Below are 57671 nucleotides of genomic sequence, written 5' to 3'. Positions count from 1 at the left end.
GTTATCCGAAACAATCCACATGTTCAACGTATTGCGTTGGGTTTCGTCTCTGCGGATACGCCCCACAAAAACATCATCCTTGCCATTGGCATAGATGGGCATGGGGTAAGTATTGGTTTCCGGATTGTCTTGCACCGTCACCCCAGATGTTTCACTTAATAGTTTGCGAACTTCAGACAAATCAAAATCCTCATAGAATTCTACGTTCACGGATTCTGAATGACCTCCTGCAGTAGGTATACGAACCGCAGTAGCGGTTACTGAAAAAGTACGGTCATCCAATATTTTTTGGGGCTCTCGCGCCAATTTCATTTCTTCTTTGGTGTATCCGTTTTCCATAAATACATCACAATGTGGCAATGCGTTACGGTTGATAGGATACGGATATGCCATCTCTCCCTGAACACCGGCAGCCTCATTTTCCATTTGCTCAACAGCCTTTACCCCTGTTCCAGAAACAGACTGATAGGTGGATACCACCACTCTCTTCATCTTATATTTCTTGTGCAATGGATCCAAGGCCATAACCATTTGAATGGTAGAGCAATTGGGGTTTGCGATTATTTTATCCTCAGTAGTTAATTCTTGGGCGTTTATCTCTGGCACCACCAACTTCTTTGAAGGGTCCATACGCCATGCAGACGAATTATCAATGACAGTTGTTCCCACTTCGGCAAATTTTGGAGCCCACTCTAAGGAAGTACCTCCTCCTGCGGAAAAGATTGCAATATCTGGTTGTGCAGATACAGCATCTGCAAGTCCAATCACCGTATGCTCCTCACCTTTATAAGATAATTTTTTGCCCACTGATCTTTCCGAAGCGACCAGCAACAATTCAGTAATGGGGAAATTACGCTCCGCCAACACTTTTAACATTACCTCGCCAACCATTCCAGTGGCTCCTACAACTGCTACTTTCATTTTAAACTTATTTATTGGGACAAAGGTAGTACAGCAATTTATTAAAACAAGTATTTCTCTATGCGATAATCAAAAAATAACAAAATGTTATGAATAAAACAACCGTCGATGTGTTAGCGAAACATATCGACGGCTTTTAAGGTTATTTATTGTGGTGTAGCGGTCTTCCTGAAGCTTCAGGAAAACGTTCTTATTTCTTCAATGCATCCCGAATCTCAGCCAATAACTCTTCAGCAGTTGGTCCAGCTGGAGCGGCAGGTTCTTCAGGTTTTTTCATTTTGTTCACTCCTTTAACAATAAGGAACATTACAAAGGCAACAATGATAAAGTCTATCACGTTTGTCAGAAACTGTCCATATAAAATGGCAATTTCCCCAACTTTTTCTCCAGCATCATTCATGGTTCCTTCTTTTACCACATATTTTAAATCATTGAAATCGGCATCGAACAGTAACCCGATCAGTGGAGAAACAATTCCTCCGGTAAATGAGGAAACCACTTTGTTAAAAGCAGCACCCATTACGAAACCTACGGCAATATCCACTAGGTTTCCTTTCATTGCAAAGTCCTTAAACTCTTTTAAAAATCCCATTTTATAGTTTGTAATTGGTTAATACTCTGACAATGTAACCAAAAAACTGTTTTTTTTCCACAAATTAATTGAAAATCAGCCAGAAATGACCTCTCTTTTAACCCGTTGCGATATGGCTGTAAGAATTTCATAAGAAATGGTTTTTCCTCCTGAAGCAAAGGATTCTGCGGAATTATCTTGACCAAAAACCAAGACCTCATCTCCTTCTTTACAATCAATTCCAGTAATATCTACCATGATCATATCCATGCATACATTTCCAATTATCGGGGCTTTTTTGCCATCAATCAAAACAAAAACCTTTCCATTTCCATATTGCCTACCAATCCCATCAGCATGGCCCAATGGCAGTGTGGCGATCTTTTTATGACCTTTGGAAGTATAAGCACGGTTGTAACCAACAGTTTCATTGGGTTCTATTGTATGTATTTGGGAAATAATGGTCTTCAGGGTTGCCACGGGCTTTAATTGAGCATCAAAAGCTTCATCATTCCCATAACCGTAAAGTCCGATACCGCTTCTTACCATTTCAAACTGTGCGTGAGGATAATTCAGAATACCCGAGGTATTAAGTGTATGCCTTAAAGGCATATAGCCCAATTTTTCATGAAGTTGATTACAGATTCTCTCAAAAGTCGCAATCTGTTTTTCAGTAAAACTTTTTTCATTGGCATCTTCTGAGGCGGCCAAATGCGAAAAAACTGAAACTATTTTAAGTGCTTTTCCTTTTTGAAGTGTACTGACTATTAAATCGACATCATTTTCCCAAAACCCCAATCGGTTCAGTCCTGTATTGAATTTGACGTGAACAGGATAATTCTTTTCATTTTTATTTTGGGCAACTTCCAGAAATTGTTTGAAGATGTTGAGTGAATACAAACTTGGTTCCAGACAATGATCAATAAGTTCTTCAAAGTTTATCGGCTGGGGATGCAGCACTAAAATAGGAGTTTTAATTCCAGCGTTACGCAATAAAACTCCCTCTTTTACATAGGCTACCGCAAAATAATCAACTTCTAAGTTTTCAAGTTTTTTGGCTATTGTAACCAAATCACTACCATAAGCAAAAGCCTTTACAACCGCCATTAACTTGGTTCCTGAATCTATTTTGGATTTAAAAAACCTGAAATTATGTTCTAGAGCAGTCAGGTTTATTTGCAGAGTGGTTTCACCAACTTTATTCATTGGCAGCTTTCTTTTTAGCATCAACCTCTTTTACATCTACATCCATTTGGTTGATTTTTTCCTTCAGCATGGCTTTATAGAATGCTGCTCGACTCAAAGGCTCGTATTCTTCTGTTTCACCAAGAAGCACCAATTTATCGTCATTGGATTTTCTAAAGCTATAATTTGCCAAATTTCCGGTCCTTGTACAGACCGCATGTACTTTGGTTACATATTCTGCCGTTGCCATTAATGCCGGCATCGGCCCAAAAGGATTGCCTTTAAAATCCATATCCAAGCCAGCCACTACTACACGAACGCCGCGATTGGCCAAATCATTACAAACCGTAACGATCTCGTCATCAAAAAACTGGGCTTCATCAATACCAACCACATCACAGTCGTCTGCCAACAGGCGAATATTTGCCGCAGCCGGCACCGGGGTAGAGCGAATTTCATTGGCATCATGCGACACGACCATATCCTCATGATATCGAGTGTCCACTATAGGTTTGAAAATCTCTACTTTTTGTTTCGCAAACTGTGCCCGTTTCAACCTTCTTATCAACTCCTCCGTCTTTCCAGAAAACATGGAACCACAGATGACTTCAATCCATCCAAATTGTTCTTTATGGTTTACCGTGTTTTCTAAAAACATATCGTAACTTTAAACTAAACTGAGGGGTTTAGCCGTTTTTATTAAGACAAAGCACAAAGCTACTAAAAAATTATACCCCGGCTTTAGGTCAAAAATTTAACCTTTTGTTCGTAGCTAGATACGTAAAATGATTTTATTTTTATAAGAAAGAAGAAAGCCATGATAAGGAAATTAAGAGAGGATTTGATAAAGCTATCTACAGATATAATTACCTCTAGGGAAGACAAGGAACTTACAGAGCTCTATGACAAGGCGAAGGAAATCTACGAGAAATTGGCCGTGTTAAAGTTCATAGATGAAAAATTGAGTGATGTTGAGGTAGATGTTTCCAAAAATGTAATCGCTTCACGATTTGAGAAAATGGCCAACGCTGTACTGAGCGGAAATATAGCTGTGCCTGAAAGTAATCCACATGAAGAGGATATCATGACCCCAGGCATGGACACCATTAAAGATATGGTTTCGGAAATGCCTTCTGATATGGCTGTGGAGCATGTATTCACAGAATTTGTGGCCAAACCAGATTACATGAAAAATGACAAGGAAAATCTTTCTCCCACAGAAAGAAGCAGTGATACAGGGCAATCAAAGCCCAAATCCCTGAACGATACCTTGATGAGGGATTTTCAAATTGGCCTTAATGACAGACTTGCTTTTGCTAAACATCTCTTTGATGACAATATGGACGATTACAATCGGGTAATTTCTCAATTGAACACCATTGATACTGAAGAGCGTTCCATAGCCTTTATCAATAATATGGTTAAACCAGAATACAACAACTGGGAGGGCAAGGAAACATATGAAGCTCGATTGGTCTCATTGATTGAGCGCAGATTTGCCTAATTCCATACACTAGATAATTTTTTAATTGGAAGGCCGTAACTTAGGCCCATGGGAAAACTATATTTGGTTCCAACCCCTATAGGTAATCTTGAGGACATGACATTCCGGGCCGTTACTGTGCTCAAAGAAGTGGATTTGGTCTTGGCCGAAGATACCCGTACCAGTGGTAAACTTTTGAAACATTTTGACATCCAGACCCCATTGCAAAGCCATCACATGCATAATGAGCACAAGCAATTGGATGGTTTGATTCAAAAATTGAGCTCTGGGTTATCGATTGCCTTAATTTCTGATGCTGGAACCCCTGCCATTTCCGACCCTGGTTTTTTATTGACCAGAGCCTGCGTGGAAAATAACATTGAGGTGGAATGCCTCCCTGGCGCTACCGCTTTTGTTCCTGCATTGGTCAATAGTGGGCTGCCCAATGACCGTTTTGTTTTTGAAGGATTCCTTCCTGTAAAAAAAGGACGTCAAACCCGCTTACAGCAACTTGCTGAAGAAAGTCGAACTTTGATTTTTTACGAATCTCCCCATAAACTCATCAAAACCTTGACCCAGTTTGTGGAGTATTTTGGAGCGGACAGACCGGTTTCCGTCTCTAGAGAACTTACCAAATTATACGAAGAAACCATAAGAGGAACTCTTTCCCAAGTTTTGGAACACTTTACACAAAACGCCCCAAAGGGTGAATTTGTCATTGTAGTTGGAGGGAAGAGATAATGGACCAACTACTTGCTCAAATCAGAAACTGCACAATTTGTTCCCAACACCTGCCTTTAGGACCCAGACCCATTGTTGCAGCGCATAGCGATGCTAAAATTTTAATCATTGGGCACGCTCCGGGCACCAAAGTGCATCAAACAGGGATTCCTTGGGATGACCAAAGCGGCAAACAACTCCGTAAGTGGATGGGAGTAACCGATGACGATTTCTATGATGCCACTAAAATTGCACAAATGCCCATGGGATTCTGCTATCCGGGAAAAGGGAAATCAGGTGATCTTCCACCTAGGCCAGAATGTACCCCACAATGGCATCAATCGCTTCTGGATAAATTACCAAATCTAAAATTGACGCTTTTGATCGGGCAATATTCCCAACGTCATTATTTGGACAATCAAATGGAAAAAAATCTAACTGAAACTGTTCGAAACCATGAAATGTATCTTCCCAAATACTTTGTATTACCACATCCATCTCCCAGAAATCGATTTTGGTTGAGCAAAAATCCTTGGTTTGAGCAAGCTGTGGTACCGATGCTTAAAAAAAGGGTTGCGGAAGCACTAAAAGCCTAATAGGTAACATTTGAGCGCAACCGACTGAAGGTTTCTGGTTTCATATTAAGGTAAGAGGCCAAGTATTTTTGAGGTATGGTCTTGAGTGCTTCTGGACATCTTTGCATAAATGCCACATAACGCTGTTCCGCAGAAAGCGTTAAAATTTCCACTTCCCTACTTAACCTCCCGAACAAAATATTCTGAAAAAACTCATGCCCCCATTTGTAAAACCCTGGGCAGTTTTCAAAAAGTTGTGCATAGTCGCTGTGCGATATTGCCAACATCTTGGAAGGTTTCAAGGCCTCCAAAAAAGTATGCGAAGGTCTTTTTTCAATAAAAGAATCAAAAACCCCGGAAGGACTGCCCTTATAAGAAAAACCCAATACTACTTTTTCGCCTTTTTCATTCAATAAATAAATGGCCTGCACCCCTTCCAGCACAAAGTAAAAATACCGTTCTATGCTTCCGGCTTCGGTTATAAGATCATATTGGTTAAATACTTTGGGATACCACAAAGACCTAAAAAAAGATTCCTCCTCAGAATTCAAACGCACTTGAGGAAAGAACTTCATCAGCTTGCAGTACATATCATCATCCATGTGGGAAGAGTAGTTTTTATCAAAAATAAGATATAAAGCTCCTCAAACCACATAAAAGCGAGTCCTCAAACAAAACACAAAATCATACTACCCAATACCATTGGAACTTGTATTTGTAAGAAATTACCACAATAATTATTGGTCCACTTTCGTTGTAATACGGTATCTGTTAACAAGAACTGCTTCTAAATAACCGTAGCTTTTCAAGCAAAACCAAGTTTTAACACTAACCTATTTTCAGGGCCTGTGGAATCCACCAACCTCATAATCGCAACACTTATTCTTCTGGGAGCCATTATTATGCTTTTAAGCGCATGGTGCACCAAAAAAATATTCAACTTACTTACAGACAAAAAACTAAAGGATAATTGGAAGAAGCTCCGTGTGCTCATGTTCGTGTTCTTGGCGGGTTACTTGGTTGTTGCCGCAGCAGTTATTCTGGGAAAAAGCGAACTGCTTTCCTTTCTTTCTGGAGCTATCTTTTTTATGGGGGCCTTGTTTGTTTTTATTGTGGTCCGTACCGGGTTGGACAGCTTTAAAAAAATGAACGTGCTCAACCAAAATTTAGATGATACAGAATTAAAGAACAAAGAACTTGAGCAATTTGCCCATGTTACTTCCCACGATTTAAAAACACCGCTTCGGGGAATTTCTGGTTTGGCCTCTTTTATAAAAGAAGATCTAGAAGCAGGAAAAAAAGAGGACGTTTTGCGACATCTTGATGATATGCAAGGAAGGGTGGAGCACTTGGACAATCTGATCGGCGGCATTTTAAAATACTCCCGATTGGGAAAACTAACAGTTGGCAAGGTTGACCTTGAAGAAATGATAAATGAAGCCATGAAAACGCACCAGCATTTGGACAACGTACAACTTAACATTAAAGGAAAACTTCCTGTGGTTGATGGAGATAAAGTGCAGCTGTCCCAAGTATTTTCTAACCTGATTGACAATGCCATAGGACATAATGATAAAAGTGTTTGCGAAGTAAACATGTCTTGCGACCAAACACCCAAATTTTATAAAATTATAGTGGAAGATAATGGTCCCGGTATTGACGCCAGATACCACGAAAAGATCTTTGAGGTATTCCAAACCATTAATGGGTCTTACAACAATGAAACCACTGGCATTGGACTGGCCATTGTAAAAAAAGTGATAGAAAAGCACAACGGAACGGTTAAAGTGGTATCTGATGGAAAACTCGGCACAAAGTTCATTATCAACTACCCAAAATCTATAAGCCAGTAGCTTACATTCTCCAGCCCCAGTAAAAGAAGGAACTGCACATAAACCCCTATCATACCGGGAACTATATACTAGTTTAACAGCTTTATTCCAAAATCCCATCAATCCGCACCAAAAAAATTTATATGATTTGCCAACAAACATCTTCCTTTCCCTTTTAGGGAAAGGTGTCCACTTTAGTGGACGGAAAGGGTAAAACATCCCTTCCGCCTTTCAACCAAAGATTGAAATCCACCTTCCCTTACCAAGGGAAGTAGCTTTTACTTGGTTTGTTTTAAGTCCGATTACGCTAAGATTTCCTCAATCTGCACCATATGCCGTTCCAAATGGCAGAGCAAAAACTCAAAACTCTCCGGTAAATAGAACTTCACAATCGGGCCAATGGCAGAGGTAATCTTAATTTCTTTTACATCCTTCCCCCTACTTTGAATTATAGCATCCTTTAAATGTCCATAAAGTGCGTAAAAATTCAAAAAAATGGCATTTACTTGTTCTTCATCCAAGTTTTTGGTATCCAAAAGCGGCTCAAAGCGTTTCATGGTCTTTATTTTCCACTTTCTTTCACCGTTTTTGGGACGTTGCATTTCAATGACCATCCTTTGCCAAGCCCTAACCTTGAACTCAGAAGAGTCAGAATTTGTGGAAGGTAAATGGCCCAACGCATGGTCTATTTTATCTACATATAATTGATAGGCTATGTTCAAATGCTCCAGTACCTCAACTATGCACCAAGATCTTTCATGGGCAGGGATTGTCAGCTGGCTCAGGGGTAGCTGTTGTAGCTTTTCAACCTTCCCTAGTATTCCATTAAGTCGTTGTATTTGATTTTCTGCTGTTACGATTAGTGCCATAACTGTTCGTTTTTTGGTTATGACAAAGTTCTGGCACAGTCTGTTTATAGGTGTTGATGTAAATCAAGAAATAATACCCTCGTAGTCCTAGTTGGTGAAATTTATATCAAAAAAACGTCATTCTAAATTCGTTTAAGAATCTTATCGAGGTCGTGAGAAACTGAAACAAGTTCAGCCTAACGAAAAAGAAAATATTCGTGTGTATTAGTGAAATTCGTGTCGAAAAAGCGTCATTCTAAATTTATCTCAAAAACCCCAATAATCTAATACCTAGACCCATCATGCTTCCCCTTTTCCCATCCAGTTTTGCCCAGATATTGTTCTGCACTTTCCACCGCACCATCCTCAATGGACGTTCCCATGGAGTCGTTCCACCGGTTGAGGTATCCAAACAAAGAAATGACCCCTAGCATTTCAACTATCTCACCTTCGTTCCAATGTTGATAAAGCCGTTCCTTGATATCTGCATTAACCGCATTGGGCACTTGGGAGGCCGCCAAGGAAAAGTCGAGTGCCGCACGTTCGGCTTCAGAAAACGCCGAGTGGGTTCTGTACTCCCAAATATTGTCCAACTGCTCCTGTTCCGCCCCATAGCGTTCCGCCGCTCTAATGGCATGCGCCTGACAATAACGGCATCCGGTAGCATTACTGCTCACCCAGGCAATCATGCGTTTTAAGGCCGATGTGACTCTTCCTTCATTGGTCATGACCGCTTTATTAAGGTTGATAAATGCTTTGGAAATGGCAGGTCTATGCTGCATGGTCAACACCGAATTTGGGCAAAATCCCAAGGTTTCATTAAAAAATTCCGCCAATTTTTGGGTCTCTGGATCATGATTGGGATTAAGAGGATTGACTAATGCCATTTTGGGTCTATTTTGTATTTTTATCCCCTACAATAAACGAAATTTATGGCAAATACAAATCACATCACAACCAAATGGTTAGGCGAAATGGCGTTTGAAAGCAACAACCCCTCCGGACATACTTTAAAGATTGATGCAGGTCCGGAAGATGGTGGAAAAGGAGATGGTTATAGACCAAAAGCTTTGATGCTATCTGGGTTGGCTGGATGTTCTGGGTTGGATGTTGCTTCACTCATAAAAAAAATGAAATTGGATGTAGATGATTTTCATATTGAGACCATCGCCAACTTAACAGATGAACATCCCAAATACTATGATACCGTAACCATAGAATATCATTTTCATGGTGACAACCTTAAAGAAGAAAAATTGCAACGCGCTGTTGATTTATCCGTGGAAAAGTATTGCGGTGTTATGGAGATGTTTCGTAGGTTTGCCCAATTGGACATCAAAATTATGTACCACCACACCTAAGGTGGGCACATGGAAAAACAACCTCGGGTCCTTTTTTGAAACATTGGGTTTCCCAAAAACCCAATGTCAACAAATAAAACAAAAAAACAATATGCAGCACAAGAGAAATTGGGCCTATGGATTGTTGGTTGTGTCCATAGTACTTGCCATTCTTGGCGTAACCACATCCAACTTCATTTTTAAATCGGGCACTGCGGGAATGGGAATCATCATTCTTTCTGCGCTCAATTTTGGATCGAGCAAGCCAATCAAGGATGTTTGGATGATTGTTGGCGCTTTTCTGTTTTCCATCATTGGCGATTGGTTTTTGTCCAACATGAACGGGGACAGTCTCATGTTTGTAAAAGGAATAGCCCTTTTCTTTTTGGCCCACGTAGGCTATTTGCTTTATGCCCTCATGAACGGCAAGATAAAATGGAAGTTCACCCTTGTCCTGCTCGTAGCATACCTCGTATTCTTCTTTGTGGTGCTTTACCCCACTTTTACGGATAGGGTACTTATGATGGCCTCCTTAATCTATCTGCTTATTTCCTGTTTTTCATTGGGGGCTTCATTGGGAATGAAAGGAAATCCAACTGCTAAATGGAGTTATATAGTTGGTATTATACTGATTCTATTTTCGGATACAATCATAGCTTTCAAAGAATTTTTGGACTATCACACCTTTGATTTTCTAATTACCCCCACCTACTACCTCGCCCATATTTTTATCACCTTTTCATTGATCAAAAAGTTTGAAATTACCCCTACAACCAATTAAAACCCGTGAACGTTAGCCTATGCGCTGGACCATAAAACCTAAACCTTCTCAAGAAACTATCAATCAACTTTCCAATGAACTGAAAGTTGATCCATTGGTTGCTCATTTGCTCGTGCAACGTGGCATTACCAATTATGAAGAAGCGAAGCATTTTTTTAGACCACAACTGGACCATCTGCACGACCCCTTTTTAATGAAGGATATGAACAAGGCGGTTGAACGCATTGAACAAGCCATAAGTGCCGGGGAAAATATTTTGGTCTACGGAGATTATGATGTGGACGGAACCACCTCTGTAGCACTAATGTCCTCTTTTTTGCAAGAAACATATCCCAATGTGGCCACCTATATACCTGATAGGTATGCTGAAGGGTACGGTGTTTCCCTAAAGGGAATCGATTATGCTGCCGATAATGATATTTCACTCATCATTGCTTTGGATTGTGGTGTAAAGGCAGTGAAGCAAGTCAACTACGCTAAGGAAAAAGGCATCGATTTTATCATTTGCGACCATCACCGCCCTGGAAACATTTTGCCCAATGCAATTGCTGTTCTAGACCCAAAACAAGAAGATTGTCCCTATCCTTATAAAGAGTTATGCGGTTGCGGTGTTGGGTTTAAGTTGATTCAAGCTTTAGTTTTAAAAAATGGCAGAGCCATAGCAAGTTTAGTTCCCTATTTAGACTTAGTAGCCACCGCAATAGCTGCCGACATTGTTCCCATAACTGGTGAAAACAGAGTATTGACCCATTTTGGCCTCCAGGTCATCAACACAAATCCAAGATTGGGCATCAAGGCAATCACCGCCCAACTCAAAAAAAAGACGCTTACCGTTTCTGATGTGGTCTTTGTTATTGCTCCGCGAATAAATGCAGCAGGAAGAATGAAGCACGGGGAACATGCCGTAAACCTTTTGACCGAAACAGATTGGACCACCGCCCAACAATTTTGTAAGGATATTGAAGCGTATAATACAGAGCGCAAAAGTCTAGATAAAGAAATTACACAAGAAGCTTTGCTTCAAATTGAAACCAATGAAGAACAGGAACGATTCACCTCAGTAGTTTATGATGAAAGCTGGCACAAAGGTGTTATTGGTATCGTGGCATCCCGCCTAACTGAAACCCACTATCGCCCTACGTTGGTATTTACTAAAAGTGGTGATACGTTGGCTGCTTCGGCACGATCTGTAAAAGGTTTTGATATTTATAATGCACTAGGGGAGTGTTCCAGTCATCTACTCCAATTTGGAGGACATAAATACGCTGCCGGACTTACCATGCAGGAAGAGCAATATGAAGCCTTTAAACAGCAATTTGAAGAAGTGGTGGCTAAAACCATTAGCCCAAATTTATTACAACCTGAGATTGAAATTGATTTGAAGGTTAATTTAGAGCAAATCACCCCTAAATTGATGCGAATCCTAAAACAGTTTGAACCTTTTGGACCTGGAAACATGACTCCAATCTTTATGGCCGAGGGCATTCAGGATACCGGATCTGGAAAAACCGTTGGGGAAGATGGAAAACACCTGAAAATTTCTGCCCGCCAAAATGGTGCCGCTCCTATCGGTGCTATTGGCTTTGGTTTGGGCCATAAATTGGAGGCCGTCCAAAACAAAAAACCTTTTGACGCTGTTTTCTCCCTAGATGAAAATGAATGGAACGGCATGGTAAATCTTCAACTTAAACTAAGAGATATTCGTTGAACATATGGATCCATACGCAGCCCTTCGCTTTAAGGAATTCAATATATTTTTGGTTGTTCGTTTTGCCATGGTCTTTGCTTGGTCCATGCAATTTATTGTGATTGAGTGGCAGGTTTACTCTCTTACCAAAGATCCCTTAGCATTAGGCATTATAGGTTTGATGGAAGTAATTCCAGCAGTTGGCATGGCACTTTTTGCGGGTCATGTAGTCGATCAGAAAGAAAAAAGAAACCTTTTGATCAAATGTATTATTGGGTTTTCCATTATTAGTTTAGGACTTTTTCTGATCAGTGACCCAAGTTTAGAAGCCTCTATATCAAAAAGAAAAATACTCTATATAACTTATGCCCTGGTTTTCCTTGGAGGATTGGTGCGAGCTTTTATTGGCCCTACTGTTTTTTCATTGATAGCTTTGATCGTTCCCAAGAAAATCTACCCCAATGCGGCCACTTGGAGCAGTTCCACATGGCAGTTTGCTTCGGTTCTTGGGCCAGCTTTAGCTGGGTTTTCCATTGGATGGATCGGTGTCCACTGGTCTATGTGCGTGATTTTTGCTTTTTCATTGATTGCACTACTTTTCCTATTTAAAATACCTCAAAAACCTATTTTAAATCCGAAAATTGGAGAGCCTGTCTTCCAAAGTTTGAAGGATGGTTTGAACTTTGTGTTCAGTAGTAAGGCCATTTTTGGAGCTTTGACATTGGACATGGTCGCGGTACTTTTTGGAGGTGCTGTGGCACTTTTGCCCGTTTATGCTCAAGATATTCTGCATGTAGGCTCAGAGGGGTTTGGTATCCTTCGTGCTGCACCTGCAGTTGGGGCTTCCATTACCATGTTGGGCTCTACCCGATTTCCCTTGCATAAAAATGCGGGGAAAAAATTGTTGTGGGCCGTGTTCGGGTTTGGGGTCTGTATTTTAGTTTTTGGTGTTTCCAAACTATTCTGGCTCTCTGTAGTTGCTTTATTTTTAAGTGGAGCGGTGGATGGCGTTTCTATGATTATCCGCCAAACGATTCTGCAATTGAAAACTCCAGATAATATGCGCGGTCGAGTAGCTTCAGTAAATTCAATATTTGTAGGGTCATCCAATGAATTGGGTGCTTTTGAAAGTGGATTGGCGGCTAAACTTTTGGGTACAGTGACCGCCGTTGTGTTTGGAGGTTGTATGACCTTGTTGACTGTGGGAACTACCGCAATAGTCTCTCCTACCTTCAGGAGGCTGGACCTTTCAAAAGATGTTGAAGAACAGGAGAAAGATTAATCTTTAGTTACTCTTTTCTTCCAACAGGGAAAGCTCCTTTCCATCAAACACGGCATAGGTAAAATACTTGATCCAATCCCCAAGATTGGTGTACGTTGATTTTTCGTTGAGTTTGATTTCCATTGGAAGGTGACGGTGCCCAAAAATGAAGTGGTCAAAATGTTCGGTTTCCAACTTTCGTTTGGCATAAAGAATGAGCCACTCCTTGTCCTCGCCTAAAAAAGTAGCATCCGCATCACCTGAAATTACTTTATTGTTTACCGATAGATGCTGTGCCAAGCGTACGCCCCAATCGGGATGCAACCATCTAAAAAACCATTTGGCCACCGGGTTGGTAAACACTTTTTTCATGCGTTTAAAGCCTTTATCACCAGGTCCCAGACCATCACCATGACCAATAAAAAAGGAAGTATGGTTGATTTTATATTGTTGAGGTTTATGATATACGGGAATATTGAGTTCCTCTTCAAAATAACCGTTCATCCAAAGATCATGGTTGCCCACAAAATAGGTGATTTGAATGCCCACATCCGAAAGTTCCGCTAATTTACCCAGAGTTCTGGTAAATCCTTTTGGCACAACGGTCTTGTATTCAAACCAAAAATCAAAGAGATCACCCATCAAAAAAATGGCATGGGCATCATGTTTTATGGAATCCAACCAAGCTACAAATCTCTTTTCCCGAGGCATGCTCTCTTTCCGGGTAGGTGCCCCAAGATGGTTATCGCTGGCGAAATAAATCTTTTTGCCTGGTGGAAGGGTAATGGACGTCATCTAGTTGTAAAGATAAGAATTCCCAATTTTGGGAAATGGCAAATTATCAATTGTCCGAGGCGTACCACTCCGCATATGAAGTTTCCGTTTCTTGAAGTTTCAACGAGTGTAACTTAATGTTTTCAGGAAGTCTTGCTTTTATTTTTTCTGAAAAATCAATCACCATGTTCTCGCTACTAGGTTGATAATCCGCTAAGATTACATTATGCCCTTCTTCTGCCAATTGATTGGCAAGAGCTTCATGGGGCGTGTTTTTGTTGAAAACGATGGCGTGGTCAAATATGTCCACAATTTCTTCCTTCACAATCATCTTCAAATCCCCAAAATCGATAACCATACCCAATTTTACATGGTTTACATCTTCAATGGGAGTGCCAATTACCGTTACGGATAGTTTATAGCTGTGTCCGTGTACATTTCGGCATTTGCCATCATAGCCGTACAAAGCATGTGCAGTTTCAAATGTAAATTGCTTGGTAATCCTAATTTTTGCCATGACAATATTCTTGTGGCAAAGATAATCAACTAATGAGGGAATGGCATCACTTTAGCGTGCTTACCTTAATGAATATAACAAATAGGAACCTCCAATAATCAACAACGGGGCAGCTATCATCCATAATATAATACTGAACCTATAAAGTCCCCAAAAACTTATGGTCTTTACATTGTTCGTATCCTTTTTATCATAAATGATTTTTACTTTTTCCCCTACTTGATAGGCCGGAGGACTAGATGCAATCGGGCTTTTGTAGTTTCTTATAGTGTTTGTGCGATCCTTGAACTCAAAAACTGGAATATACGTATCGCCATCCGTGTCTTGATTAACCAGTAGGTCAGTGACCACTGCGGTGGTCTTCACCCCATCTAAAAGCAGGTTTTGGGTTTTATTGTAGTGCTGCAATCCAAAATAGGCCAGTAGAAATCCCAAAGCGAAAAAGAATCCGTATAACAACCACCACATATTGTGTTTTTTAAGCGCCATTTTGGCTATCGTTTGAATTTATTTCTATTGCGAATTCTTGTAATGACGTATACCGCAATAACCAAAACGGCAACAGCCGGAAGCACTACATCGCTATTTAAAAAGGAAAGAATGTCCATAAATTATTTTTTGAATTTTTCAAGTGCTGTTTTAGTATTTGGAGAGAGTGCCAACCTACCAGAGGCCTCTGCCCGGTCCAAGAGCAGTTGTCCCCAATGATCGGTTCCTTCCCAAAGCACTCGTTTCATTTCTGCCAAGGCTTCTGGATTATATTCCGCCAATTTTGAAACGTAAAACTCCAATTCTTTATCCATTTCGTCAATTGAATCAAATACTTTGGCGTACAGTCCTTTTTCTTTGGCCCAATAGGCATTTTTCCATTCGGTGGGATTCAGGGAAAGTTCAGCCAATCCTGATTTTCCAATCTTCCGTTCCACCGCGGGAGCAATCACCAAGGGGGCAATACCAATTGCTATTTCTGAAAGTTTTATAGAGGCAGCTTCGGTGGCATACACATAATCGCAAGCCGCAGCCAAGCCTACTCCACCACCAACGGCTTTGCCCTGAACCCTTCCAATAATGGGTTTGCTACAAACACGCATGGCATTGATCACATGGGCAAAGCCACTGAAAAAGGATTTTCCTTCATTCAAATCCGATATGGCCACCAACTCATCAAAGGAAGCCCCAGCACAAAAAGCTCTATCACCTTCAGATTTTAAAACAATTACAGCAACCTCGTTGTTTTCCGATAGCTTCTGCAACTCATTGGCCAACCGCTCCAATAATTCCGAAACAAAAGAATTGCTTGCTGGATGACCAAACTCAACTGTTGCTACCTTGTGCTCAATTTTGGTATAAAGACTTCCGTTTGTTCTAGCTGTAGGCATGTTTTCTTGTATCAGTTTTAAACTTTTCTGGGCTTACTAAATTAAATGTTTTGGGCCAAGGGCCCGAACTTTCTTCTGAATTTCCAAACCAGGGCCAACCCGCGAATCAACATCCAAACCACAAAGGCGATCCAAATAGCATAGAAACCCCATCCCAAATATTTTCCAATATATAAAGAAGGAATAAACCCTAAAAAAGTAGCGGACAGCAATACATTTCTTAAATATTTCATTTCTCCCAAACCCTTAAAAAGACCATCAAACACAAAGGCCATGGTGTTCATGGGCAAGCCTAGAATCACAATGAAGAAAATACCGTAGAAGGTGTCCAGCACAATTGTTTCGTTGGAGAAAAGACGTCCGATGGGATAATAAAAAACAAATCCTATCAGCATTAAAATCAAACTAACTGCAAATCCGTAGGTGATTATTTTTTTGGCCAAAGTCCAAAGGCCTTTATAATCTTGTTCTCCCAACAATTTTCCTCCCATGCTGTTTCCGGCGGCTCCATATCCATCAATAAAAAAAGCGGCGAACAACCAAAGGTTGATGGCAATGGTGTGCGCTCCAATATATCTGTCTCCCAATGCTGTGGCTTCACGCACGGCAATGATCAAGGCGGCATTCAGGGCCAATGCCCTCACAAAAAGATTGAGGCTCATAAAAACCAATCGCTTTATTTCTTTGTTCAACGGAAAGACCAATTTTAGACTTATTTCCGTTTTTTTAATCAAAAGAATGAAAACCAGGATGGCCATTACGGCTTGGGAAATGAGACTGGCCCAAGCGGCACCTTCCAAATACATGGCGGGAATAAACCCATCAATTCCATAGACCAGGATAAAATCCAAAATAATGTTCAGAACGGCCCCGATCAAAGCAATGACCATGGGATAAAAAGTATTCTGAAGACCTCTAAAAATGCCAAAGACCGCAAAGGTGAACAGCGTTAACGGAAAGCCCCAAACCCGAATGGAGTAATACGAGATACAGTACTTTAAAATTTTGCCCGAAGCTTCGAACAGGCTAAAAATCTCTTCAATAATAAAAACTGTGGAGAGCAGTACAAAGATGCTCAAGAGGATATTGAAGAAAATGGCCTGTGCAGGCAGATTTTTTACTTCTTCAAGTTTTCCAGCGCCCAAGTATTGTGATATGATGGCAGAAATGGAGCTTCTAGTCTGTCCCAGCACCCAAATGAGCATTGATAGAAAAGAACCTACAATTCCGGCTGCCGCCAATGATTCCAGTCCATCCTTTGGGATGTTGCCCACTATGGCCGTGTCCGTAATGGATAGGATGGGCTCTGCAATTCCCGATATGGTTGCGGGAATGGCCAATTGATTGATGGATTTAAAATTGATTTCGGTTCGCAAAACCACGGCAAGTTACAGCACTAATTCGTAACAATGAAAAGGATGCTCACTTTGTTTTGGGAAGTAAATATCCTCAAGCTTTTGGTAGCCTCGCTGTTCATAAAACCTCTGGTTTCTTTTATTCTGGGAAAAAGTATCCAACCGGACTGATATACAATTCCTCTTTTTTGAATAGTCCTCTGCAAAGTCCATCATTTCTTGAGCAAAACCCATCCCCTGATATTTGGGATGAACGCATAATCTATGAATGTAGATACTTTTTCCATTGGGTGTCAACCATTGTATCGGTATGTATTCTTCATCCATTTCTGTAGAAACTGTAATTGAACCAATCACTTGCTCTTGCTGAACTTTCACATACAATTCTTCACGTTCAAGGTCTTTTTTAAACGGAGCAGCTGTAGGGTAATGTTCATTCCATTGATAAATTCCATTTTCTTGCATTTTAAGGGCACAGGCTTTTGTAATATCAAGGATATCTTTTATTTCCGATAACTTTGCAGGACGTATCATGGATTCATTTCAATTAAGTTGTAAATTTAAGCGATAATCATACCCACCAAACAATGAATAATATACTTGTACCTATAGGAACCTCCCCCAATGCAGGTGATACCCTGCAATACGCCATAGATTTTGCGGCAAATTTTGGGGCCAAAGTTTTTGTAATGGATGTTTTTTCGGTTACTTCCACCGCTGGTAGTCTCGCCAATGTGGAGGAAAAAGTGGCCCAAAGCAGCAAAGAGCATTTGTTAGGGGTAATTGACCAAGTTGACACCAAAAACGTTGACATAAAAATAGCCACCTATAATGGTGATCTTATTGATGGACTCAATGAAATCAACAAGGAATTGGGTGTTGACCTCATCATCATGGCTCCACGAAGCAATGATATTAAAGAGGAATTGTATTTGGGAAGCACCTCAGGTAGAATCATTAAAAGAACCAATATTCCTGCCTTGATTATCCCAAAGGGTACTGAATTTAAACCCATTAAAAAGATATTGACCGCCTTTGGTTCTGGTATTTTGAAAAGATCAAGGGTATTGAATCCCTTAGTTGCCATAAAAGATAAATTTAGAGGTAGTATTAGTCTTTTATTGGTCAAAAGACCTGGTTATTCTGAAGAGGATCTACAGGTGAACACGGCCTTGATGGACATCAGTAAGCAATTGACCATTTCTGAAAATGTGACCACCTATCTTGGCGTGTTGGAACATTTTCAGAACCAAAAACCGGACTTGTTGTGCGTATTCCGAAGGAAGCGCGGATTCTTTAAAAAGTTGTGGGAGAAAAATATCATTCCAAAATCTGAATTTTTTGTTCCCATTCCCGTGCTTGTGCTTAGCGTTAAAAAGGACTGAGCAGGGCAGACAAATTTTGAAACCTTACCAAAAAGTATTTCCTTTGCGCTCTCTTGGGGGATTAGCTCAGTTGGCTAGAGCGCTTGCCTGGCAGGCAAGAGGCCACCGGTTCGAATCCGGTATTCTCCACCAGTAAACATCAAGGCTTCAAGGGCTATATGGCTTTTGGAGCTTTTTCATTTGCACGCAATTTGCACGCAAAATGCAGAATAGATTATATTTGATATAAATTGACGTTTTTCAGCTTCATATAAGGAATTCAATTGTTCCATGTCATCAATAACGCTGCTCTTGCAAGGTAATTAACTTCCCTTCAATGTAAGTGACTAGGAGACTTTTGCGGTATTCTCTAATTAAATTACTGGAATAAGAGATATGGTTATAGAGAAACCTAGAAATCTTGCTTATTTGGAAATTAATTTGACTGTATCTGTCATAACCCGAATGTCGCTGGTTCGAGTCCAGTCCCCGCTACTAGCAAATGCATGGGTTTCAAGAGATTGAAGCCCTTTTTTATTGTCCAAAATTGACTTGGGTACAACATAGGTACAACAATGTGCTATTTTCTTTTTCAATCATTTTATTTACACTTATCTGGACTGTTTTGGGATTTAGATATCCTTCTAATGAGAGAATCTGATCAAAAATCAAAATGGCAGGATAGTTAAATCTAGGTAGAAGTGAAAACCGCCAACATTTCAATAACAGATTGTAAGGGAAGCTTGGAAACCATCATAACTATCAATATCGCTGTGTCCTTTAGACAGAGGATTGTTCAAACTTTACAAATTCATCCTCTTACAATTCTTCCAATTTTACCGCAAAGATTCAAATGAAGTTCAAAAAAAGTATCTGCATCGATTTCCATTTTTTCTTGCCAGTTGTTGTAATCCGAATGATTTCCAGTATATCCATTTAGAATTTTATAGACCATAAAATCATGGCATTTGGACTCAATAAGTTTTTGTTTTGATTCCATGAACAGCTTTTTGGCTTCTTCATTCAAGCAGAGTATGTAGTTGGTTTTATTTGTTTCACAGATTAACATGATATAATATTAATATAGATTATACGATATATTTTCCTATACAATACTATTCTTTTTCTTATTTGTATGAATATGATTTATTCTAAACGGCTTTTCTGATGCTTTAAACGGCTAGTCTGTCGCATAAATTTGTTTGTCCGTACAAACAAAGTCTGGATTGCCCCTGGTTCCATGCTTTGTTTGATATGATCAACCGAAATAAAGGATGTATTGATTTTGAAATACTTGCGTCTAATCCCAAAAGGCCAAATCGGCCGTATATTATTAAAATGTTGCTCTTGAAAGGGAGGGTCCAGTTACTGGCATGGAATTATTTTTCAACCGAAACCTTTGAACCACATGACCGATCACTTAAACAACCTCGATATGTCGATAAGATATTTAGCCCTATTGATTTTCTTTCTGACATTTGGTTTTTTACATGCCCAGGAATATCAAATGCGTGATATCCCAATAAACCAAAATGACGAGACCCATAAGATCAGGAACAAAATATATATTGATGACGATGAAGTACTTTGGTATTCCACTTATAACGGTATTGTAAAGGACTTTGAGACCAATTCCATACTTTCCACCTTTTTGGACAAGGATGAGGAAATATTGCCAACGTATTTGGATGTCATATTTATAGACAGCAAACAACGAATATGGATAGTTGCGGGCATTGGTGTTTTTATTTCCGATAGCTTGGATGATAGTTTTGACAAAGTCCGTTTTAGAAAAATCCTGGAAAACGAGAATGTTTCTTTGGGTTCTCTAATCGAAGATTGTGACGGAAACATTTGGGCGGGGACCTATAATGATGTTATTCTGAAGATCGATTCTTCTTTAAAGGTCACGAAGTATGATACCCCAAAAATTAATAGGGAGATAAATACGGATTATTTCCAAAGGAATTTTTCGTTTGTTGAAAGAATAATTGACTGCAACAAAATCCTATATCGATTAGGGCGCAAATTATATCTCCTTGAGGACGGGAAGAGCACGTTGAAAGCAGATCATACACCATCCTTAAATTACACCTCCAGTAACTACCTCTATCCAGAATGGTCTTTTAACGGAGGGGATGGCCTATTGATTACGGAGAATGGCAAACTTTTTCCGCAATCCCAAAATACCACCTATAGCTTTGGGGGAGCCGTTTTTGAGACCCATTTTATAGAAGATCTGGACATTCAGGTGACCAACCTGCCCTTCCGGGAAATGATACCTGTCTACAAAAGCGATACGCCTTACTTAAAAAACCATGCGGACTTGATTGCAATCGATCAATCCGGAAAAAAGCTGCAGTTCTATAAGTTACAGAAAATGAACGGGAAAATCCATATGGTAAAAGCACATGAAATAGCATTTCCATACCAAATAGACGATGTAGTGGTCGACAAATATGATGTAGTTTATGTATGCAACTATGATCGGGTCAGTAAAATAAAGTTCAATAACCATACATTTCACAAAATCCTTAATGACCACACGGAACGGAAGATAAGTGCACGGGGTTTTTTGGAACTGCCCAACAAGGAAATCTTGGCGGCAAGTTATTCTGGAACTTTCAAACTTAGTCCCGCTACCAATGACTTTGGTGAGCAAACCTATTTGACCGAAAAAGTCTTTCCCTCGCTTGATTATCTAAGATCTTTTGTGAAAATCAGTGATTCAACAGCATGGTGCGCAGGAGAGAATAAAAAAATATCCGAGATAAACTTTCTTGATGACAAGATTTTGGGGCAGTACCAATTTGACGATCATTGGAGATTAACGCATTTGCAATACTACGATGTAGTGCGATATTCGGGCTCTTCCTTATTGATAGCAAGCAATTTTGGTCTGCAAGAATTTGACATTGAGCAAAAAGCGTTCAAAGAACTGCCCATATTGCCCGTTGAAAACAATAGTGAAGTGTACGTCCGGGATTTGCTCAAAACACGGGAGCGACTTTATGTAGCTACGGATAGGAATGGACTGTTCATAAAAGATCTGCGTTCGAATTCCTTTAAGGCTTTGAACAAAAATGCGGGAAGTGATTTAAAAATCCCAACTGATAAAGTTTATGTGGTTTTTGAGGATCAGGCTAAAAATCTTTGGATGGGCACGGATGTAGGTGTGATCCATGTGGACAAGGATTTGGAGGAAATCAAGATCATCGATAAGAAAGACGGGCTTTCGGATTCGAATGTTATCGGTATTTTACAAGATGCCGATGGCACCATGTGGTTCAGTACCTATTATGGTCTTTTTAGATATGACCCCAAGTCCGAAAAGATCGCTTCTTTTTTTGTTGAAGATGGCTTGACTTTTAACGATTTCAACCAAAACTCATATTTCAAGACCTCTGAAGATCGCATGTTCTTTGGGGGTATTAACGGAATTGTTGCATTTGACAGTATCAATGTCACACACCAATCCAGGAAAATCAAAATATTCCCTACCCAATTTGAATACTTTGACAGCTCAACGGATAAAGAAATGACGATCAATGCTTTCAATGATGGCGATCTTAGTTTCAATTTGCCGCATTTTAAAAATTCATTTTCCATATCCTATAGTATCAACGATAATTTCAACACGGACAATAACCGGTACTTTTACAAACTGGAAGGCTTTACCGATGATTGGGTGGATATGGGCAACCAAACAACATTGAAGCTGTTGTCCATTCCCCCAGGGGATTATCGGTTAAAGATCAAGGGGTTCAACGCCACGGGAATCGAATCCGCAAATGGGCTGTCATATGACATCCATGTGCCCGAGGTCTTCTATAAAATACTTTGGTTGCAAATACTGGGCGTGTTCTTTATATTAGGACTATTGGTTTTTTGGGGATTGAAAAATGCCGCCAAAACAAGAAAAAGGTATGCGTTGAACCTGACTTTGGTGGAGCTGGAACGGAAAACGCTGATTTCCCAAATGAACCCGCATTTTATATTCAATGCACTGAACGAAATTCGGAATAGGTTAAGAAGCGGAAAAATTAAGGGTTTAGATCATTATGTGACCCTTTTTTCCAAATTGTCCAGGCTTACGTTAGATGTTACCAGAAACGAACGCATCAAACTTTCCAAGGAAATTGATTTTATAAAAAGTTACGTGGACCTTAGTAACATTGATAATAATTCGGACGTTGTGCTGACCGTAGAATATGGGTCGCATATTGATGTGGATAAGATGGTTATCCCACCAATGCTGTTGCAGCCGATAATTGAAAATTCGATAGTACACGGTTTTGACAAGGATCAAGCAAGCAAAGTGATTGTTTTGAACATTGAAAAGTCATCGGTCACTGAACAATTGATCATTACTATTGAAGACAACGGATTGGGTATCGAAGCATCAAAAAATGGAAAAAAGAAAACACAGCATCAATCGTATGCTTCGCAAATCTTAAAAGAACGGTTAAATCTGATGAACCAAATAAACAAAAATGGGAAGTACGAGATCAGTTTTAAAGATTTGGCCGAAGAGCAGGGCAATGGGACACGGGTTACAATAAAGATTCCTTACATCCTCTGATTTAGTTTCTTTTGACCCTTATGGTTATGCCACGATTGGTAATCATCGTTCTTGGGCCAATGGTCAAGGTCGCTCCATTGGAAATGGTACTATTACATATATAGGCGTTATCCGTGACCAAAGCCCTGTACAGATTACCATTTTTATTGATATCGGGGGTTACAATGTTCAAGGTTGTGGTATTGGTGCCGGTATATTCACTACCATCGGAAATGTTGCTGTAGTTATTGCCATCATCTGTGCTCACTTGCCATTGATAGGTGTTTGTGGCACCAATGGCTTGGGTTGACATTGTGGCACTTGCACCTACAATTATTCGGGTATTCGTTGGTTGTGTTGTAATAGCAGGCAATACGCCCAATTCAAAAAAATCAAATATACCATTGCTGTTAACATCGACTGGGGTGGTGTACCCATCTGAGGCGCTATTAACCATGCCATTTGCATCAACTGTAATAGGAGGGCTTCCTAATACGCCATCATTGTCTCCATCGGTAAAACCCGCCTCTACGACATCATTGCAACCATCACCATCCGAATCCAGGTCAAGGTAATTTTCGATTCCATCCCCATCGTAATCCGCACATGGAATGTCTATGTCCAATTGGTAAAATACAGCGAAGAATCTAGGGCTGCAAAACGGACCTACGCTTGCGTTTGCTAAACTGCCGGTTATTTGTATTCCAGGAACTCCTGATCCAATATCTATTACCGTGACCATAGTTGTAATTGGATTGGTTATTGGGCGAAGGTTATTGATGTTACATCCTTGAAACCCTGTTTGTACACCACCCGTGTTAAATTCACCAAAGTTAAAGTCCAATATAAAATGTTCAATGGAACTATTTAAATCTCCAGTGGCGACAATATTGGATATTGTTACTTGTGTACCTATTGAAACTCCTGTACCTGAAAGATCCACTACTAGTGTTGATGTGCCTGTACCTCCAAAGAAAAATGAAGGAATCCATAATACAGGTGTTGTCACATCTACGATAAGCGTATTCCCCGGACACTCCTGTAAATCAGGAATTCCATCGTTGTCGTCATCCAAATCCATAACGTTCGGAATACCATCATTGTCCGAATCTTGAAGGTTAAACGGATAATCTGCCATGGCTATCGCTCCATAGGGTATCCCTGCCTCCAAGACCCAATCCCCATTTTTGCCAGTCAAGTCATCGGAGGCCCCTGTGGAAACCCCTAAAACTGTTTTGAGATATGTCATAGCCTTATGACCTTTCGGACCTTTGGCAAAATTGCAACCATAAATATTGATATGGGAAACCTTTTGCAATAATTTGTTTTTTTGAAGCCATTGAGCTAATTCAACAGCGTTGAGCCATTTTCCATTGATCAATAACTCACCTGGTCTTCCATGGGAAAATAAGTGAAACGTACCATCCTCCTCCTTTGATTTTAAGTTACTAACCAATAAATGTGGCTTTGGAACATCCCTATCGATAAATCCGTTAGGGAACGTAAGGTTGTTTGCCCTGACCTCTTGGTTTGAAAATGGTGGTTCTTGGAATAATTTAAACCCATTCAATATGTGGACTTTGGATTTATTACAATCATTAGGAGTTTCATTTGCGGCCGATGCTTGTCCAATAAAAAGAAAAATAAAACATAAGAGGAGCAAAAAATGGTCTAGCCGAACGGATTTTACATGCCTTGTAAAAAGAATAAAGTGTGATGAGCATAAGCTTGAATCATATTCTTTAAGGTGCACCTCTTTATATCTTGGATGGAATGAAATCAAAGAGCTTAACCTTACACTCATGTATGTAAAAATCAAGCATATAGCTTGTTTGACAAGAATACATTTCCTAAAAGGTTGTTATTGTTTGTTTAACGGTTATGTAGATGTGAATAATGAAGTTAAGGCTATTCAAAAAGCTCCAATAGCTCAGCCCTTCTCCTTCTGGCCACTGGAATTCGATCTCCGGTCCCCATGACCAATGTGCCGTCGGGAAAAAGCTTGTCCACTCGTTTAAGATTGACCAAATGTGATTTATGCACCCTAAAAAACAACGGAGGTCTCAAGGTTTTTTCAAAATGTTTGATGCCATAGGAGCTCAAATGGATGTTGCCATCCGCTAAATGTATTTTGGCATAACTGTCCACACTCTCCAACCGAACAATATCCATGATTTTTGGGAAATAAGTACACCCCATAGTAGGAATCCCCACTTTTTTATTTTCCAATGCTTGGAGCTCAATGGCCAAACTCTCCCGTGTTGTACTTTCCTTTTTTGTATTTCCCAGTCTTTGGAGTGCTTTGGTAACAATACCCACAAATTCAGCTTCGTTAATGGGCTTTAATAAAAAGCCCAAGGCAAAGGTACGGTAGGCGTCAAGGGCAAAATTGGCATGCGAAGTATAGAAGATTACCTCTGTGTTTGGAGATTTGAGTCTTTTTATGAGATTCAGACCATTCAATTTTGGCATTTCAATATCCAATATCAATACATCGGGTCTGTTTTGGTTGACATAATTAAGCCCAGTAACCGGATTTGTAAAGCAATCCAGAACTTCCACATCGCCAAAGTTTTTTGCCAAAAGTTCTTTGCAATATTCAATGTCGGACACTGTATCATCTATAATTGCTATGGTCGTCACTTTAGGTTGCATGAAAATGGTTATGTCGTGATTTTAGTTTTCCACTACGAATATAATCAATCAATTAGGTTGCAATATGTCTAAAAAATCATTGATCTGTTGGATATATTCCTGTTTGTTCCGGGATACGTCCATCACCCAAATATGTTCGATTTCGCAAAGCCTTTCATAACAACGTTTGTTTGTGGGCGCAAAAACAATGGGGACACCAAAGGTTTCCAACTCCAAATAGTCCATAAACTCGAATACTTCATTAAAAACGAACATGATAAAAATAAAATTGGTAGTTGTTCTTTTCTTAAAGGTATTTTTAATTTCCGAAACCTTCTTGAGGCGATGTATACTGATTTCAGTGTTTTTTAAAACATGCTTAATCGCATTGCTCATAGGGCCTTGCTTGTCATATATCATAAAGTCTATCGTTCCTTGCATGGTAATTGGTTTGGGCATGAATGCTCTTTTTACTTCTTGTGGAGCATTGGAAGGCATATTAAAATCCAATCGGTTAAATACCTTTGTATTGTTTAAGGTATTTCTTATGCACGATTTTGGGCTTAAATATATCCCTCCAGTAGATTTTCTTGATTCAGTTTTTGATAAAAGGGCTTTTTGATCCATCTATCGTTTTGTTTTGTCCATTGTATGGAATAATCACTACTCTTTGGCCAGTGCCGTGTTGGGTTGGGCCTCACTGATTTGAATGATCGGAAATTCAGTCCTTCTGTTCAGCTCCAGTTCTTCTGCGGAACAGTTTCCTCTTCCTGTACAATCATTGATGGGTTTACGCTTTCCGTACCCTTTATAGGATAGGATTTGATTCTTAGGAACTCCACTGGCTATCAAATACTCATATGTTGATCTGGCACGGGCTTCGGACAGGTTATCATTGTATGTATGGCTGCCCACTGGATCGGTATGGGATTCCAAACGGATGATCATTTCAGGATAGGTCTCTGTCATCAATTTGACCACTTTGTCCAATTCATGGGCGGCATCAGGCCTTATATCACTTTTGTCAAAATCAAAATAGATTTTGTTCAGGTCGGCCAGAATCTTCAAGTCCAGTACTGGTTCCAACTGAATATCTTTGGAAATCCGCTTTGTAGATCTTGGTGTGGTAAAAGTATTGAAGTACATATGTTTATGCGGATGCGTTTTTCGTACAGCCTCTATCATGTAGGCCCTGTGTCTATCAATAGACATTTCATACCTCCCATTTTCATCCGTTATTACCCTATTGACCAAATTGCCCGTCGTTTGGTCGTACAAGGATATCTGCACGCTGTCCAAGGTTTGAAGGTTTACCGCATCTGTGACCGTTCCCTCCAGATCAAGTGAAGGAGTAAACCTAAATTTGTATATGTCATCGTTTCCTTTCCCTCCTTTTCTATTGGAACTTATATAACCATCTATCCCATTGTCAAGTGCATAATACCCAAAATCATCCTTTTCACTGTTCAAGGGTTTTCCCAAGTTCACCACTTCCTTTATGTTTCCATTTTCATCGGCTACGGTGGCAAAGACATCCAATTGACCATAGCCGACATGTCCATCCGAGGAAAAGAAAAGCTGCCCCTCATTGTTTACATACGGGAACATTTCGTTACCTGGCGTATTTACAATTGGTCCCGCATTTATGGGATGCCCAACGCCTCCCCTTGGATGGATTTTACAGTAATAGATATCTGTTCCCCCATATCCGCCAGGCTTGTTCGAAGCAAAATACAATAGGGTCCTGTCTGAATTTACAGTAGGATGCCCATTGGAATAATGATCGGCATTGGTCTTTAAGCTCCGGGTGACCTTCCACTGGCCATCCACCTTATCCGCCCTAAAGATTTTCAAATTGTTCTGTTTTTCAATATTTCTATCCTCCGTTCTGCGTGTGGAAAAACTTTCTTTGTCGTTGAAATAATTGCTTCTTGTGAAATAAATGATGGTGTCGTTCTTATAATCCGTGGAAAAGACCATGGAACTTTCATGGAGCCTGGAATTGATATCTCCCTCAAATTTACGAGGGACTTCTGAGGTGCTACTCTCAGTAATCTGAAAAATATCCAACCAGGACTCATCGTTCCAGCCATAGGTGTTTTCAGAGGATTTCTCCTTGCGACTGGAACTAAAATAGAGTTGTCCATCATGGACAAAAGCTCCAAACTCGCTATACTCGGTATTGAAATGGACAGGCTCCAAATCGTATTGTTCCTTGCTATTGAAGACTACAGAGGCCAAATTTCCATCTTTGAGGAACTGCTTGACCCTTTTATCTTTTTTATGCAATTTCCCGTAGCGTTTCAACCACATCAATGCGGCTTTTTCTTTTCCGGAACTTTTCAAGGCCATGGCATACTCGAAGTAATAGTGGGTTGGGGTCTCGGGTTCATTGATAAACTGTTCAAAATGGGGCAGGGCCTTTTCAAAGTCCCTTAAGAATAAATGACATTCGGCCAAACGTTGATGGGCATGCAGGGCGTTTTTCCCATTGGTCATTTTTTCGTATTCAGGAATGGCCTTGGCATAAGCGAATTTATAGAACAATTGATCCGCTCTTTTTTGGACAATCGATTGGGCATTCAGGGACAATGCTCCAAACAGAGCAAAGAACAAAAAAATAGAAGTGATGCTATCAGGTTTCATGGGATAAGGGTTTAAAAATATCTGGGAGATCTATACAAACGGGTCTTTTTGGGCAATCTTGGTTCAAAAATGAGAATGGCCTCGTGTGTCCCGCCGGAGTATGGTCTAATGGTTGAAGTGGGCACATCATAGGCATAGCCCAGTCGTATGTTCTTTGAGATTTGAAAGTCGACAAAAGCCCCAAAATTGGATGCATCATTGAACCGGTAAGACGCACCTACCCATAGTTTTTCATTGAATAAGAAACTAGAGGTAATATCGTAGGTGGAAGGTGCTCCATTCGTGAATTTTGTGATAAAAGCGGGACGGAACTTAATGTCCGCGGAAAGATCTAGGACGAGCCCCCCGATTGCATAATAGCTGTTTCGTTCCAAGGCTTGGAATTCCCCCTCGTTCAAATCGGTGTTCAAAATCCTGGGCGTAGAGAAACCAATGTACCACCTATTACTGCTCAAGTAAACCCCGGTGCCAAAATTTGGTTTCCAACTGTTGAAATTGGCATTGAAGAAGGGGTCGGTTATATCTGGGTTTTCCAATTTATAGTTGGTGAACCCCGCTTTTAGCCCAAATGAGAGCTTAACTTCCTCGGTCATGGGAACGGTATACGAGAAATCACCATATACATAGTTGGTGTTCTCAAAGCCCAATTGGTCAGAAATATAAGATAGACCCAGTCCCACACGTTCGTTGTTCATGGGAGTGTGGAACGAAAAGGTGCTAGTGGTCGGATTTCCGTTGAGACCAGCCCATTGGTTGCGGTGCAGAGCCGTTACATTGATTCCTTCCCTGCTTCCTGCATAAGCAGGGTTCACGGAAATGGTGTTGAACATGTACTGTGTGAACTGGGGCAGTTGTTGTCCACTTACAACAAGACCGCACAGGGCTATAATCGAGATTAGACATTTATGTATTGTTTTCATGCTTTCCATGGTTTAGTATTGCTATCAATAAATTGATGGCATATTAATTTGGGGTTCATAGGATTGTTATCTGTTGATGATTATATTAGTCCGCACCTAAATAAATGAATCCATTGATGGGTTCGACCTCATGGTTTTGGACCGTTATGATGTAATAGTATGTGCCGGAAGGTAAAGTACGCGAACTGCCAAAGGCATTGTTCGGGGAAAAACCGCTCCAATCATTTCTGTAATTGTCCGATTCGTATATGATTTGTCCCCATCGGTTAAACATCCGTAATCCGAACACATAGTTGCAGTACTCGCCCCCTTTGATTTCGAAGAAGTCGTTGACGCCATCCGAGTTGGCGGTTACCGTCTTCGAGGCAACAATCTCCGAGGCATTGCAAGGGACGCAATCACTGTTGACACGTATCGTAAAATCCATAAAGTATTTACAGGTCCCCTCGGTAGAGCTATAAGCGATTTGATGCTCCCCGATCCCAAAACTGGAAGGGTCGAAAGTGCTTCCATTCAAAGTTCCGTCCCCAGATACAACCTCAAATGTCCCATTGGTGTCGAAAGAAGATGGCAAATGACCAATGAGGTCAATACTGTCATCCTCGATGCAGATATCAATGGTCACCGACTCCCTTTCGGGTTGTACCACGGTAATGATCTGTTGGAACAGTTCCACGTTCCCACAAGAGTCGGTAACTTCCCAAAGACGTTCAATCATGAAGTCATCGGTATTTCCAGACAATATGGTCTCCTCGGTAAAATTCACCACATAGTCCCCACATCCCCCTGTAAAGAAAAGGTCGGGAACTGGTGGTATTTCCTCTCCACAGATGATGGTGATTTCCTCATCATAATCGGCCATAATAGGTCCAGTAGGCGGAACAGTAATGATTTGGATATGTGTGTTCTGGTTGCCAGCACAGTCCATTGCAGTCCATATCCTTGTAATGGTATAACCGATGGCACAATTAGAATCATTAGTAGTAGTTTCGTCAAAAACCACCTGCACATTGGAGTCGCAATTGTCCATTGCGGTCAACGTGGCAGCAATGGGCACCTCATTACAAGTGGTCGCAGTGTCGAAAGGCAAGCTTTCCACAAATACTGGAGCTTGTGTATCTACAACCATGATGTCTTGTTGGCAGCTCAAGGTATTCAATACGGTATCTTCACCTAAATCCCTGATGCCATTATTGTTGGCATCCTCATATTTGGTAATGGTATAGGTCCTAGCAATGGTTCTTGCAACACAGGTTCCCGTATCTGGACTATTGGAAGCGGTTATCTCAATGATTCCGCAAGGAATGTCCCCAATGGAACCATCGGCATTCCCCAAGGCCTCAAACTCCGCTTCGGTCAGACTTGTGGCTGATGGCAGGTCGTCATAACATTCCACGATCATGGCAGGGAATGTGGGACAAGTGACCTGAAACACACAGCAAATAGGGGCAATATCCGATACGGTCAATACACTACAGGTATTCACATCTTCAAAACTCACATTGTAATCTGTACCTGCCGGAATCGGGTCGGAAGTCCAGATGTTGCCAGTAAACACCCCGGGAGCACCTGTACCCGTAACAGTATAGGGTGGAGTGCCCGTAAGTTCTACTGTTAATGAATAATCGGCCCCTGAAACATTGCAAGTGGTGCTTTCGGAACCTATTTGAGCAAGTTCCGGGAGAAGGTCTATCTGTATCTGTACCGAATTTGAGTTTATCACAGTTGAAGTACAGAATTGGGGATTGAATTCATAGGTGGCTGTAAATATAGTAGTAGCGGTAACCGAAGCAGTGACTTGAGATCCCGTGCCCACGGTATTGCCCTGATTGTCCGTCCAGACAATATCAAATAGGCTTTCAGATAGGTCAATGGATAGGTCAACATCTCCACCGGGGGCACATAAGACACCATTACTATCTGCAGCTATGGATGGCTGTATCGGAGCCAGTATAAGTTCGATATTGGAATCCAAGCCATCACAAGGAGTACTTATACGGACTTGGTAATTGCCTTCAGGTACATTTTGAAAGAGATGATCGGTCACGGATGTGTCGGTCTCTACGTGTGTCTGTAGGGCAATTGACGGATTGGAGACATCAAATAATTCATAGGTCATAGGGTAAACGGGAGTACCTCCTGTGATTTCTGAGAATATAAAACCGGAAGAAGCATTACTGAGGTCACAGAAGGCACCGTTGCTAGTGGCAGTGATGTTTTGGAAAGGAGCTACGGTAACAGATGTTCGATATTCCCTATCATCATTACTTAGTGTGACGGCCGAAAAATTTTCATTCAGATTATTTGACCTAAAATTGATGTTGGTAAACCTTAAAATGTAATCTCCGGATGTAACATTGTTGAAAGTACCAGAAAGTCCATCAGGAGGAATGTCACCCTGTACCAGCATGCCAAGTCCGCCATTTCCATCATTGGTCCATAACTCGACACCTGCACGGTTATTTGTGGTACTTGCCACAAACCTGGGATCCATATCATAAACGATGCTGGAGGAATTTGCACATCCGTTGACTACATCTATCGATGGGTTATACTGGGAGGGGGTCGATACGGTATGTAAAAGCAGTCTTTGGTTGCCGCATACATCTGTCATGTTGATTTCATAATCACCAAGTGGTAGATCCCCTATATAAGATCGGTTTATAGAGGTGGTATAGACCACTGGGAAATCAATAGTATAGGATCCGGCCAAACTAAAGGGTTGGTTTGGTGTAATGGTCATACTGGACACAAACGGAACTGGACGTATCTCGTATGTGGTAGTGGGGATAGGAGCAGAACTTCCACCACTTTGCATTCTATCGATCACAATTGCTCCTGTTCCCTCCAAAATAGAACTTGACGTAAGTATCTCCGTTTCATTCAATGGATTTAGTTCATCAAGGGTATCAAATTCACGGGTTATGGTATGGCATGGATCGGTCCCGGTGACCCTATAATGTCCTTGGCCGGGCAAGGGAATGGAAAGTCTATGGTTTATGTTCAGGGAGCTGGTTGATAGGATAGTGACCCATGCGCCCGGTGAAATTTCCTGTTCTAGCGTTATGCTATTGGAAGCATTGGAACTACAAAAATAGGAAACAGCATCTTCGCCTCTGGCAATCCCTGTGAAACTTGCGGAAGTAACGTTGACCGAATGTGAGAAAGAACAGGTCGTAGCACTGTAGGACAATGATGGAATTACATTCAGATGGTCATTGTCCATGGCCGGGGCAGCATCCGTTGTTCCAAAAGTATCACAACCATCATTGAATATGAGCTCATAGGTGTCATTTTCAGTCAAGCCCGGGGGATAGTTGAAGTTTACTGTTCTCCCGTTGATATTAACGAATGATAGGTTTTGAGGTGTTCCTCCATTGATACTGATGGTGGCGTTGCCCGGGAGTTGCACCGCGTTCTGCCCGTCTGTAGAATAGACAAATATGGCAAAGTCCACATCAAATCTATCACATTCCGGTAAGCACCTTCTACTATAATTGGCGATGTAATAGTTTGATGCTGCTGTATTGTTTGTGACTATTACCGGATCTTGTGTTTGGGATACACCACATCCCACATCAGTGACCGTAAAGGAAATCGCTTCCCCACCTTCCATATTTCCAAAAGTATGAGAAGTATTTGCCGTAGGGCCGAAGCTTTGAGGTCCAAAACTTGAGGTTACTTCATATAGAAAAGGGCCTGTACCCCCATTATCAATGGTAATTGCCAAAGTTCCATTTGGAGTGTATTGGCCGGCCGCACTTCGACAACTTGGCGCTTGGTTCGTACTTGAAATGTTCATATTTTGGTAGGTGGTGGTCACCTGAACCGGATTGTTAGGATAGGGTATTTCCGTTGGACCATTGACCAATCTTACGGTATAGTCCCCCACGGCCAAGGAGTTAAAATCAACAGGGCCTCCGTTCGAAGGAATGTTTCGAATGGTCTCCACTCCGCTAGGGTTGGTCAATATGGCCTGCCATCCAATACAGGGTGGGCCTCCTGGAAGTGACAGGCTTATGGTTCCATCCGCAGGGCAATTTCCAGGGATCATCGTTGCAGTAAAATTATCCGCGTCGCATTGTGCGTGTGTCGCAATAACAACTGAAATCCATATGAAAACAAGATAAAGTAGGCGTTTTAAATCCATGATCAAGAATTTAGGTTCGATGATGATTGGGTTTACATATTGAATCGATAAAACATGTTTTTTGCTTGTAATCAATTCGTTATCAAAGGTATGCAGGCAAGTAAGCGATGGAAGTATATTATCCTTTAATAGGTAATTTCTATTTGTTTAAAGGCTATATCCTTTTTCTTTTCGGAAAGGCAATTTAAGATAGACTTTTGCAGTTTGTCCGAAAAATCGAACGGTACATCCGTTATGGACATGTCGGGGTATTTTGTTTCGAAACTTGTTTTTTGATAAAACCCAATGTGCAGTTTTTACTGCTTTGGCCTGTTCATAATAAGGCTATGAATGTTTTTCCAAAGAATGGGTGAAACATTCCGTTAAAAGGACATGGGATTGTTTCTGTAAAGGCTTGCCCTAGTTTTATGGGTTATAATAAGCCATATTTTGGTCAAGAATCAATATCCCTTGTCTAAGATTAAAAAATGCTCCATAGTACGGACAAGCTTAATGGTTGCACTTCTTTTTTTTCCTTGTGCAGCTTTCACCCAAATTACGTTGGATCATAATGTTGGTGACATAGTGCCCAGTCCCAAGTTTTTCTGTAATCCTGCAAACAATTGGGGTAGGGTTTTTGAGCTGCAAGATTTCGGTGTTTCCCAAAATAGTGGACTAACGATCAATGGAGCCGAGATTAACATCGCTCTTGGAATCTTCAATAGGGATCCAATTTTTGTGCGCTTCAACGTCTATATAATTGATGATGATTTTCCGGATTCTTTCCCACAGGCCAATTTGCTTGGGTCTAGCCAGACTGTGGAACTCAATGATCCCTCAGTCGTTTTTGGAACAGGTTCTTTTCAAAATTTGACTATCTATTTTGATGATCCCATAGTTGTGCCAAATAATACAAATCGCATCCTTATTGAAGTAGAGGAAACCATTACAAGACCCAATGTGATATTCATTGCAAGCACTGAGGATGAAACTGGGCCATCCTGGTTTCATCCTGTCGGATGTGCTCCGTTTACCTATGCAACAACAACTGAATTTGGGTTTCCGGATGCAAACTATTATCTCAAGGTCTTTGGTGAGCTTAGTTCTACTGAGGAACCTGAGATAGAACATAAAACCAATTGCACTGACCTTAAAGTAGATTTTAACCTTACCAATATTGATGGTATTGTCGAGGTCCAATGGGATTTTGGGGATGCTGATTCGGGAACAAGTAATAATGCCACGGATCTTGAACCACTACACGAGTTCACCTTAGCGGGAATTTATACTGTCATGGTGACGGTAACGACCAATACCGGGAGGCAATTCAATATTGTGAAATCTGTTGAAGTTTCTGATCCAGTACGAGCATATCCCGTAAGTACTTTTTTTTCATGTGAAGAAATTCAAGGATCAGGAATTTCTTCGACATTTGATACATCAAACGTAGAGGCCACAGTTTTAGGAGGACAAACAGGTTTGGAGGTTTTATATTTTGATATTGAAGGTAATCCATTGCAGTCTCCGCTTCCCAATCCGTTTCAAAATACGGAACCTAAAAGCCAAACAATTATCATAAGGGTCACGAATCCTAAAACCGATTGTTTTGCCGAGACCCTTCTCCAGTTTGAGGTGCTGTCAATACCAGTGATCAATAAACCTCTTAATCTCTACGCTTGTGATGAGGGTGGGGGCTATGCTACTTTTGACATTACTGATATTGAATTACAGTTAATAGATGGACAAACTGGTGTTGAGATTGCATATTTTGATATGGACGGCAACAAGCTTCCAAATTCTTTGCCGACAATATACCAGAACAATGTCCCTTTTCGGGAGACCATTTTTGTGAGAATAACCAATGAAAAAGATTCAGAATGTTTTTTTGAAACCAGTTTTGACCTGATTGTCAGTGAACCTCTGGATATTGGATTGGAAGAAGAATATCATTTGTGCCATCCCGAAACCAAATTGACATTAACCGCAGATACCGCATGGGATTTTTGGCAATGGCAGGATGAAGAAGGAGATGTATTATCAAATTCGTATGAAGTAGTCTTGACAACAGGGGGTAATTATTCTCTTTCTGTTGGCAAAGCAGATAACGGTATTCGTTGCGATAAAACATTTTTATTTACTGTTAAAGAATCCCAGATTCCAATAATTGAAGAGGTTCGCATCAGTGATTTTTCAACAAATAACACGGTGGAAGTGCTTACCTCGAAAACAAATAATGTTGAATATTCGATTGACGGATTGTATTACCAGCAAGGCAATATTTTCTCAAATGTTCCAGGCGGGACCCATAGCATATTTGTTAGAAATATTGATGGATGTGGAACCGTTACAAAGGAGATATTTGTTTTGGATTATCCGAAGTTTTTTACCCCCAATAACGATGGAGTGAATGATTACTGGCATATAGATGATATTCAAGGATTTTCCGATGCCAATATCCAAATTTTTGATAGGTATGGTAAGTTCTTGATACAGTTGACAGCCAACGAAATTGGGTGGGATGGAACCCTAAATGGACGAAGATTGCCCTCAAGCGATTATTGGTTCGTTCTGAGTTTGAAGGATGGTAGAATTATAAAAAAACATTTTACCTTAAAACGATGACAGTCCTAAATTAGACTTGAAATAATACACGTAGATAAAATAAATTCTTAAAACCAATCTTACTATGAAAATTCTTGGATCTAGATCAAACTACATCGGCGCATTAAAATTGAACGATGTTAAATGTAATTTTTGCGAAAAAAAAGAAACCCAGAACATTATAGAATTTGGGAGTTGTTTCCATATTTTTTTGGTACCCATGTTCCCTTTAGGAAGGGAAACATTTATGGAATGTGAGCATTGCAAAAGGAAGATAAAGAAAAGTGAGTTCAATTATGAGCTCAAAAAGATATATTATGAAAATGGTCTAAAACTTCGAAGACCATGGTGGCATTGGGCAGGATTCATCTTGATATTATTGGTCTTCATTTTTTATAATACTTGGAAATTGATTGACAGATAGCCAAAACATTATTAAAGATCAATTAATCGTGATGTTTGTCCATTATGCGTTTACGCAATTCAATAAATAAAATTTGAATCTAATTATCTCTCTCTACTTTTTACTTGGCAACCCTCGAAATCGAAATAAGTTTTAAACTACTGATTTTTTATCAAGAAGGAAGAGAATCAGTACTCATGGCATTTTGAATTCAATTGGTGTTAAATGGTTTAATATAATATTTTTAATACTCTAGTTCTCTTTGATTTTTAACAATCAATAGAACTTAACACGTTTTAGTGAAATATGATAGATTTGAAAGGCACAAGGTGTTTACTTTTTTTGTCCTGCCAGCAGGACGAGGAATGTAAAGCAAGAGGGTAACACGCCAATGCGATGTTGTTAAACATAATTATTTGAAATTGAGAAACTTAGCATAGTCTATCAAAATGACACCTTTCCCTTTTTACATTAAAAAGCTCGGCAACTCCTATTTTATATACAATTTTTGATGTAAAAATCAAATTTCAAGATGTGTCATTGTCATGACAAATCTTGCTTTTGCTCCCGTAGGTTGCAAAAGAGAACTATACATAAGGAAACCACATATAGAAGGAAAAGGCGAGCAAAACAGGGTTTTGCGCTGCAAGCCCCAAATCATACCAAGGACTAATACTACTGAGCGGGGAAATGGTTATTTACAGTAAAAATTCCCTGTAATTTCGATGGTTTCCAAAGCATTTACAGCAAACTCTCCTTTTTAACGGACTTTATTTTTGACTCCCGATTTTGATGTAGAGTTGAAATTACGCACAATCGTTATCTCCAATGGAAATGTAAATTGTCACAATCTTTTCCGGTACTCACGGGCTTTACTAAAAGAATTGTCACAACTTTTTGGAATCATCCAATGTTTGCAGTTTTATTCAAAGCATTATGTTTACTGGTCTTTCGGCCAGAAATTGATAACGTAGCACCGCTTTAGCGCGCTACCCTCTCGCTATCCCTAACAACTCCTTCCTGTCATTGTTTGGAATACCTTTGGCTAATTAAAAGTAGAATGCGCCCTATGGTATTTTTGCCTTACGCTTATCTATCTGAACACTACAAAAATCCCGTAGGATCCATGCGCAAAGTTTAGAGGTAAGAAATGGGACAAACAAAGAACAACCTATAATTCAACTAGTTTTTTGTTGTAATCATCCAATATTTCACTTGGTAAGGATTTCAGGTATACTTGAGTGGTGGATAATCGATTGTGACCAAGCATTGCCGAAATCGCTTGTAAGGGAACATCCTGCAACATGGCTTGTGTAGCAAAACTGTGACGTGACACATAAGATGTCAACCTCTGCTCTATATTACACTTAACCGCAATCTCTTTAAGTCCTTTATTATATCTTTTTCTGGCCCATAAAACATCTTTGTACTGGAGTTCAAAAATTTCTCTTTTGATTATGGGGAAGATAAAGTCAGATTTTTGCTTGTTGCTAAGATAAAATGAAAGTATTTCTTTTAGTTGAGGAGTAACACTTATATCATAGGGTTTAGAAGTTTTTCTTCTCTGGAATTTAAGACGATTATCAACAATATTTTGGACTTTCAGAAATGCCAAATCCATAAATGAGATTCCATAGAGCATATAAGATGCCAGGAAATAGTTTCTATAATGAAACAAGCTATCCGATTCTTTCAGTTTTAAAAGCATTATGGATTTAATACTATCAGCATCAAGAGCTCTTTTTTCTGTAGGAGCTGTTTTAATTCTGTAATGGGTGAAAGGATAAGCGTCTCTGGCAACTACATCTGATTTAATGGCTTTATTGAAAATTGCCTTAATCGTCCTCATATAAGTAGAAAGAGCGTTTACGGAATTTCCACGTGAGAAATGCCAGTTCTCAAATCTTTTAAGAAAATCATAATTAATTTCGTTAAACTTAATATCATTTCCTTTCGTGAATTTTTCCAGTACTTTGATTACAGCATGGTACGTATTTGCATTTCCAAAACGTTCTGCCTTTTTTAAATCATCTATAATACATTTACTATATTCAATAAATGATTTATAAGAGGAGGTTTTTACAATTTTATTTTTTAGTTGTAGAATTGATAAAAAGTCGAGTTCGTCCTTTTCATGTAGGTCATTGATTATATCCACAGCTCTGGTTTTTTCTTTCAAGAGCAGATTATTCAATTTGCTTACTGACGAAGTGCCTTTGTAAGCTCTTTTTATTTTCTCGTTTTTAGTGTCCCAATATTCTTTGCTCACAGACTGTCCTAAACTTATAGAGGTGGTTTTACGAAAATGTGTCAATCGTAAAATGATAGGATAGGAGGCATCCTTTTTCTGCCTTCGTGTATCCAAAGAAAGTTTTACATTAGTATTCATCCCATTCAAAGATAGAAAAATTTGCATGCAATTTGCACGCAAATAATCGATTTCCTTTGAATTCAATTCATATTATTTTTTTTTAATCCATTTAAAATCAATTAAATATGTGCTAATTCGTAATTGATTGACATTTAAATCCTCTTTCTGGCAGGCAAGAGGCCACCGGTTCGAATCCGGTATTCTCCACCAAATTTAACAACCTATCCTAACCGGATAGGTTTTTTTATGCGATATGAATTCTTGTTGCTTTATAAAACCAAAAAACCTTCCTTTTAAAAGGAAGGTTTTTAGTGGTCCCACATGGGCTCGAACCATGGACCCCCTGATTATGAGTCAGGTGCTCTAACCAACTGAGCTATAGGACCCGCAATTTTGCGGATGCAATATTAGCATTTATTTTGCTATACCGCAAGGTTTTAACGCGGCTACTCTTCTTTTATTTCTTGGCATAGCTCCACAAGTACCCCATTGGTCCCCTTGGGATGCAAAAATGCCACCAACTTATTGTCCGCTCCCCTTTTTGGTGTTTCATTTAGCACAACAAACCCTTTAGCTTTGAGTCGCGTAATTTCTGATTCGATGTCTTCGACCGCAAAGGCAACATGGTGGATTCCCTCTCCCTTTTTTTCCAGAAATTTTGCAATGGGGCTATCCGGCTTTGTGGCTTCCAACAATTCTATTTTGTTGGGACCAGATTTAAAAAACGAGGTTTTTACTCCTTCAGATACCACCTCCTCAATCTTATAATGCGAAGTACCTAAAAGTTTGGCAAATAAATCATTGGAAGCTTCCAGGTTCTTTACAGCAATCCCTATGTGTTCTATTTTATCCATTTCTTCAAAATTTTGTTTCCTTTAATTGCTCTCTATCACTTGACCGTCTTCTCGATATAAATTGATTTCCCCATCCAATAGTACAGCCAGTACCGTCATATTTTCATCCAAAACATATTCTGGAACCTTGATATATTTGATGCCAGGATAAGAACTCCAATACGCTTTCCCTACCAGTTGATGTTTTAGTTTAGCTCCTTGGCCTACTACCCATATCCGATTGATCTTGTTTTTGATTCCCCTGAGCACCACATCTCCACCCGGGTTTCCTTTTACAAATAGATATAGAACTTTTTTGTCCTTGGATAACGTTGAAGGGCCATAAAAATGTTCTTTTGGAATGCCAGATAGGGTGCCGTAGATAGCTTCGCTATGTTTTTGTGTCCATCTTCCCAGACTCTTTAATAGATGCACCTGTTCTTGTGGAATACCTCCGTCTGCCTTAGGGCCTATATCCAGAAGCAAATTTCCTCCGTTGGCAATTACATCAGCAAAGATGCCTATAACTTGATTAGCCGTTTTGTAATTTACATCTGTTCTCTGGTAGCCCCAAGAATCATTCAAAGTCATACATAACTCCCAATATTTGTTTTGGGGTTTTGTAATGGGCATTCCCTGCTCTGGCGTTGCATAATCACCGTGACCTTTTAATCTAGAATTAAGTATGGTGTTGGGATTATTGTCCAACAACATCTGTTTTACCTTTTGCGCCTGCCATTCATCGGTACTGTGCTCCCAGTCCCCATCAAACCAATATAAATCTGGATTATATTTTTCTGATAGTTCTTTAAGTTGTCCTTGATAATAATTTAAAAACTTAATCCATCGCAGGGGTTCTTTTTTTATGGTATATCGAATTGAATCTCTGGTAAAATGCGTATAATCATCATAAGACCAGTCTGGTAGTGAATAATATATTCCTACTTTGAGGTTTTCTTTGCGCAACTTTTTTACAAATGGCGAAAGCACATCTTTTTGGGCCACGGCAGTTTTTACTACATTTAAATTACCATATTTAGTATCCCAAAGGGCAAATCCATCGTGATGTTTAGCTGTAATAACGGCATATTTGGCACCACTTTCTTTAATAAGGTCTACCCATTGTTGCGGGTTATAATTTTTGGCCGAAAAACCTTGTGCTTGTTCTAAATAATCTTGATGGGAAATGTATCCATTAAAAAAGGACCATGACTCATCAATTCCGTCAACCGCATACAATCCCCAATGAATAAAAATACCCAGCTTCGCATCTTTAAACCATTGCATCTTTTTCTGTTGAGTCAAAATGGAATCATGTATCTGTGAGCTGGCCGGCCAGATGGACAACATCAATAATATGATTAATAGTTTCTTCATGCTTGGTTATGCTTTATAGTGTTATATACTTCTTTGGGGTGATTCAAAAATCAAATAAGACACTATCTTTCATAACAAATATAGTATTGGAGTAAAGATGAAAAAGGTTTTTGAGCCTTTATATGACTTTTGGCATTGCCTAAAAAAATAAGAAATCAAACAACTAATTAAATGTAATTCTTTTGGTTAGTACTAATTCGGTAATTTTGCTCTTATGGAAGAAACGCAACGGCAGAAGAAAATAGGGGGAATCATCCAGCAGGATTTAGCAGATATTCTACAAAGGGCAGCTACGGATGGGGGACTTAAAGGAACTCTCATCTCGATTTCTAAGGTATATGTGACCATAGATCTTTCCATTGCCAAAGTGTATGTAAGCATCTTCCCAAATAAAGATGCCCAAGAACTTTTAAAGGGCATTAAAGCCAATCAAGTGGCCATTAGGCATGAACTGGCCCAGCGCACCAAACACCAATTACGCCGTGTGCCAGAGTTGATTTTCTTTTTGGATGACTCTTTGGAGTATATTGATAATATTGAAAAATCCCTAAAAGGAGAAGAAAACCCTATTGAAAACAGGGATTTATTGGATAAACGAAAGAAATCCTGATTTTGAACTTTCCCTTCTATATCGCCAAGCGCTATTTAGTTTCAAAAAGCAGTCAGAATGCCATCAATATCATCAATTTTATCACCTTTTTGGTCATTGTAATTGGTTCTGCAGCTTTATTTGTAGTGCTTTCGGCCTTTGCAGGACTTAAAACTTTCAGTCTCTCCTTCACCAATACCTTTGATCCTGATCTTAAAGCAATTCCAGCAACTGGTAAATATTTTTCTTTTACGGACGGAGATACAAATGCACTACAAAGTGTAAATGGCATTGCCAATTATTCCAAAGAGCTTGAAGAAAGGGCCTACCTTACCTTTAGAGATAAAAGTTGTATCGCTTATATAAAAGGTATAGATGAAAATTATCGGTCTGTTACTGGGGTGGACAGCACCTTATATTTTGGCAATTGGGGCGTGAATGAATTGAACGCCGTACTTGGAATTGGAATTTATAACCAACTTGCCGTTCCTTTGAACAATTACCAAAGTCCACTAACAGTTCTGGTGCCCAAACCAGGTAAGGGTTCTATTACGCAACAGAGCAAGCCCTACAATCAATTAAACGTTTCGGTGAGCGGCGTATATTCTTTGGAAGAAAATCTGGATAAAAAATATGCTTTTACCGAGCTTCCTTTGGTGCAGGCTTTGTTGGAAAAGGACAGCACACAAATTTCTGGAGTCAATTTTAAGCTTGCAGATGGGGCTGATTTGGATGAGGTTCAAAAAGGCATAAGTAATGCTTTGGGCAACAAGGTTTTGGTGTTAACCCGTCAACAATTGAACGGCACGCTGCACCGTATGCTCAATACTGAAAATTTGGCTACATACCTCATTTTTACCTTGGTATTGATTATAGCACTTTTTAATGTGGTGGGAGCCATCATCATGATGATTTTGGACAAGCAGCAAAACTCCAAAACACTGTTCAGCCTCGGAGCAACCATTAAAGAACTTCGTAGGGTTTATTTTATTCAAGGGCTGCTGGTTACTTCTTTGGGAGGATTGATCGGTGTTTTGATAGGATCACTCTTGATTTTATCCCAAATGATGTTCGGTTGGTTAAAAATAACCCCTTCCCTTGCCTATCCTGTTGAGTATGATTTTATGAATTTGTTGCTAGTATTGGCTACCATTGTGGTTTTGGGCTTTATCAGCTCTAAAATTGCCAGCAGTAGAATCACAAGAAAACTGATTGCCATCTAAGCAAACTGATAATCGCCAAATTTCTCCAAAACCTCATCGAAAGCGGCAAAAACATCTGCAGAATCATCACTTGTCACCATTTTCATGCGATATTCTTTAAAATGTGGTATACCTTTGAAATAGTTGGTATAATGCCTTCGGGTTTCAAAAACCCCAAGCTTTTCACCTTTCCAGTCGATGGACATCTGTAAATGTCTTCTAGCGGCTTCCACGCGCTCTTCCATGGTTGGAGGAGGTAAATGGGTTCCTGTTTTAAAATAGTGCTTTACTTCCTTAAAAAACCATGGATTCCCAATGCTGGCCCTTCCGATCATAGCTCCGTCCAAACCAAATTCATCGCGCATTTTAACCGCAGCTTCCGGGGTATCCACATCACCGTTCCCAAAAACAGGAATGTGCATTCTTGGGTTGTTCTTTACTTCGGTAATGGGTTTCCAGTCTGCTTGGCCCTTGTACATCTGTACCCGGGTCCTGCCATGTATTGAAATAGCTTTGATTCCCACATCTTGCAGTCTTTCAGCCACCTCAACAATTTTTATGGAGTTTTGGTCCCAGCCCAAACGGGTTTTTACAGTAACTGGAAGCTTTGTTCTTTTTACCAAAGCTTCTGTCAACTTTACCATTAATGGAATGTCCCTTAAAATCCCTGCGCCCGCATTTTTACAGACCACTTTTTTTACAGGACAGCCAAAATTAATGTCGATAATGTCAGGATTCGATTTTTCCACAATGTCCACCGCTTGCAACATGGAATCTAGCTCTGCTCCAAAAATCTGGATGCCCACCGGGCGTTCTTTTTCATAAATATCCAATTTGATGACACTTTTGGCGGCATCACGAATCAGACCTTCCGAGGAAATGAATTCTGTGTAGACCACATCTGCCCCTTGTTCTTTGCACAAAGCACGAAAAGGAGGGTCACTCACATCTTCCATTGGAGCAAGAAGGAGCGGAAAATCAGGAAGTTCTATATTTCCAATTTTTGGCAAATCCAGTCATTTTTGGACAGCAAAAATACAAAATACCCTAAAATCAATAGCTTATTAGTCCGTTTTGAGCCTCTCTCGCTCTTTTTTATCGATGCCCCTCTCGTTATCCTGCAGTCTAAAGTTTCCAAAATTGTAGACTAAACCAAATCTGATAAATTGGGTTTCTGGACGTATTTTATAAAAGTTATTCTGGTTTAAATAGCGAGAAGTATACGTTGGGTTATAGCGTTCCAGCAGATCTTCAGCGGCCACTGAAACTATAAATCTATTGTCGAAAAAGGATTTCCGCAATCCAACTGTAAGATTCAATTGTTCATCCGTGGTAAAAGAACCGAACAAAAGCTTGGAAATATAGGTAGTTGTTAGCTCACCTGTGAAACTACCATCTTTTGAAAGTGTAAAATAATTGGCTAAATATCCATAAACTCCTTCCACTTCAGCCGTAAAGGGTTGATTATTGCTTTCAACGGCCAAAAAGGTTTCCTCCTCATGAAAAAGAGAGGTATATGCATATAGGAACCAAGAGGACAAAATGGACTTGCTCACGGTAAAATCCAAGCCATAGGACTTGCTCCCTATCACATTCTGCTGCAAATCTACCAGAGTTTGATTTTCATTGTCCTGAAAAACCAAACCTGCTATATTTTCCCCGTTGTCTCGATAATAGATATCGAAAAAGAACTCGCTATTTAGGGTATAATTAAGGTTAAAATTGTTACTGAAGCTAGGACGCAATCTTGGATTTCCTTCCACAAAATCATTTTCATTGAAGAAAAGGCGAAAAGGATTTAAATCAGCATATTTGGGTCTATCCACGTTTCTACCATAGTCAAAAGAGATACTGTGCTTGTCCGAAGGCGAATACAGCAAATAAACCGATGGAAAAGCTTCAAAGAAATTTTGTTCAATGGTTTCGTTCAGGGTAATCGAGGTTCCTTGCGCATCTGTAAGTTCTCCTCGCAAACCCAATTTCATAGACCATTTATCCCAGTTTTTCACGAAACTGAAATACCCTGCATATACATTTTCATCATACTCATATCTGTCAGATAAAGAAGTATTCACAGAATTGCTAGAACCTGTGAAATTGAAAAAATCCATATAACTTTTTGATATAATGGAGGAGACTTTTGCTCCCGTTTCTATGGAAGCAGAACCTATGGGTGATGAGTAATCTGTTTGTCCTGTAAAAATTTGAATGTCTTGTTCTGAATTTGTATTGAAACCAAAACCCCTTGATAACGTGCCATCAGCATTAAAATAATCCGAGTTCAAATCTTGAAAAGATTGACCATTGTAATAGGTATAATGCCCATTAAAGGTCAAGCGAGCGCCAGGTTTTTTCAGTTTGTGCACATAAGAAAGATCAAACGCCAAATTGGTATTGTCAAAATCCATGGCGTTCATTGAGGTAAATGTGGAATCCAATTGATTCTGTCCATCCCTAATTGTTCCATTTAAAGAAATATCTCTTTCGCGACCTGGGTTGAATACCACGTTGGAGGTTAAATTCAATGAATTGCTGTCATCAAAATCATAATCAAGAATGAAATTGGCATTATGAGAGATGAACTTATTAACCTGTTTGTACTTTGTGTCCCATTGAGAAAACACCTCATCAGTATCATTTATAAAATTGATGCCTTTGGTGGTCTTTTTTATTTCTTTTTGCGGGTTGATGTTGTAATTGGCAAACAAATTCAGTTTTTCTGTTTTATAATAATGGCTCGTTCCCATGCTAAACTTTGGAAAAACTGCCTGGGTATAAGTTCCATTAAGGCTTCCTTTGTAACCAGGAACAATATTTTTACTGGTCACAATATTTAAAATCGGACCATCTCCGGCATCGTACCGTGCTGGAGGATTGGCAATAACTTCAACGGATTTTATATTGATTCCTGAAAGCCCTTGCAATAAATCCTGTACTTCTTGGCTGGACAGTTGCACTTTTCTATCATTAAGATACACCGTCGCATTCTGTCCCCTAACCAACAATTCATCTTGGTTAACAATGACCCCAGGAGTACTTCTTAAGATATCCCAAGAAGTTCCTTGAGAAATTACTGTGTTTTCAACTGAAAAGACTAGTCTGTCTGCCAATTTTTGTAATTTAGGTCGTTGTGCCGTGACCACAACCTCATCCAATTCATTGGTTTCCAGTGAAATCACCAGCGCACCCAACGAAATACTTTGTTGGATGTCCAATGCCAAGGGCTTAGAGCCTCTCCCTACATAACTGGCTTGTAGGAGGTATAAATCTGGTTCTACATCCTCCAAGATAAATTCTCCCAAATCATCTGCAGATGTTCCTTGGACAAAGGTTGTATCTGTAGCTTGAAGCAAAAGAATATTGGCGTAGGGAATAATCTGGTTCTGCTGATCAATCACCTTTCCTGTAATCTGGTATGTCTGTCCAATCAAACAATTGGAAAACAAAAAAACCAAAAAAGGAACGTAGGTAATGCGCTTCATTTAAAGATGGGGTTATATATCAAATCTAAGAAATTATTTTTGAGCAGTTCACAGGTGTTTAAAACAGCTATATTTGCAGATGCTTATCAACCTACTAAAATGCTGAGCAACTGTTGGTATGGAAAAGATTAGAAATTTTTGCATTATTGCACATATAGATCACGGCAAAAGTACCCTTGCAGATCGGTTATTGGATTATACAGGGTCTGTTACGGAGCGTGAAAAACAAGACCAGCTTTTAGACAATATGGATCTTGAAAGGGAACGTGGCATCACCATAAAGAGCCATGCCATTCAAATGGAATATGTGCATGAGGGAGAAACATATACTCTTAACTTAATTGACACTCCTGGCCACGTAGATTTTTCCTATGAAGTATCTCGTTCAATCGCTGCTTGTGAAGGTGCTCTTTTAGTGGTTGATGCAGCTCAAAGTATTCAGGCACAGACCATTTCAAATTTGTATTTGGCCCTAGAAAATGATTTGGAGATTATTCCAGTGCTCAACAAAGTTGATTTACCCAGTGCAAACCCTGAAGAAGTTACCGACGATATCGTAGATCTTTTAGGTTGTAATCCTGAAGAAGTTATTCCCGCCAGTGCCAAAACCGGACTGGGAATTGAAGATATACTCACTGCCATCATTGAGCGCGTTCCTGCACCTGAAGGTAATTTAAATGAACCCTTACAGGCCTTGGTCTTCGATTCTGTATATAATCCTTTTAGGGGTGTTGAAACTTACTTTAGGGTTGTAAATGGTGAAATTAAAAAAGGGCAACGTATAAAGTTTGTTGCCACAGGAAAATCATATGACGCCGACGAAATTGGCACTTTAAAACTCACTCAGGTTCCAAAAAATAAAATTTCCACAGGTGATGTGGGCTATCTTATCACAGGTATAAAGGATGCTCGTGAGGTTAAAGTTGGTGATACCATTACGGATTCCAACAATCCAACACAAAATGCAATCGAAGGTTTTGAGGATGTAAAACCTATGGTTTTTGCCGGAATTTATCCCGTGGACACCGAAGATTTTGAAGAATTGCGATCCTCCATGGAAAAATTGCAGCTCAATGATGCTTCACTGGTATTTACACCTGAAAGTAGTGCTGCACTAGGTTTTGGTTTTCGATGCGGATTCCTGGGGATGCTACACATGGAAATCATCCAAGAGCGTTTGGAGCGGGAATTCAACATGACAGTAATAACAACGGTTCCCAACGTTAGTTACCACGCGTATACCACCAAAGATAGGGAGACTGCTGTCATTGTCAACAATCCCTCAGATTTGCCAGACCCCTCTACTGTGGACCGGGTGGAAGAGCCCTATATTAAGGCAACCATCATTACAAAATCAGATTTTGTAGGAAATGTAATGTCTCTTTGTATTGAAAAAAGAGGACAAATTACCAATCAGACGTATTTGACCACAGAACGGGTTGAACTTATTTTTGATATGCCTTTGGCAGAAATTGTCTTTGATTTTTATGACCGATTGAAAACTGTTTCAAAAGGTTACGCTTCTTTTGATTACACTCCTATTGGTATGCGGGTTTCTAAACTGGTGCGGGTAGATATTCTTTTAAATTCGCAGCCTGTGGATGCTTTATCTGCTTTGGTACATTTTGATAATGCGCACACTATCGGTAAAAAAATGTGCGAAAAACTAAAAGAGCTTATCCCAAGGCAACAGTTTGACATTCCTATTCAGGCAGCTATTGGTTCCAAAATCATTTCCAGAGAAACCATAAAAGCGTTACGTAAAGATGTTACGGCCAAGTGTTACGGAGGTGATATTTCCAGAAAGCGAAAACTATTGGAAAAACAGAAAAAAGGTAAAAAGCGTATGCGCCAAGTAGGCAATGTGGAAATACCTCAGCAAGCGTTTATGGCCGTTTTAAAGTTGAATGACTAATTCTTTTGTAAATTACTGTGCTTAGCGAAATGCCACAGTGAAAAACACAAAACAAAAGGTCATTATTTGCGAAGATCATCAAATTGTAGTTGATGGTCTTAGTTCCATAATAACTGGCTTTAGCGAATTTGAAGTTATAGCGACAACTGCCGACCCCTTGGAATTGGAAAACCTGATATCAAAGGGACAACCCAACATTTTACTACTCGATTTAAACCTTCCAGGAAAAAATGGCTTCGAAATCTTAAAAGATTTACGTGTTAAAGATTCCTGTTTGAAAGTCCTCATATTGACCATGTACAATAAAAAATCAATTGTTCAAAGGGCCGTCAAAGAAGGGGCAAATGGGTTTTTATTGAAAAACTGCTCTTCCAATGATCTTTACTATGCACTAGAGCACGTAACTCATGAAAAGGGTTTTTACCATGGCGAAGGTGTTGTAACTGACAACCACGCAATAAACCTTAACGGAGACGGTTTCTATAAAAGCATCCATCTTACCAAAAGAGAAAAAGAAATTATCACATATTTATGTGATGGTAAAAAAGTCCCGGAAATAGCTTCGAAAATGCACATTAGTCCACTTACCGTTGAGACCCATAAAAAAAACATCTATAAAAAACTGGGTGTGGATAGCAGCACTAAACTTGTAACTTTTGCGCATGAAAACAAGATTATTTAGTCTTTCTTTTCTTGTTTGCTTATTACTGGTGTTCATAACCAATTCCATGTATGCCAATGACACCTTAAAAATCACATCAAAAAAATACCATGAAAACTTAAGGCAGCTTACTCCATTATTATTGACCAAACAAGCTATAGGTTCATTTTCAATGGAAAGTCTACACCTTTTCCAAGTTAAAAACGACGATAGATCATTTTACTACTTGGATTTTGATGCAACTAATGCCTATTCAAAATTTTCAATCAATAACACGCTAAACCAATCTACAAAAACAATCATTTCATTCTCGTATCCTTTTCTGGAGGATGTTTCGCTATACAGGTTTTCTGAGAATGGTCTTGTTCTTTTGGATAGAACAGGGTTAAAAAGCAAGAAAAAATCCTCAGGGAGGAAGTGGCATATTGCTTTAGACCTTCTCCCCAATGAAACGACCACTTATTATTTGGTCTTTGGTAAAGCAAAAGGGAAACCCATCTCTTCAGAAGTCCAGCTAATGGATTCTTCCTCCTACGAACAATCCAATACCATGGAACATTTAGGAATAGGTGCTTACTTTGGACTTATTCTATTGTCCCTCATTTTTTCGCTTTTTATTTTCTGGCTTATCAGAAAATGGGCTTTTGTTTTATATGGTTTCTATTTAGTGGTGCTTTCTATTTTTATTGGTTCCTATTTGGGGTATAGCAATATGATTTTGCCTGGCCATATTCTTGAGGTTGGCAAAACTATATATGTACTTTCCATAGAACTTTCCACCATTCTTTTTGTGCTTTTTGCACAACACATCTTGCAGGCCAAAAAATACATGCCTAAGCTCAAAAGGTTTGTTGAAATAATTGTCCTCTTCCAAATAGTCTCCAGATTGGGACTTCATTTTCTCTACAAATCAGCCTTCAATATACATACAGAGGTATTTATGAAGTTTTGGTATTTTACCATTTTGCTGTTGGTGTTATCTGTTATTGTGCAAATCATCATATACATCATACACAACCCAAAAATTGGATCTTATTTTGCCTTGTCTTTCTTTTGTATGGCAGCAGGTTCAATACTGGTGTTGCTACATCATAGTTTTGGGGTGGTAAGCGCCTCTGTTTTTGGGCTTCCCACAATTCTTTACGCCTCTACTATGGAATTGCTCTTGCTTACGGTGACCATTTCCTTAATTCTAGGTAAAATCTATCAAGATCGCAATGTGCTGGCCAAAAAATTGGTGGTACAGCAACAGCAATTTCTAAACGCTTTTTTACAAGGTCAGGAAGAGGAACGAAGCAGAATTGGCAGGGAGTTGCACGACAATATTGGCAGTAAGATATCACAGCTCAAACGTACTTTTGAATCAAAATTTTCTGACCAACTACTTGAAAGTAGTTTCGATGCTATTTGTGAAAACGTTCGCGATCTTGCCCATCATATAACTCCTGCGGAAATTTCATTGGTCGGACTCCCCGCAGCCATCCAAGATTTAACGGAAACCGTTGAAAAAACAGAAAATTTCCAGATTCACTTTAGCTCTTATGGCTTTCCCGAAGAGTTGGATGACCATACTGCTACCCATATATTTCGCATTGTCCAGGAGCTGCTTCAGAATGTGGTTAAACATGCAAAAGCATCATTGGTGACCATTCAGCTCTTTGGCCATGAAAAGTCCGTTGCGCTAAGTTTTGAAGATGACGGCATTGGTCTCCCCAAAAAAGGAAAACCCAATGGGTTGGGCCTACAGAACATTCAACATCGAGTGGCCCAAATGAAGGGGGAATTTTTATTGGATTCCAAAAAAGGGGAAAACACCTCTGTTCTTGTTATAATTCCCACAAAAAATACCTGAGTTCCGGTATTGCCTTTTTATGGTTTAATGGCTCTCTTTGATTTAAACCAAAATCATCAAAAAATGAAGCCGACAATTTCTTTCTTAATATCAACTTTTCTAGTCCTTACCTTACAATTCGTTTCCGCCCAGACCGGATCTACCTTTGCAGAACTTCAGGATATACAAAGTATATCTCTTAATGAACCCATAGCATTCGTTACATCAGAAAATTACATCGACAATTCTTTATTGACCAATAGACCGATAAACGTTTCCGCTCTTAATGACATATCTGGGTATAATGCCTTTGAAAATAGCTTCGGCGTTGATACTGCGGATGACTTTATGCAAAATTCATCTTCAGGAGCTGCGGATAGGGGTTTCCGCGCCAATTTTATGGCTGGACTTCCCACGGGTACAGAAAGCGATTACTTTAAACTTAAGCTGGCCGTTTTTGCCTACTACTATATGACCGTTTTTGCCAATGCACAGGTGTTTGGGGGTGTGGGCTATACCCAATTCATGGGAAAAGAGACCAATGGTTTCAAAACAGAAGACAACCCCTTTGTTCCCTTTCAACTTGGAATTAGATACCATTTGGTAAAAAACTTTGGGGTTTGGGGAGCCCTGGGTTATGCAATCGGAACCAATAAATCCTATGACGTTAACGGTTTCATTTATTCTTTAGGCCTCTTTCACGTCATAAATGACATCTTTAACGCAATATTTGATTACAGTAGTATCTCTGTGGAAGGGGGAAGCTTTAATGCCATAAGCGCAGGGGTCGAGGTGAATTTGGGCTTTTAAAAACATGGATGGCTTTCTGCTATTCAGTAGTACATCAACTCAACAACATTTCTAATATGAAAAACACAAAATTATTTTTCTTTCTAATTCCAGTGGCCTTGTTATTTTTTGATACGACATTCTGCACGGCGCAAAAAAGAAATCAGTCAAAACAAGAAACTCTCGTTGCAGTTTCCACCATTTCAAAAGATGAATTGGCCAATTCCACACATCTTGGATTGAGCGTAGGGATTCCCTCTGGAAATCTGGGAGATGTAAGTTCTTTCTCCTATGGAGTTGTTGCAGGATACAAATTTGGCGTGACCAAAAACCTAAGTGCAGGTCCAGAAGCGGACTATACACATTTTGTCGGCAAGGATAAAAATATAGAAGGTTTTGGGCTGATTTCCGCTAGTGCACGTATAGACTATTCGTTGTCCAAAAAATTTGGGGTTGGTGGCAACTTGGGATACGCTTTCTCTTTAAAAGAGAATGGAGGCAATGACCTTTATTTTTCATTGGGGCCCAGATGGAGAGTGGGCAAACGCAAACATATCATCATTAGGGCTGAAATCGCTTTTCGCGGATCGGATTACGAATTTAGGGGCAGGGTAATGAGGTCTTGGTGAAATGGGGCGCTATGCCATTATTTCAATATTAAAAGAATAAAAAAGCGAATGCGTCAACTGGTTGTCTTCAACTTTGTTGAAATCTGATTGACCAGAAAAAAGTGTCTTGGCGCATTCTTTTTATTGAATCTTTCCAGAAATACAACAAGATTTCATATACTCCTCAAAAGTTAAACCAAGGTCTTCTATTTCTTGGGACGTGTATTTTAAACTTTCTCCTGCCGAACTGATAAGGTATGTTCCATCCCCATTATCGCAAAACTTAACTTTTTGCGTTTGGATTATGCAAGAATCACAATTGGATGCTTCATCCTCTTTAGAGCAACCAAAAAGCAAGACAATTGCCCAAAGTAACAGTAGTAAATATATTCTCACTATCTTAAGATTTAGGTCATTCGCTTAAAAGCAACCCAAATCTATAAAGGGTTAAGTAACTCAATAGGAGGCGATTGACGTATACGCCATACGAATTGATGTAAACAAATAAACTAGAGGATGAGAGGAATAAATTTAAGAAACGAGTTGCCCGTTAGCATCAAAAGCCTTTCCTAGATATACCAATTTATAACCCTCTCCTTTGAGCTGAAAATCCTGACTATTGGCCTGAATAATTTCAAGACTGCCATTGGGAGATTTGGTAAATACTGGCACAATATCTTTTTCTTTTTTTGCAACCTCCATGAGATTGTCATAATGTTGCTTGTCAGTAACGTCAATCTCCTGAATGGATGGGTAACTACGAATAATTTCCATTAAGTTGATAAAATCATCTGTAGGAGAAAATAAGCCTTCTTTTGGGTTGTTATCAGGATTATTGACCTCCTCTGTGTTCACTAATCGGAAGGCCCCATTTTCTCCAAACTGTTTTTGAAATTTGTTGATTGCAAAATTATTGATGTCCGCGTTTCCAGTAAGCGCCATCAAATATCCCATGTCGTTAAGCTCAATATTATCTGTCAACGTATCTGAAAAGATATCTGCTGTAATAGCTTCCAATCCAAGCTTTTTAGCTTTATCAACATTGGTTTGATTATTGTCGATCAAAACCACATGTCTATTGTTCTTTTTTAAATAGTTGGCTATAATTCTAGACAATTTAGATGCTCCAATTATCAAAATTCCTTCGGATTTCTTCAAGAACACCCCCACTAGCTTTGCAAAAAGCCTGGCTGTTGTTGCGTTGAGCAATACGGTTCCCAAAACAATCATAAATACCAAAGGGGTAATGTATTCTGAACCTGGTTCTCCCTTTGCCAACAATTTCGAACCAAATAAAGAGGCAATACCGGCGGCCACGATACCTCTTGGGCCCACCCAGCCTATAAAAAGCTTTTCATTGAATTTTAAATTAGACCCTTGGGAGCTTAGAAATACTCCAAGAGGTCGAATAATAAACACAATTACAGCAAAAAGGGCCACAGAGTTCCAATTATAGATCAGTTGCATATCGCCAATATTAATATTAGCAGCCAAGAGGATAAATAAAATTGATATCAACAGGACACTGAGCGATTCCTTAAAGTATAGCAACTCCTTTAAATTGGGCAGATTCATATTGCCCAATACCATTCCCATGACCACCACCGCCAAGAGGCCAGATTCGTGAGCGAACAAATCAGATTCAACAAATACCAACAAAACCACTGAAAGAGAAACTACATTTAAAAGGTAATGTGGAATAAAATCTTTTTTGATCGCAAATGCCAATGCATGTGCAAATGTGAATCCGAAAGTTGTTCCAAACAACAAGATCTTTCCAAATTCTATAAGAGCCGTTTTGGTAAAGGCCTGTCCTTCCCCAACACTGATAAACTCAAAGACCAAAACCGCAACCAATGCCCCTATCGGGTCTATGAGAATACCTTCCCATTTTAACACAGCAGAAACATCCTTCTTTAATGGAATATTCCTCAAAATAGGTGTAATTACCGTTGGTCCTGTAACAATAATCAATGCTGAAAACAAGAAGGATATTTGCCAAGAGAGCCCAAAAATATAATGGGCTGCCACCCCTGCGCCAAAGAAAGTCACCACAGTTCCAACCGTGATTAGTTTAGTGATAACTGGTCCTACATTGGCAATTTCAGACCTTTTTAGCGTTAATCCTCCTTCAAAAAGAATAATACTGATGGCCAAGGACACAAAATAGTATAATCCATCACCGGGGAAAAGCCCTTTGGTACCATTCCAAATAGGCTCAATGAGTTTTGCACCATCCTCGGTATATAATGTGGCCACAGGGCCAACCAATAATCCAATTAAAATCAAAGGTAAAATGGCAGGTAATTTAAATCTCCAAGCCACCCATTGTGCAATAATGCCGAGAATAATAATTCCTGCTAGTTCTAGCATTGATTTAGTTTTTTTGAAATTTACAGTTTTTCTTCAAATAATGGTCAATAATTCTTTTCTGCTAATTTTTATAGCACTAATTAGGCGTTTTTTGAAGATAATCTCCATTCTAAATAGCTGGTAACCATATCAAAAAAGCCATAAAAAGAGTTACAATCAACCCAAATTTGTTAAAATAGGCCCAATAAATCCTTTCTTTTTCTCCTTTTGCGTTGCTCTTTTCTTATTTTGCATGCCATTTGCTTTTCTGAATGACAATTTATCCCATAGAGACTGGTAATTTTAAATTGGATGGAGGCGCCATGTTTGGTGTCGTCCCAAAATCCATTTGGAACAGGACCAATCCAGCAGATTCCAAAAATATGATTGAGCTTGCAGCTCGATGTCTTTTGATTGAGGATGGAAATCGTCTCATTTTAATAGATAATGGTCTTGGGAACAAACAATCTGAAAAATTCTTCAGTTACTACTATCTCTGGGGGGATTATTCCTTGGACAATTCTTTAAATAAATTGGGTTTCCATAGGGATGATATCACCGATGTATTTCTTACCCATTTACACTTTGATCATTGCGGTGGCAGCATTCAATGGAACAAGGATAGAACTGGTTATGAACCTGCTTTTAAAAATGCGCGTTTTTGGAGTAACAAAGGCCATTGGGATTGGGCCATCAACCCAAATGCCCGTGAAAAAGCATCGTTTTTAAAAGAAAACCTATTGCCCATTCAAGAAAGTGGGCAATTACATTTTGTGGAGCATTCACAAGATACTTACATGAAAACTTCCCCTCTGGGGTTTGGTATTCTTTTTGTGGATGGACATACAGAAAAACAAATGCTCCCCCATATCAACTATCAAAACAAAACCATAGTTTTTGTTGCCGATTTAATTCCTACCGCTGGACATATTCCTTTGCCTTACGTAATGGGATATGACACCCGTCCCTTGCTTACGCTAAAAGAAAAAGCCGAATTTTTGAACACTGCTGCAAAAAACGATTGGTTATTGTATTTTGAACACGATGCGCATAACCAACTGTGTTCACTCAAACAAACCGAAAAAGGAGTGCGGCTGAACGAATTGTTCTCCTTTAATGAAATATTCAAATAACAATAAAGTTTTACATTGCTATAATTACATATTTATGAATCGAAAATATACTCGAATACCCTTTACTGCTATTTCTGCTTCCATATTTCTTATGGGATGTGGAGCCACTACCTTAGTTTCTACTCCCGTTGAAAACATAGATGCCGTTCCTCTTAAAGTCTCTGAGCTAACCGAAGCTCAGAAAAAGACTTGGGGCCATGCAGACCTAATCGCTGATACCATCCCTGGAATGAGTGTTGATAAAGCCTATCGTGAAATCATCAAAAACAAAAGTGGAAAAACCGTTGTTGTAGCAGTGGTGGATTCTGGTATTGATTTAGAGCATGAGGATTTGGACGATGTGCTTTGGACCAATAAAGGGGAGCGTCCCAATAATGGAAAGGATGATGATGGCAATGGATATATTGATGATATTCACGGATACAACTTTTTAGGTGAGGCCTACAATGAACAATTGGAGTATGTTAGAATGCTACGGTTGGATATTGGAGATGCCTCCCAAAGGGCAAAAGCAAGGTTAAAATTGGATGAAGCATATCCAAAAGCTCTTCAAAACAAGCAGCAATATGACCAAATTTTCCAAGTGGTGAAAAATGCCGATGAAGCTGTTAAAAAAGAATTGGGCAAAGATTCTTACACCAAAAAAGAATTGATGGCCATAGAAGCCAAAACGGAACAAATGCAGCAGAACATTGCAATTCTAACGCAAATGTTCGCATACGGTGACAGTATTAAAGAGGTTATGGAAGAATTGAATGAAGGCATCACCTACTTTACAGATCAGGTCAATTATAACCTTAATAAGGATTTTGACGGTAGAGCTATTGTTGGCGACAATCCTTATGATATAACCGACACTGATTACGGCAATGGAAATCCCAAAAACCGTGTTGACACCGAAAGCCATGGAACCCATGTAGCGGGAATCATTGCTGCTGAAAGAAATAACGGAAAGGGCGTCAACGGTGTGGCCAAAAATGTTCAAATAATGAGCATTAGAGCAGTTCCCAACGGTGACGAATACGATAAAGATATTGCTTTGGGCATTCGATATGCAGTGGATAATGGTGCTAAAATCATTAATTGCAGTTTTGGAAAATCCTTTTCCCCTTATGCGACATGGGTATATGATGCCATCAAATATGCAGCTTCAAAAGATGTGCTTATTGTTCATGCAGCTGGTAATGATGGTCATGATTTGGACAATCCTGAGAATCCAAACTATCCAAATGACCATAAGTTTGGAAACGTTGAAATTTCAGATAATGTGATTACCGTTGGTGCTTTGGCCAGTAACTACGGTTCTAAAATGGTTGCCACTTTTTCCAATTATGGCAAGCAAAACGTAGATGTTTTTGCCCCAGGGGACGATATCTATTCCACTCTGCCCAACAATGATTATGATTTTCAGGGTGGGACTTCAATGGCAGCACCTGCTGTTGCCGGAGTAGCTGCCTTAATTAGGTCGTATTATCCACAACTTTCGGCAAGACAAGTAAAACATATTTTGATGCAATCAGGCCTGCGTTCCAAAACTTCTGTAATTGTAGCTGGAGATGCATCCAAGTCAGATACTTTTGATAAAATTTCCAAATCTGGGAAAATGGTCAATGCGTACAATGCATTAATTTTGGCTGAGAACATTTCCAAAGGAAAAACCACATTGTCTAGCAATACAAAATAACATGAAGCGTTTTCTTTCACTCCTTTTTTCAGTTTTAGCTGGGTTTTTGATGCTTTCAGCACAGAATAACACTGGATATTGGCAACAACACGTAGATTATACCATGGATGTTACCATGGATGTTGAGACTTTTCAATATGGGGGAACCCAAAAGCTGGTCTATACCAATAATTCCCCTGATGAATTAAGCAGAGTTTATTATCATTTGTATTACAATGCCTTTCAACCCGGCAGTGAAATGGATGCTAGACTTCAAAGTATAAAAGACCCTGATGGTAGGATGATGGAAAATGAAAAAAGTAGGATTGCCTCGCTTTCTGAAAGCGAAATGGGCTATCTGCATGTGGAATCCTTGCT

The 57671-nt window shown here is 39.6% G+C and carries 49 protein-coding genes, 2 tRNA genes and 1 pseudogene (2 of these 52 cut by a window edge); 24 read left to right on the top strand and 28 right to left on the bottom strand.

Annotated elements, in window-relative coordinates; genetic code table 11:
• From HJC33_RS05105 to HJC33_RS05090, 4 genes are all read right to left on the bottom strand, one after another.
• On the bottom strand, positions 1–921 hold the 5' portion of the coding sequence (locus HJC33_RS05105; protein ID WP_171657725.1) for an aspartate-semialdehyde dehydrogenase. 93 nt of this gene lie to the left of the window's left edge; 921 of the gene's 1014 nt are visible here — the first part of the coding sequence; it begins with the start codon at positions 919–921; its stop codon lies beyond the left edge, outside the window.
• 190 nt (positions 922–1111) lie between these two features.
• Positions 1112–1513 (bottom strand): large-conductance mechanosensitive channel protein MscL, encoded by a 402-nt coding sequence (gene mscL / locus HJC33_RS05100; protein WP_171657724.1) that lies wholly within the window; start codon positions 1511–1513, stop codon positions 1112–1114.
• 75 nt (positions 1514–1588) lie between these two features.
• Positions 1589–2698, bottom strand: a complete 1110-nt coding sequence (gene alr / locus HJC33_RS05095; protein ID WP_171657723.1) for an alanine racemase — start codon at positions 2696–2698, stop codon at positions 1589–1591.
• Entirely contained in the window at positions 2691–3335 is a 645-nt protein-coding gene (locus HJC33_RS05090) for a thymidine kinase (protein WP_171657722.1), read from the bottom strand. The genes alr and HJC33_RS05090 overlap by 8 nt, the downstream gene beginning before the upstream one ends.
• A 159-nt stretch (positions 3336–3494) precedes the next feature.
• Here HJC33_RS05090 and HJC33_RS05085 point away from each other — a divergent pair, with 159 nt between their 5' ends.
• Genes HJC33_RS05085 through HJC33_RS05075 form a run of 3 tightly spaced genes read left to right on the top strand, consistent with a single transcriptional unit; the run spans position 3495 to position 5476 of the window.
• The gene (locus HJC33_RS05085; RefSeq protein WP_171657721.1) at positions 3495–4181 is read left to right on the top strand and encodes a hypothetical protein; all 687 of its coding nucleotides are present in this window, start codon (positions 3495–3497) and stop codon (positions 4179–4181) included.
• 48 nt (positions 4182–4229) lie between these two features.
• A complete protein-coding gene (rsmI, locus tag HJC33_RS05080) occupies positions 4230–4901 on the top strand; it encodes a 16S rRNA (cytidine(1402)-2'-O)-methyltransferase (RefSeq protein WP_171657720.1) in 672 nt (223 codons plus the stop codon).
• The gene (locus tag HJC33_RS05075; RefSeq protein WP_171657719.1) at positions 4901–5476 is read left to right on the top strand and encodes a uracil-DNA glycosylase family protein; all 576 of its coding nucleotides are present in this window, start codon (positions 4901–4903) and stop codon (positions 5474–5476) included. Before rsmI ends, HJC33_RS05075 begins: the two co-directional genes overlap by 1 nt.
• Here HJC33_RS05075 and HJC33_RS05070 read toward each other — a convergent pair.
• Positions 5473–6057, bottom strand: coding sequence for a Crp/Fnr family transcriptional regulator (locus HJC33_RS05070; RefSeq protein ID WP_171657718.1), 585 nt, complete (start codon positions 6055–6057; stop codon positions 5473–5475). The genes HJC33_RS05075 and HJC33_RS05070 overlap by 4 nt on opposite strands.
• A gap of 246 nt (positions 6058–6303) precedes the next feature.
• On the opposite strand from HJC33_RS05070, the gene HJC33_RS05065 reads away from it, so the two are divergent.
• Positions 6304–7308 carry a sensor histidine kinase gene (locus HJC33_RS05065; RefSeq protein ID WP_171657717.1) on the top strand — a complete coding sequence of 335 codons (1005 nt, stop codon included), beginning with the start codon at positions 6304–6306 and terminating at the stop codon, positions 7306–7308.
• Positions 7309–7589: 281 nt separating this feature from the next.
• On the opposite strand, the gene HJC33_RS05060 is transcribed toward HJC33_RS05065, so the two are convergent.
• The gene (locus tag HJC33_RS05060) at positions 7590–8156 is read right to left on the bottom strand and encodes a hypothetical protein (RefSeq protein ID WP_171657716.1); all 567 of its coding nucleotides are present in this window, start codon (positions 8154–8156) and stop codon (positions 7590–7592) included.
• 263 nt (positions 8157–8419) lie between these two features.
• Complete coding sequence (locus tag HJC33_RS05055) at positions 8420–9022, bottom strand: carboxymuconolactone decarboxylase family protein (protein ID WP_171657715.1); 603 nt, start codon at positions 9020–9022, stop codon at positions 8420–8422.
• 45 nt (positions 9023–9067) lie between these two features.
• On the opposite strand from HJC33_RS05055, the gene HJC33_RS05050 reads away from it, so the two are divergent.
• From HJC33_RS05050 to HJC33_RS05035, 4 genes are all read left to right on the top strand, one after another.
• A complete protein-coding gene (locus HJC33_RS05050) occupies positions 9068–9496 on the top strand; it encodes an OsmC family protein (protein WP_171657714.1) in 429 nt (142 codons plus the stop codon).
• 91 nt (positions 9497–9587) lie between these two features.
• Entirely contained in the window at positions 9588–10256 is a 669-nt protein-coding gene (locus HJC33_RS05045; RefSeq protein WP_171657713.1) for a lysoplasmalogenase, read from the top strand.
• A 19-nt stretch (positions 10257–10275) separates the two neighbouring features.
• Complete coding sequence (gene recJ, locus HJC33_RS05040; RefSeq protein WP_171657712.1) at positions 10276–11964, top strand: single-stranded-DNA-specific exonuclease RecJ; 1689 nt, start codon at positions 10276–10278, stop codon at positions 11962–11964.
• A gap of 4 nt (positions 11965–11968) precedes the next feature.
• Positions 11969–13225, top strand: coding sequence for an MFS transporter (locus tag HJC33_RS05035; protein WP_171657711.1), 1257 nt, complete (start codon positions 11969–11971; stop codon positions 13223–13225).
• A gap of 3 nt (positions 13226–13228) precedes the next feature.
• On the opposite strand, the gene HJC33_RS05030 is transcribed toward HJC33_RS05035, so the two are convergent.
• The 6 genes from HJC33_RS05030 to HJC33_RS05005 form a co-directional block, all read right to left on the bottom strand.
• Positions 13229–13999 (bottom strand): UDP-2,3-diacylglucosamine diphosphatase, encoded by a 771-nt coding sequence (locus HJC33_RS05030; RefSeq protein WP_171657710.1) that lies wholly within the window; start codon positions 13997–13999, stop codon positions 13229–13231.
• 46 nt (positions 14000–14045) lie between these two features.
• On the bottom strand, positions 14046–14495 hold the full coding sequence (locus tag HJC33_RS05025) for a 6-pyruvoyl trahydropterin synthase family protein (RefSeq protein WP_171657709.1): 450 nt from the start codon (positions 14493–14495) through the stop codon (positions 14046–14048).
• Between the two features lie 60 nt (positions 14496–14555).
• On the bottom strand, positions 14556–14984 hold the full coding sequence (locus HJC33_RS05020; protein ID WP_171657708.1) for a DUF3592 domain-containing protein: 429 nt from the start codon (positions 14982–14984) through the stop codon (positions 14556–14558).
• Positions 14985–15106: 122 nt separating this feature from the next.
• Positions 15107–15874 (bottom strand): enoyl-CoA hydratase/isomerase family protein, encoded by a 768-nt coding sequence (locus tag HJC33_RS05015; RefSeq protein ID WP_171657707.1) that lies wholly within the window; start codon positions 15872–15874, stop codon positions 15107–15109.
• Between the two features lie 41 nt (positions 15875–15915).
• Positions 15916–17250: an MATE family efflux transporter gene (locus HJC33_RS05010; protein WP_171657706.1), complete on the bottom strand. Its 1335-nt coding sequence runs from the start codon at positions 17248–17250 to the stop codon at positions 15916–15918.
• A gap of 12 nt (positions 17251–17262) precedes the next feature.
• Positions 17263–17763 carry a GNAT family N-acetyltransferase gene (locus HJC33_RS05005; protein WP_171657705.1) on the bottom strand — a complete coding sequence of 167 codons (501 nt, stop codon included), beginning with the start codon at positions 17761–17763 and terminating at the stop codon, positions 17263–17265.
• Positions 17764–17816: 53 nt separating this feature from the next.
• On the opposite strand from HJC33_RS05005, the gene HJC33_RS05000 reads away from it, so the two are divergent.
• Positions 17817–18614, top strand: coding sequence for a universal stress protein (locus HJC33_RS05000; protein WP_171657704.1), 798 nt, complete (start codon positions 17817–17819; stop codon positions 18612–18614).
• A gap of 55 nt (positions 18615–18669) precedes the next feature.
• A tRNA-Ala gene (locus tag HJC33_RS04995) sits at positions 18670–18746 on the top strand.
• Positions 18747–19404: 658 nt separating this feature from the next.
• Here HJC33_RS04995 and HJC33_RS04990 read toward each other — a convergent pair.
• Positions 19405–19593 carry a hypothetical protein gene (locus HJC33_RS04990; protein ID WP_171657703.1) on the bottom strand — a complete coding sequence of 63 codons (189 nt, stop codon included), beginning with the start codon at positions 19591–19593 and terminating at the stop codon, positions 19405–19407.
• A 408-nt stretch (positions 19594–20001) separates the two neighbouring features.
• Here HJC33_RS04990 and HJC33_RS04985 point away from each other — a divergent pair, with 408 nt between their 5' ends.
• Positions 20002–23175: a histidine kinase gene (locus HJC33_RS04985; RefSeq protein ID WP_171657702.1), complete on the top strand. Its 3174-nt coding sequence runs from the start codon at positions 20002–20004 to the stop codon at positions 23173–23175.
• Between the two features lies 1 nt (position 23176).
• Here HJC33_RS04985 and HJC33_RS04980 read toward each other — a convergent pair whose 3' ends face one another.
• The 6 genes from HJC33_RS04980 to HJC33_RS04955 all read right to left on the bottom strand — a co-directional run bounded on the left by HJC33_RS04980 (position 23177) and on the right by HJC33_RS04955 (position 33504).
• Positions 23177–24958 (bottom strand): DUF4347 domain-containing protein, encoded by a 1782-nt coding sequence (locus HJC33_RS04980; protein ID WP_171657701.1) that lies wholly within the window; start codon positions 24956–24958, stop codon positions 23177–23179.
• A gap of 104 nt (positions 24959–25062) precedes the next feature.
• Positions 25063–25809: a LytR/AlgR family response regulator transcription factor gene (locus HJC33_RS04975; RefSeq protein WP_171657700.1), complete on the bottom strand. Its 747-nt coding sequence runs from the start codon at positions 25807–25809 to the stop codon at positions 25063–25065.
• 48 nt (positions 25810–25857) lie between these two features.
• Complete coding sequence (locus tag HJC33_RS04970; RefSeq protein ID WP_171657699.1) at positions 25858–26415, bottom strand: hypothetical protein; 558 nt, start codon at positions 26413–26415, stop codon at positions 25858–25860.
• Positions 26416–26451: 36 nt separating this feature from the next.
• Positions 26452–28434, bottom strand: coding sequence for an OmpA family protein (locus HJC33_RS04965; RefSeq protein ID WP_171657698.1), 1983 nt, complete (start codon positions 28432–28434; stop codon positions 26452–26454).
• Positions 28435–28445: 11 nt separating this feature from the next.
• Positions 28446–29354 carry a PorP/SprF family type IX secretion system membrane protein gene (locus HJC33_RS04960; protein WP_171657697.1) on the bottom strand — a complete coding sequence of 303 codons (909 nt, stop codon included), beginning with the start codon at positions 29352–29354 and terminating at the stop codon, positions 28446–28448.
• An 85-nt stretch (positions 29355–29439) separates the two neighbouring features.
• Positions 29440–33504 (bottom strand): gliding motility-associated C-terminal domain-containing protein, encoded by a 4065-nt coding sequence (locus HJC33_RS04955; RefSeq protein WP_171657696.1) that lies wholly within the window; start codon positions 33502–33504, stop codon positions 29440–29442.
• 492 nt (positions 33505–33996) lie between these two features.
• Between HJC33_RS04955 and HJC33_RS04950 the strand changes: the two genes are divergently transcribed.
• On the top strand, positions 33997–36105 hold the full coding sequence (locus HJC33_RS04950; RefSeq protein WP_171657695.1) for a T9SS type B sorting domain-containing protein: 2109 nt from the start codon (positions 33997–33999) through the stop codon (positions 36103–36105).
• A 64-nt stretch (positions 36106–36169) separates the two neighbouring features.
• Positions 36170–36508, top strand: a complete 339-nt coding sequence (locus tag HJC33_RS04945; RefSeq protein WP_171657694.1) for a zinc-ribbon domain-containing protein — start codon at positions 36170–36172, stop codon at positions 36506–36508.
• A 1150-nt stretch (positions 36509–37658) separates the two neighbouring features.
• Here the strand turns inward: HJC33_RS04945 and HJC33_RS04940 are convergent.
• A complete protein-coding gene (locus tag HJC33_RS04940; protein ID WP_246245494.1) occupies positions 37659–38903 on the bottom strand; it encodes a site-specific integrase in 1245 nt (414 codons plus the stop codon).
• 94 nt (positions 38904–38997) lie between these two features.
• Here HJC33_RS04940 and HJC33_RS04935 point away from each other — a divergent pair.
• Positions 38998–39068: pseudogene (locus tag HJC33_RS04935) on the top strand.
• 102 nt (positions 39069–39170) lie between these two features.
• Here the strand turns inward: HJC33_RS04935 and HJC33_RS04930 are convergent.
• From HJC33_RS04930 to HJC33_RS04920, 3 genes are all read right to left on the bottom strand, one after another.
• Positions 39171–39244: transfer RNA gene (locus HJC33_RS04930), tRNA-Ile, on the bottom strand.
• 60 nt (positions 39245–39304) lie between these two features.
• Positions 39305–39712: a methylmalonyl-CoA epimerase gene (gene mce, locus HJC33_RS04925; protein ID WP_171657693.1), complete on the bottom strand. Its 408-nt coding sequence runs from the start codon at positions 39710–39712 to the stop codon at positions 39305–39307.
• Positions 39713–39733: 21 nt separating this feature from the next.
• A complete protein-coding gene (locus HJC33_RS04920) occupies positions 39734–41068 on the bottom strand; it encodes an alpha-L-fucosidase (protein WP_171657692.1) in 1335 nt (444 codons plus the stop codon).
• Between the two features lie 214 nt (positions 41069–41282).
• Between HJC33_RS04920 and rbfA the strand changes: the two genes are divergently transcribed.
• Both rbfA and HJC33_RS04910 read left to right on the top strand, forming a co-directional pair.
• Positions 41283–41678, top strand: coding sequence for a 30S ribosome-binding factor RbfA (rbfA, locus tag HJC33_RS04915; protein ID WP_171657691.1), 396 nt, complete (start codon positions 41283–41285; stop codon positions 41676–41678).
• Positions 41679–41680: 2 nt separating this feature from the next.
• A complete protein-coding gene (locus tag HJC33_RS04910; RefSeq protein ID WP_171657690.1) occupies positions 41681–42880 on the top strand; it encodes an ABC transporter permease in 1200 nt (399 codons plus the stop codon).
• Here HJC33_RS04910 and dusB read toward each other — a convergent pair.
• Positions 42877–43869 (bottom strand): tRNA dihydrouridine synthase DusB, encoded by a 993-nt coding sequence (gene dusB, locus HJC33_RS04905; RefSeq protein WP_171657689.1) that lies wholly within the window; start codon positions 43867–43869, stop codon positions 42877–42879. The genes HJC33_RS04910 and dusB overlap by 4 nt on opposite strands.
• 54 nt (positions 43870–43923) lie before the next feature.
• Positions 43924–46341, bottom strand: a complete 2418-nt coding sequence (locus HJC33_RS04900) for an outer membrane beta-barrel family protein (protein WP_171657688.1) — start codon at positions 46339–46341, stop codon at positions 43924–43926.
• A 118-nt stretch (positions 46342–46459) separates the two neighbouring features.
• On the opposite strand from HJC33_RS04900, the gene lepA reads away from it, so the two are divergent.
• The 5 genes from lepA to HJC33_RS04875 all read left to right on the top strand — a co-directional run bounded on the left by lepA (position 46460) and on the right by HJC33_RS04875 (position 52166).
• A complete protein-coding gene (gene lepA, locus HJC33_RS04895; protein ID WP_171657687.1) occupies positions 46460–48256 on the top strand; it encodes a translation elongation factor 4 in 1797 nt (598 codons plus the stop codon).
• Between the two features lie 37 nt (positions 48257–48293).
• Complete coding sequence (locus HJC33_RS17475; RefSeq protein ID WP_171657686.1) at positions 48294–48938, top strand: response regulator; 645 nt, start codon at positions 48294–48296, stop codon at positions 48936–48938.
• Complete coding sequence (locus HJC33_RS04885) at positions 48919–50769, top strand: sensor histidine kinase (protein ID WP_171657684.1); 1851 nt, start codon at positions 48919–48921, stop codon at positions 50767–50769. The genes HJC33_RS17475 and HJC33_RS04885 overlap by 20 nt, the downstream gene beginning before the upstream one ends.
• A gap of 63 nt (positions 50770–50832) precedes the next feature.
• Positions 50833–51558, top strand: a complete 726-nt coding sequence (locus HJC33_RS04880; protein WP_171657681.1) for a hypothetical protein — start codon at positions 50833–50835, stop codon at positions 51556–51558.
• 56 nt (positions 51559–51614) lie between these two features.
• A complete protein-coding gene (locus HJC33_RS04875; RefSeq protein ID WP_171657680.1) occupies positions 51615–52166 on the top strand; it encodes a hypothetical protein in 552 nt (183 codons plus the stop codon).
• Between the two features lie 120 nt (positions 52167–52286).
• Here the strand turns inward: HJC33_RS04875 and HJC33_RS04870 are convergent, their stop codons facing one another.
• Positions 52287–52541: a hypothetical protein gene (locus HJC33_RS04870; RefSeq protein ID WP_171657679.1), complete on the bottom strand. Its 255-nt coding sequence runs from the start codon at positions 52539–52541 to the stop codon at positions 52287–52289.
• Between the two features lie 135 nt (positions 52542–52676).
• Positions 52677–54518, bottom strand: a complete 1842-nt coding sequence (locus tag HJC33_RS04865; RefSeq protein ID WP_171657678.1) for a cation:proton antiporter — start codon at positions 54516–54518, stop codon at positions 52677–52679.
• Positions 54519–54769: 251 nt separating this feature from the next.
• Between HJC33_RS04865 and HJC33_RS04860 the strand changes: the two genes are divergently transcribed.
• The 3 genes in view from HJC33_RS04860 to HJC33_RS04850 are tightly spaced (at most 34 nt apart) and all read left to right on the top strand, a layout consistent with a single transcriptional unit that may run on beyond the window.
• Positions 54770–55630: an MBL fold metallo-hydrolase gene (locus HJC33_RS04860; protein WP_171657677.1), complete on the top strand. Its 861-nt coding sequence runs from the start codon at positions 54770–54772 to the stop codon at positions 55628–55630.
• 34 nt (positions 55631–55664) lie between these two features.
• Positions 55665–57314: a S8 family peptidase gene (locus HJC33_RS04855; protein ID WP_171657676.1), complete on the top strand. Its 1650-nt coding sequence runs from the start codon at positions 55665–55667 to the stop codon at positions 57312–57314.
• A 1-nt stretch (position 57315) separates the two neighbouring features.
• Positions 57316–57671: the start of a M1 family metallopeptidase gene (locus HJC33_RS04850; protein ID WP_171657675.1), read on the top strand. It continues 1498 nt past the right edge of the window; only the first 356 of its 1854 coding nucleotides appear in the window; the start codon lies at positions 57316–57318; its stop codon lies off the right edge, out of view.

The sequence above is a fragment of the Flagellimonas amphidinii genome (assembly GCF_013090115.1).
Taxonomy (GTDB): Bacteria; Bacteroidota; Bacteroidia; order Flavobacteriales; family Flavobacteriaceae; genus Flagellimonas; species Flagellimonas amphidinii.
Note: the sequence above shows the minus strand (reverse complement) of the source record. Positions and strands in the feature narration are given on the sequence as shown.

What these genes read in the sequence shown, in the direction of transcription:
- HJC33_RS04990 (WP_171657703.1), bottom strand. Translation starts at nt 19,593, where the DNA reads ATGGAATCAAAACAAAAACTTATTGAGTCCAAATGCCATGATTTTATG.
- recJ (WP_171657712.1), top strand. Translation starts at nt 10,276, where the DNA reads ATGCGCTGGACCATAAAACCTAAACCTTCTCAAGAAACTATCAATCAA.
- HJC33_RS04985 (WP_171657702.1), top strand. Translation starts at nt 20,002, where the DNA reads ATGACCGATCACTTAAACAACCTCGATATGTCGATAAGATATTTAGCC.
- HJC33_RS05090 (WP_171657722.1), bottom strand. Translation starts at nt 3,335, where the DNA reads ATGTTTTTAGAAAACACGGTAAACCATAAAGAACAATTTGGATGGATT.
- HJC33_RS05015 (WP_171657707.1), bottom strand. Translation starts at nt 15,874, where the DNA reads ATGCCTACAGCTAGAACAAACGGAAGTCTTTATACCAAAATTGAGCAC.
- HJC33_RS05045 (WP_171657713.1), top strand. Translation starts at nt 9,588, where the DNA reads ATGCAGCACAAGAGAAATTGGGCCTATGGATTGTTGGTTGTGTCCATA.
- HJC33_RS04965 (WP_171657698.1), bottom strand. Translation starts at nt 28,434, where the DNA reads ATGAAACCTGATAGCATCACTTCTATTTTTTTGTTCTTTGCTCTGTTT.
- alr (WP_171657723.1), bottom strand. Translation starts at nt 2,698, where the DNA reads ATGAATAAAGTTGGTGAAACCACTCTGCAAATAAACCTGACTGCTCTA.
- HJC33_RS04865 (WP_171657678.1), bottom strand. Translation starts at nt 54,518, where the DNA reads ATGCTAGAACTAGCAGGAATTATTATTCTCGGCATTATTGCACAATGG.
- HJC33_RS05085 (WP_171657721.1), top strand. Translation starts at nt 3,495, where the DNA reads ATGATAAGGAAATTAAGAGAGGATTTGATAAAGCTATCTACAGATATA.
- HJC33_RS04885 (WP_171657684.1), top strand. Translation starts at nt 48,919, where the DNA reads ATGAAAACAAGATTATTTAGTCTTTCTTTTCTTGTTTGCTTATTACTG.
- HJC33_RS04980 (WP_171657701.1), bottom strand. Translation starts at nt 24,958, where the DNA reads ATGAGTGTAAGGTTAAGCTCTTTGATTTCATTCCATCCAAGATATAAA.
- HJC33_RS05025 (WP_171657709.1), bottom strand. Translation starts at nt 14,495, where the DNA reads ATGGCAAAAATTAGGATTACCAAGCAATTTACATTTGAAACTGCACAT.
- HJC33_RS05070 (WP_171657718.1), bottom strand. Translation starts at nt 6,057, where the DNA reads ATGGATGATGATATGTACTGCAAGCTGATGAAGTTCTTTCCTCAAGTG.
- lepA (WP_171657687.1), top strand. Translation starts at nt 46,460, where the DNA reads ATGGAAAAGATTAGAAATTTTTGCATTATTGCACATATAGATCACGGC.
- HJC33_RS04955 (WP_171657696.1), bottom strand. Translation starts at nt 33,504, where the DNA reads ATGGATTTAAAACGCCTACTTTATCTTGTTTTCATATGGATTTCAGTT.
- HJC33_RS05055 (WP_171657715.1), bottom strand. Translation starts at nt 9,022, where the DNA reads ATGGCATTAGTCAATCCTCTTAATCCCAATCATGATCCAGAGACCCAA.
- HJC33_RS05050 (WP_171657714.1), top strand. Translation starts at nt 9,068, where the DNA reads ATGGCAAATACAAATCACATCACAACCAAATGGTTAGGCGAAATGGCG.
- HJC33_RS04950 (WP_171657695.1), top strand. Translation starts at nt 33,997, where the DNA reads ATGGTTGCACTTCTTTTTTTTCCTTGTGCAGCTTTCACCCAAATTACG.
- HJC33_RS04880 (WP_171657681.1), top strand. Translation starts at nt 50,833, where the DNA reads ATGAAGCCGACAATTTCTTTCTTAATATCAACTTTTCTAGTCCTTACC.
- HJC33_RS05020 (WP_171657708.1), bottom strand. Translation starts at nt 14,984, where the DNA reads ATGGCGCTTAAAAAACACAATATGTGGTGGTTGTTATACGGATTCTTT.
- HJC33_RS04970 (WP_171657699.1), bottom strand. Translation starts at nt 26,415, where the DNA reads ATGGATCAAAAAGCCCTTTTATCAAAAACTGAATCAAGAAAATCTACT.
- HJC33_RS05000 (WP_171657704.1), top strand. Translation starts at nt 17,817, where the DNA reads ATGAATAATATACTTGTACCTATAGGAACCTCCCCCAATGCAGGTGAT.
- HJC33_RS05030 (WP_171657710.1), bottom strand. Translation starts at nt 13,999, where the DNA reads ATGACGTCCATTACCCTTCCACCAGGCAAAAAGATTTATTTCGCCAGC.
- mscL (WP_171657724.1), bottom strand. Translation starts at nt 1,513, where the DNA reads ATGGGATTTTTAAAAGAGTTTAAGGACTTTGCAATGAAAGGAAACCTA.
- HJC33_RS04960 (WP_171657697.1), bottom strand. Translation starts at nt 29,354, where the DNA reads ATGAAAACAATACATAAATGTCTAATCTCGATTATAGCCCTGTGCGGT.
- HJC33_RS04975 (WP_171657700.1), bottom strand. Translation starts at nt 25,809, where the DNA reads ATGCAACCTAAAGTGACGACCATAGCAATTATAGATGATACAGTGTCC.
- HJC33_RS05035 (WP_171657711.1), top strand. Translation starts at nt 11,969, where the DNA reads ATGGATCCATACGCAGCCCTTCGCTTTAAGGAATTCAATATATTTTTG.
- rsmI (WP_171657720.1), top strand. Translation starts at nt 4,230, where the DNA reads ATGGGAAAACTATATTTGGTTCCAACCCCTATAGGTAATCTTGAGGAC.
- HJC33_RS04920 (WP_171657692.1), bottom strand. Translation starts at nt 41,068, where the DNA reads ATGAAGAAACTATTAATCATATTATTGATGTTGTCCATCTGGCCGGCC.
- rbfA (WP_171657691.1), top strand. Translation starts at nt 41,283, where the DNA reads ATGGAAGAAACGCAACGGCAGAAGAAAATAGGGGGAATCATCCAGCAG.
- HJC33_RS04900 (WP_171657688.1), bottom strand. Translation starts at nt 46,341, where the DNA reads ATGAAGCGCATTACCTACGTTCCTTTTTTGGTTTTTTTGTTTTCCAAT.
- mce (WP_171657693.1), bottom strand. Translation starts at nt 39,712, where the DNA reads ATGGATAAAATAGAACACATAGGGATTGCTGTAAAGAACCTGGAAGCT.
- HJC33_RS05005 (WP_171657705.1), bottom strand. Translation starts at nt 17,763, where the DNA reads ATGATACGTCCTGCAAAGTTATCGGAAATAAAAGATATCCTTGATATT.
- HJC33_RS04860 (WP_171657677.1), top strand. Translation starts at nt 54,770, where the DNA reads ATGACAATTTATCCCATAGAGACTGGTAATTTTAAATTGGATGGAGGC.
- HJC33_RS05075 (WP_171657719.1), top strand. Translation starts at nt 4,901, where the DNA reads ATGGACCAACTACTTGCTCAAATCAGAAACTGCACAATTTGTTCCCAA.
- HJC33_RS04945 (WP_171657694.1), top strand. Translation starts at nt 36,170, where the DNA reads ATGAAAATTCTTGGATCTAGATCAAACTACATCGGCGCATTAAAATTG.
- HJC33_RS04875 (WP_171657680.1), top strand. Translation starts at nt 51,615, where the DNA reads ATGAAAAACACAAAATTATTTTTCTTTCTAATTCCAGTGGCCTTGTTA.
- HJC33_RS05060 (WP_171657716.1), bottom strand. Translation starts at nt 8,156, where the DNA reads ATGGCACTAATCGTAACAGCAGAAAATCAAATACAACGACTTAATGGA.
- HJC33_RS04940 (WP_246245494.1), bottom strand. Translation starts at nt 38,903, where the DNA reads ATGCAAATTTTTCTATCTTTGAATGGGATGAATACTAATGTAAAACTT.
- HJC33_RS04855 (WP_171657676.1), top strand. Translation starts at nt 55,665, where the DNA reads ATGAATCGAAAATATACTCGAATACCCTTTACTGCTATTTCTGCTTCC.